The 57,671-nt window shown below is 70.4% G+C and carries 44 protein-coding genes and 2 pseudogenes (2 of these 46 only partly in view); 24 read left to right on the forward strand and 22 right to left on the reverse strand.

Annotated elements, in window-relative coordinates; genetic code table 11:
* Positions 1 to 1,160 carry the beginning of a glycoside hydrolase family 2 protein gene (locus ACFFRH_RS26220; protein ID WP_386160270.1) on the reverse strand. 1,465 nt of this gene lie to the left of the window's left edge, so 1,160 of the gene's 2,625 nt are visible here — the first part of the coding sequence; it begins with the start codon at positions 1,158 to 1,160; its stop codon lies beyond the left edge, outside the window.
* A 475-nt stretch (positions 1,161 to 1,635) separates the two neighbouring features.
* Positions 1,636 to 2,664, reverse strand: a complete 1,029-nt coding sequence (locus ACFFRH_RS26225) for a LacI family DNA-binding transcriptional regulator (RefSeq protein WP_386160272.1) — start codon at positions 2,662 to 2,664, stop codon at positions 1,636 to 1,638.
* Positions 2,665 to 3,515: 851 nt separating this feature from the next.
* Between ACFFRH_RS26225 and ACFFRH_RS26230 the strand changes: the two genes are divergently transcribed.
* From ACFFRH_RS26230 to ACFFRH_RS26245, 4 genes are all read left to right on the forward strand, one after another.
* Positions 3,516 to 4,814: an ABC transporter substrate-binding protein gene (locus ACFFRH_RS26230; protein ID WP_386160274.1), complete on the forward strand. Its 1,299-nt coding sequence runs from the start codon at positions 3,516 to 3,518 to the stop codon at positions 4,812 to 4,814.
* Between the two features lie 303 nt (positions 4,815 to 5,117).
* Positions 5,118 to 6,083 carry a carbohydrate ABC transporter permease gene (locus ACFFRH_RS26235; protein WP_386160276.1) on the forward strand — a complete coding sequence of 322 codons (966 nt, stop codon included), beginning with the start codon at positions 5,118 to 5,120 and terminating at the stop codon, positions 6,081 to 6,083.
* 5 nt (positions 6,084 to 6,088) lie between these two features.
* Positions 6,089 to 7,015: a carbohydrate ABC transporter permease gene (locus ACFFRH_RS26240; protein WP_386160372.1), complete on the forward strand. Its 927-nt coding sequence runs from the start codon at positions 6,089 to 6,091 to the stop codon at positions 7,013 to 7,015.
* Complete coding sequence (locus tag ACFFRH_RS26245) at positions 7,012 to 7,833, forward strand: alpha/beta fold hydrolase (protein WP_386160278.1); 822 nt, start codon at positions 7,012 to 7,014, stop codon at positions 7,831 to 7,833. The genes ACFFRH_RS26240 and ACFFRH_RS26245 overlap by 4 nt, the downstream gene beginning before the upstream one ends.
* 56 nt (positions 7,834 to 7,889) lie before the next feature.
* Here the strand turns inward: ACFFRH_RS26245 and ACFFRH_RS26250 are convergent, their stop codons facing one another.
* The 3 genes from ACFFRH_RS26250 to ACFFRH_RS26260 all read right to left on the reverse strand — a co-directional run bounded on the left by ACFFRH_RS26250 (position 7,890) and on the right by ACFFRH_RS26260 (position 9,790).
* The gene (locus ACFFRH_RS26250; RefSeq protein WP_386160280.1) at positions 7,890 to 8,198 is read right to left on the reverse strand and encodes a winged helix-turn-helix domain-containing protein; all 309 of its coding nucleotides are present in this window, start codon (positions 8,196 to 8,198) and stop codon (positions 7,890 to 7,892) included.
* Positions 8,195 to 8,680, reverse strand: a complete 486-nt coding sequence (locus ACFFRH_RS26255; protein ID WP_386160282.1) for a hypothetical protein — start codon at positions 8,678 to 8,680, stop codon at positions 8,195 to 8,197. The genes ACFFRH_RS26250 and ACFFRH_RS26255 overlap by 4 nt, the downstream gene beginning before the upstream one ends.
* Before the next feature lie 369 nt (positions 8,681 to 9,049).
* Positions 9,050 to 9,790 carry a dienelactone hydrolase family protein gene (locus ACFFRH_RS26260; RefSeq protein WP_386160284.1) on the reverse strand — a complete coding sequence of 247 codons (741 nt, stop codon included), beginning with the start codon at positions 9,788 to 9,790 and terminating at the stop codon, positions 9,050 to 9,052.
* A 288-nt stretch (positions 9,791 to 10,078) separates the two neighbouring features.
* Here ACFFRH_RS26260 and ACFFRH_RS26265 point away from each other — a divergent pair, with 288 nt between their 5' ends.
* The gene (locus ACFFRH_RS26265; RefSeq protein WP_386160286.1) at positions 10,079 to 10,849 is read left to right on the forward strand and encodes a DUF899 family protein; all 771 of its coding nucleotides are present in this window, start codon (positions 10,079 to 10,081) and stop codon (positions 10,847 to 10,849) included.
* A gap of 191 nt (positions 10,850 to 11,040) precedes the next feature.
* On the opposite strand, the gene ACFFRH_RS26270 is transcribed toward ACFFRH_RS26265, so the two are convergent.
* The 3 genes from ACFFRH_RS26270 to ACFFRH_RS26280 all read right to left on the reverse strand — a co-directional run bounded on the left by ACFFRH_RS26270 (position 11,041) and on the right by ACFFRH_RS26280 (position 17,297).
* Complete coding sequence (locus ACFFRH_RS26270) at positions 11,041 to 14,535, reverse strand: condensation domain-containing protein (RefSeq protein WP_386160288.1); 3,495 nt, start codon at positions 14,533 to 14,535, stop codon at positions 11,041 to 11,043.
* Positions 14,532 to 16,991 carry a non-ribosomal peptide synthetase gene (locus ACFFRH_RS26275; protein WP_386160290.1) on the reverse strand — a complete coding sequence of 820 codons (2,460 nt, stop codon included), beginning with the start codon at positions 16,989 to 16,991 and terminating at the stop codon, positions 14,532 to 14,534. The genes ACFFRH_RS26270 and ACFFRH_RS26275 overlap by 4 nt, the downstream gene beginning before the upstream one ends.
* A 90-nt stretch (positions 16,992 to 17,081) precedes the next feature.
* On the reverse strand, positions 17,082 to 17,297 hold the full coding sequence (locus ACFFRH_RS26280) for an MbtH family protein (protein WP_344746232.1): 216 nt from the start codon (positions 17,295 to 17,297) through the stop codon (positions 17,082 to 17,084).
* 118 nt (positions 17,298 to 17,415) lie between these two features.
* On the opposite strand from ACFFRH_RS26280, the gene purF reads away from it, so the two are divergent.
* The 4 genes from purF (at position 17,416) to ACFFRH_RS26300 (ending at position 22,055) form a co-directional block, all read left to right on the forward strand.
* On the forward strand, positions 17,416 to 18,915 hold the full coding sequence (purF, locus tag ACFFRH_RS26285) for an amidophosphoribosyltransferase (RefSeq protein ID WP_344746231.1): 1,500 nt from the start codon (positions 17,416 to 17,418) through the stop codon (positions 18,913 to 18,915).
* A gap of 32 nt (positions 18,916 to 18,947) precedes the next feature.
* Positions 18,948 to 19,649 (forward strand): class I SAM-dependent methyltransferase, encoded by a 702-nt coding sequence (locus ACFFRH_RS26290; protein ID WP_386160293.1) that lies wholly within the window; start codon positions 18,948 to 18,950, stop codon positions 19,647 to 19,649.
* Entirely contained in the window at positions 19,646 to 20,941 is a 1,296-nt protein-coding gene (locus tag ACFFRH_RS26295) for a DegT/DnrJ/EryC1/StrS family aminotransferase (protein WP_386160295.1), read from the forward strand. Before ACFFRH_RS26290 ends, ACFFRH_RS26295 begins: the two co-directional genes overlap by 4 nt.
* Positions 20,942 to 21,038: 97 nt before the next feature.
* Positions 21,039 to 22,055 carry an ATP-binding protein gene (locus tag ACFFRH_RS26300; RefSeq protein ID WP_344746228.1) on the forward strand — a complete coding sequence of 339 codons (1,017 nt, stop codon included), beginning with the start codon at positions 21,039 to 21,041 and terminating at the stop codon, positions 22,053 to 22,055.
* Positions 22,056 to 22,116: 61 nt separating this feature from the next.
* On the opposite strand, the gene ACFFRH_RS26305 is transcribed toward ACFFRH_RS26300, so the two are convergent.
* Positions 22,117 to 23,514 (reverse strand): cation:proton antiporter domain-containing protein, encoded by a 1,398-nt coding sequence (locus ACFFRH_RS26305; RefSeq protein ID WP_344746227.1) that lies wholly within the window; start codon positions 23,512 to 23,514, stop codon positions 22,117 to 22,119.
* Positions 23,515 to 23,825: 311 nt separating this feature from the next.
* On the opposite strand from ACFFRH_RS26305, the gene ACFFRH_RS26310 reads away from it, so the two are divergent.
* Genes ACFFRH_RS26310 through ACFFRH_RS26320 form a run of 3 tightly spaced genes read left to right on the forward strand, consistent with a single transcriptional unit; the run spans position 23,826 to position 27,141 of the window.
* The gene (locus tag ACFFRH_RS26310) at positions 23,826 to 24,542 is read left to right on the forward strand and encodes an LmbU family transcriptional regulator (protein WP_344746226.1); all 717 of its coding nucleotides are present in this window, start codon (positions 23,826 to 23,828) and stop codon (positions 24,540 to 24,542) included.
* Positions 24,543 to 24,556: 14 nt separating this feature from the next.
* On the forward strand, positions 24,557 to 26,389 hold the full coding sequence (locus ACFFRH_RS26315; protein ID WP_344746225.1) for a non-ribosomal peptide synthetase: 1,833 nt from the start codon (positions 24,557 to 24,559) through the stop codon (positions 26,387 to 26,389).
* Complete coding sequence (locus ACFFRH_RS26320; RefSeq protein WP_344746224.1) at positions 26,386 to 27,141, forward strand: thioesterase II family protein; 756 nt, start codon at positions 26,386 to 26,388, stop codon at positions 27,139 to 27,141. Before ACFFRH_RS26315 ends, ACFFRH_RS26320 begins: the two co-directional genes overlap by 4 nt.
* A 21-nt stretch (positions 27,142 to 27,162) precedes the next feature.
* Here the strand turns inward: ACFFRH_RS26320 and ACFFRH_RS26325 are convergent, their stop codons facing one another.
* Complete coding sequence (locus ACFFRH_RS26325) at positions 27,163 to 28,521, reverse strand: MFS transporter (RefSeq protein ID WP_344746223.1); 1,359 nt, start codon at positions 28,519 to 28,521, stop codon at positions 27,163 to 27,165.
* Positions 28,522 to 28,642: 121 nt separating this feature from the next.
* On the opposite strand from ACFFRH_RS26325, the gene ACFFRH_RS26330 reads away from it, so the two are divergent.
* From ACFFRH_RS26330 to ACFFRH_RS26340, 3 genes are read left to right on the forward strand one after another with little or no spacing between them, the layout of a single operon-like run.
* Positions 28,643 to 29,401 carry an FkbM family methyltransferase gene (locus tag ACFFRH_RS26330; protein ID WP_344746222.1) on the forward strand — a complete coding sequence of 253 codons (759 nt, stop codon included), beginning with the start codon at positions 28,643 to 28,645 and terminating at the stop codon, positions 29,399 to 29,401.
* Entirely contained in the window at positions 29,398 to 30,630 is a 1,233-nt protein-coding gene (locus ACFFRH_RS26335; protein WP_344746221.1) for a cytochrome P450, read from the forward strand. Before ACFFRH_RS26330 ends, ACFFRH_RS26335 begins: the two co-directional genes overlap by 4 nt.
* A 12-nt stretch (positions 30,631 to 30,642) precedes the next feature.
* Positions 30,643 to 34,023 carry a non-ribosomal peptide synthetase gene (locus ACFFRH_RS26340; protein WP_386160300.1) on the forward strand — a complete coding sequence of 1,127 codons (3,381 nt, stop codon included), beginning with the start codon at positions 30,643 to 30,645 and terminating at the stop codon, positions 34,021 to 34,023.
* A gap of 243 nt (positions 34,024 to 34,266) precedes the next feature.
* Here ACFFRH_RS26340 and ACFFRH_RS26345 read toward each other — a convergent pair whose 3' ends face one another.
* The gene (locus ACFFRH_RS26345; RefSeq protein WP_344746218.1) at positions 34,267 to 36,204 is read right to left on the reverse strand and encodes a B12-binding domain-containing radical SAM protein; all 1,938 of its coding nucleotides are present in this window, start codon (positions 36,202 to 36,204) and stop codon (positions 34,267 to 34,269) included.
* Positions 36,205 to 36,378: 174 nt separating this feature from the next.
* Here ACFFRH_RS26345 and ACFFRH_RS26350 point away from each other — a divergent pair, with 174 nt between their 5' ends.
* Positions 36,379 to 37,146: a HalD/BesD family halogenase gene (locus ACFFRH_RS26350; RefSeq protein WP_344746217.1), complete on the forward strand. Its 768-nt coding sequence runs from the start codon at positions 36,379 to 36,381 to the stop codon at positions 37,144 to 37,146.
* 273 nt (positions 37,147 to 37,419) lie between these two features.
* Here the strand turns inward: ACFFRH_RS26350 and ACFFRH_RS26355 are convergent, their stop codons facing one another.
* The 3 genes from ACFFRH_RS26355 to ACFFRH_RS26365 all read right to left on the reverse strand — a co-directional run bounded on the left by ACFFRH_RS26355 (position 37,420) and on the right by ACFFRH_RS26365 (position 43,528).
* A complete protein-coding gene (locus ACFFRH_RS26355) occupies positions 37,420 to 41,877 on the reverse strand; it encodes a ThuA domain-containing protein (protein WP_386160302.1) in 4,458 nt (1,485 codons plus the stop codon).
* A 486-nt stretch (positions 41,878 to 42,363) separates the two neighbouring features.
* Positions 42,364 to 42,561, reverse strand: coding sequence for a DUF6203 family protein (locus tag ACFFRH_RS26360; RefSeq protein ID WP_344746833.1), 198 nt, complete (start codon positions 42,559 to 42,561; stop codon positions 42,364 to 42,366).
* A 181-nt stretch (positions 42,562 to 42,742) separates the two neighbouring features.
* Positions 42,743 to 43,528 (reverse strand): TetR/AcrR family transcriptional regulator, encoded by a 786-nt coding sequence (locus ACFFRH_RS26365; protein ID WP_344746832.1) that lies wholly within the window; start codon positions 43,526 to 43,528, stop codon positions 42,743 to 42,745.
* A gap of 76 nt (positions 43,529 to 43,604) precedes the next feature.
* Here ACFFRH_RS26365 and ACFFRH_RS26370 point away from each other — a divergent pair, with 76 nt between their 5' ends.
* Together ACFFRH_RS26370 and ACFFRH_RS26375 are read left to right on the forward strand one after the other, a co-directional pair.
* Positions 43,605 to 45,959 (forward strand): ATP-binding cassette domain-containing protein, encoded by a 2,355-nt coding sequence (locus ACFFRH_RS26370; RefSeq protein WP_386160374.1) that lies wholly within the window; start codon positions 43,605 to 43,607, stop codon positions 45,957 to 45,959.
* A 187-nt stretch (positions 45,960 to 46,146) separates the two neighbouring features.
* Positions 46,147 to 46,302, forward strand: a complete 156-nt coding sequence (locus tag ACFFRH_RS26375; RefSeq protein ID WP_344746831.1) for a hypothetical protein — start codon at positions 46,147 to 46,149, stop codon at positions 46,300 to 46,302.
* Positions 46,303 to 46,635: 333 nt separating this feature from the next.
* Here ACFFRH_RS26375 and ACFFRH_RS26380 read toward each other — a convergent pair whose 3' ends face one another.
* Positions 46,636 to 47,205 (reverse strand): SDR family NAD(P)-dependent oxidoreductase, encoded by a 570-nt coding sequence (locus tag ACFFRH_RS26380; protein ID WP_386160376.1) that lies wholly within the window; start codon positions 47,203 to 47,205, stop codon positions 46,636 to 46,638.
* 167 nt (positions 47,206 to 47,372) lie between these two features.
* On the opposite strand from ACFFRH_RS26380, the gene ACFFRH_RS26385 reads away from it, so the two are divergent.
* The 3 genes from ACFFRH_RS26385 to ACFFRH_RS26395 all read left to right on the forward strand — a co-directional run bounded on the left by ACFFRH_RS26385 (position 47,373) and on the right by ACFFRH_RS26395 (position 49,112).
* Positions 47,373 to 48,038 (forward strand): helix-turn-helix transcriptional regulator, encoded by a 666-nt coding sequence (locus ACFFRH_RS26385; protein WP_344746829.1) that lies wholly within the window; start codon positions 47,373 to 47,375, stop codon positions 48,036 to 48,038.
* Positions 48,039 to 48,345: 307 nt separating this feature from the next.
* Positions 48,346 to 48,873: a hypothetical protein gene (locus ACFFRH_RS26390; protein ID WP_344746828.1), complete on the forward strand. Its 528-nt coding sequence runs from the start codon at positions 48,346 to 48,348 to the stop codon at positions 48,871 to 48,873.
* Positions 48,867 to 49,112: a hypothetical protein gene (locus ACFFRH_RS26395; protein WP_344746827.1), complete on the forward strand. Its 246-nt coding sequence runs from the start codon at positions 48,867 to 48,869 to the stop codon at positions 49,110 to 49,112. The genes ACFFRH_RS26390 and ACFFRH_RS26395 overlap by 7 nt, the downstream gene beginning before the upstream one ends.
* Positions 49,113 to 49,184: 72 nt before the next feature.
* Here the strand turns inward: ACFFRH_RS26395 and ACFFRH_RS26400 are convergent, their stop codons facing one another.
* Positions 49,185 to 50,114 (reverse strand): SDR family NAD(P)-dependent oxidoreductase, encoded by a 930-nt coding sequence (locus ACFFRH_RS26400; protein WP_344746826.1) that lies wholly within the window; start codon positions 50,112 to 50,114, stop codon positions 49,185 to 49,187.
* Positions 50,115 to 50,188: 74 nt separating this feature from the next.
* On the opposite strand from ACFFRH_RS26400, the gene ACFFRH_RS26405 reads away from it, so the two are divergent.
* Both ACFFRH_RS26405 and ACFFRH_RS26410 read left to right on the forward strand, forming a co-directional pair.
* Complete coding sequence (locus ACFFRH_RS26405) at positions 50,189 to 50,779, forward strand: TetR/AcrR family transcriptional regulator (protein WP_344746825.1); 591 nt, start codon at positions 50,189 to 50,191, stop codon at positions 50,777 to 50,779.
* A gap of 122 nt (positions 50,780 to 50,901) precedes the next feature.
* Entirely contained in the window at positions 50,902 to 51,363 is a 462-nt protein-coding gene (locus ACFFRH_RS26410; RefSeq protein WP_344746824.1) for a recombinase family protein, read from the forward strand.
* Positions 51,364 to 51,392: 29 nt separating this feature from the next.
* Here ACFFRH_RS26410 and ACFFRH_RS26415 read toward each other — a convergent pair whose 3' ends face one another.
* On the reverse strand, positions 51,393 to 51,683 hold the full coding sequence (locus tag ACFFRH_RS26415) for a hypothetical protein (RefSeq protein WP_344746823.1): 291 nt from the start codon (positions 51,681 to 51,683) through the stop codon (positions 51,393 to 51,395).
* A 432-nt stretch (positions 51,684 to 52,115) separates the two neighbouring features.
* On the opposite strand from ACFFRH_RS26415, the gene ACFFRH_RS26420 reads away from it, so the two are divergent.
* On the forward strand, positions 52,116 to 52,670 hold the full coding sequence (locus ACFFRH_RS26420) for an ATP-binding protein (protein ID WP_386160378.1): 555 nt from the start codon (positions 52,116 to 52,118) through the stop codon (positions 52,668 to 52,670).
* Between the two features lie 592 nt (positions 52,671 to 53,262).
* On the opposite strand, the pseudogene istB reads toward ACFFRH_RS26420, so the two are convergent.
* The 5 genes and pseudogenes from istB to ACFFRH_RS26445 form a co-directional block, all read right to left on the reverse strand.
* A pseudogene (gene istB / locus ACFFRH_RS26425) lies at positions 53,263 to 53,781 on the reverse strand (IS21-like element helper ATPase IstB); the annotation flags it as partial.
* A pseudogene (locus tag ACFFRH_RS26430) lies at positions 53,781 to 54,332 on the reverse strand (Mu transposase domain-containing protein); the annotation flags it as partial. The pseudogenes ACFFRH_RS26430 and istB, both read right to left, overlap by 1 nt.
* 56 nt (positions 54,333 to 54,388) lie before the next feature.
* A complete protein-coding gene (locus ACFFRH_RS26435; protein WP_344746821.1) occupies positions 54,389 to 54,763 on the reverse strand; it encodes a hypothetical protein in 375 nt (124 codons plus the stop codon).
* A 583-nt stretch (positions 54,764 to 55,346) separates the two neighbouring features.
* The gene (locus ACFFRH_RS26440) at positions 55,347 to 56,720 is read right to left on the reverse strand and encodes an extracellular catalytic domain type 1 short-chain-length polyhydroxyalkanoate depolymerase (RefSeq protein ID WP_386160308.1); all 1,374 of its coding nucleotides are present in this window, start codon (positions 56,718 to 56,720) and stop codon (positions 55,347 to 55,349) included.
* Positions 56,721 to 56,815: 95 nt separating this feature from the next.
* Positions 56,816 to 57,671: the end of an alpha-L-fucosidase gene (locus ACFFRH_RS26445; RefSeq protein ID WP_386160310.1), read on the reverse strand. The gene runs 1,088 nt beyond the window's last position; 856 of the gene's 1,944 nt are visible here — the last part of the coding sequence; the start codon falls outside the window, past its right edge; the stop codon is at positions 56,816 to 56,818.

A 57,671-nucleotide genomic window follows, 5' to 3' on the forward strand; every position in this document is an offset into this window, starting at 1 on the left:
GCGTCCCTGGCCTGGGTGAGGCGGTGCCGGTATCGCTCGGGGGTGACACGTGCGGGAAGGGCGTCGTCGGGGATCCAGTTGACGCCCCGGGCGAACACCGGCTCACCGTTGACGACGAGCACGAAGGAGGTGCCGTGCTCGTCGGGGGCGTATTCGAGGGCGACCGCGCGGAACCCGATCCGCCGCTCCCAGCGGTCGAGTTCCGCGCCCGTTCCCGCGTCGGCCAGGGTGACGCGGCAGGCGTACAGCCGCTGGTCCCCGTACCCGCGCGGCCACCACCGCTCCGGGTCGGGCACCTCCAGGACGACGACCGCGTGGACCTGGCCGGGCTCGATCTCCGCCCGTGCCGCACGGCCCGCCACCTCGACGGTGACGGCCAGTCCCCTGGCCGCGCCGGTGGCGGTCCGTTCCAGGTCGACGTGGGCCTCGACCCTGCCGTTCGCGTCCGCGACCGTCACCAGCGGCCGCACGCCCGCCAGCCGCGCGGTGCTCCAGCTCTCCAGCCGGACCGGCCGCCAGATCCCGGCGGTGACCAGGGTGGGGCCCCAGTCCCAGCCGAAGCTGCTCGCCATCTTGCGAACGTAGTTGAAGGGCTCGGGATAGGCGTTGGGCCGGGCGCCCACGATTTCGCGCACCTTCTCCGCCTCGGTGTAGACCGACGTGAAAAGGACCGACAGGACCCGGCTGCCGCCGCCGTCACGACCACCGCCGCCACCGCCGTCACGGCCACCGTGGTCACCGCCGTCGCCGTCACCGCCGCTGTCACGACCACCACTGTCACCGCCGTCGCCCAGGCCGGTCACGTCGAACCGGTACGAGCGGTGCATGTTCCGGGTGGTGCCCAGCTCGGCGCCGTCCAGCACGACGGTCGCGACCGTGTCGAGCCCTTCGAAGACCAGGTCGGTGCGCTCGAAACCCCCGGGTGTGGCGGGCAGCTCGGTCTCGTAGCGCCAGTCGGCCCGGCCGACCCAGGCGACGTCGAGCTCGTTGCGGTCCAGGTACGGGTCGTCGATCAGCCCCGCGGCCAGCAGGTCCACGTGGACACAGCCGGGAACCTCGGCGGGCACCGCCTCCCGCCGGAGGCGGCCGAGGGCTTCGGGAGCCGTCCCCTCGGCCAGACGGAGGGTCCACCCCGAGGTGAGGGGCGTGCTCTGCTTCAACCGATGCTCCTCGCTCAACAAAGGACATATAACGACAGAAAGGCCGGTGTTTCACCAACCAGGACGTTTCTCGGATCAACGTAACCATTCACCCGTCCCCTGTCTAGACCGTTTTAGTAACTCCGCCCGGATGGGCCTCCCGGATCACCGGCCCCCTCCCCAAGGCCGTCCGCACCTGGGGCGGTACGGGGCCACCAGGCAGAGGGGCGGCGAAAAGCCTGCTCAGGAGGCATATCCCGATCGCCGGGAAGAGAGCCCGGCGGAGGGTCGCGGCCATGACGCCCGGCTCACGCCGCCGCCGCCCTCCGTGCCCGGCGGCACGGCCATGCCCCGGCACGCGGCCCGGGGGGCTCGCGTTCATCCTTTTCGCTATTGCGTTTAGTCGCGGAGCTGAAATTTTCGACTCACGTCCGCGCGGGCACGGGAGCAGCCCGGCGGGTCCTCCCCACCGGGCCGGGGTGCCGGGGTGCCGCCGTCAGCGGCGCGGCGGAGCGGTCGACGCCCTCGGGATCAGGCTCGGGGACTGGGCGGGGTGGGAGACGCGCTCCTCCCCGTTGATGACGTCGAAGAGGGCGTGCGTGACCTCGGCCCCGAAGGAGAACACGTCGTGCTGCATGGCCGAGAGGGTCGGCCGGGTGAGCTGGCACAGCTGGGAGTCGTCCCAGGCCAGCAGCGAGAGGTCCTCGGGCACCGACAGCCCGAACTCGCCGGCGACACCGAGCGCGGCCACGGCCATGATGTCGTTGTCGAAGATGATCGCGGTGGGCCGGTCGGGGGCGAGCAGGAGGTTGCGGCACGCGCGGCTGCCCTGGTCGGCGGAGAAGTCCGCCACGGCGGTGCGGGCCTCCAGGCCCATCTCCCGCGTCACCGCGGTGAAGGCGTCGGTGCGGATGACGCTGTGCCCGAGCTCGGCCGGGCCGCTGACCCGGTCGATGCGGCGGTGTCCCAGGGCGGCGAGATAGCGCACCGCCTCCACGATCGCGGCGGCGTCGTCGGTCCACACGGACGCGAACGGACCCGCGAGGCTCGGGTGTCCCACCACGACGGCCGGCAGGCCGATCTCGGCCAGGGCGGGGATGCGCGGGTCGTCCACCCGCAGGTCGACCAGGATGCTGCCGTTGACGCGCCCGCCCTGCCACCACTCCCGGTGCACCTGGATCTCCTCGTCGGCCTCGATCAGCCGCAGCAGGAGCGAGCACGAACGGCGGCCCAGGACGCTCTCGATGCCGGAGATGAACTCCATGTAGAACGGTTCCAGCCCCAGCATCCGGGCCGGACGGGCGATCGCCAGGCCCACGGTGTGCACGTTGTGCCCGGACAGCGAGGCCGCCGCCTGGTTCGGCCTCCAGCCGAGCTCGCTGGCGGCCTGGAGGATGCGCTCCTTGGTCGAGGCGGACACTCCGGGCTTGTCGTGCAACGCGATCGACACGGCCGAGGGGGACACGCCCGCCCGCGCCGCGACATCCTTGATCGTCGCCTTGCGTCCCTTGTCCGTCGCGCCCATCTGCCTCACCTGGCACATCCCCCTTCTGTAACGGTCCACCTGTCCGACCCTAGCCGCGGGGAGCGCGTCCGGCCCGGCCGTCGCGTCACGAGCGGCCCCCGCCCGGACGGACGGCTCGCTCACAGCGGGCGCCGAAGGGCCGGAGGGCTCGGATCGGCGTGTCGACGGGCGGATCGAGCGGGCCGGAGCCGCCCGGCGCCGACGCGAGCACCCTGCCCCGCGGGCAGCATGAGCAGGCCATTCCCACCTCCCCCGACATCCCCATACCGTACTACAACGATTGATGAACGAGTCAGACGTGGCCGGGGAAGGCCGACGTCACGCCACCGAGCTCCGTCCCACCGCCGTCCCACCGCCGCCCCACCGCCGCCCCACCGCCGCCCCACTGCGGAGCCACCACAGAACCACTGCGGAACCGGCGCACAAGCACCGCCGACCGGCTCGGATGCGCGGCCGAGGTGCCGGGCGGACGGCCACGGTCAACGGGAGATGTCCGCCCGCGTCGCGCCGAAGCCGAATTCGACCGAACTGAAGATGTTCGTCCGGTCATTACGATACTCGCCCAACTAAAGGAGCATTGTCAGAGAATGACCAACAAACGGCACACCTGTCACCTGTTGTCAGTGAGTCAGCCACCTGTTGTTGAGTCAAATTTTAGTGATGGCCACCTCGACACCCCGTCTGATCACGCATAAGTAACACTAGACCGTTCTATAGACATCGCGAAATGTTGCGTCTAGGTTAAGCAGCCATCAGCCGCCAGGCCGCGACGAGGTACCCCGTCGCCGCGCCGACGCAGCGCGGCGCCGCAGCTCACATCGAGGAAGTGGTACGACGTGCGAGGAACACGCGTGGCAGCGGCCGGGTTCGCCCTGGCGGTCGGCCTCACCGCCTGTGGCGGGGGAGGCGACGGCGAGAAGGCGGGCGTGGCCGCCGTTCCGAACGACCCGGCCAAGGTGACCGGCACGATCACGGTGCTGACGAACCGTACCGACCAGGTACAGGACGGCACGACGAAGAGGTACGCCGCGGAGTTCAACAAGGTCTATCCCAACGTGACGGTGAAGTTCCAGGGACTCACCGACTACGAGGGCGACGTGAAGATCCGCATGAACAGCGAGAACTACGGGGACGTCCTGCTGATCCCCAACTCGGTGCCGCTCAACCAGTACCCGTCGTTCTTCTCCCCCCTCGGCCCGGCCTCGGAGCTGTCCGGGAAGTACGACTTCACCGACCGGGCCACGGTCGGCGGCCAGGTCTACGGCATCGCCAACATCGGCACCGCCAACGGCTTCGTCTACAACAAGGCCGTGTGGGAGCGGGCCGGGGTCACCGGCTGGCCGAAGACGCCCCAGGAGTTCGTCGGCGCGTTGAAGGCGATCAAGGAGAAGACGGACGCGACGCCGTACTACACCAACTACCACGACGGATGGCCGCTGACCAACTGGGGCAACGCGCTCGGTTCGCCGAGCTGTGACCCGGCCGCCAACGACAGGCTCGCCGAGACCAAGGAGCCCTGGGCCCCCGGCCAGGACCTGAACGTCGTCGACACGCTGCTGCACGACATCGTCAGGAACAAGCTCTCCGAGGAGGACCCGAACACCACCAACTGGGAGAACTCCAAGAACCTGATCGGCACCGGCAAGGTGGCGACGATGTGGCTCGGCTCCTGGGCCGTGGTGCAGATGAAGGAGGCCGCGCGGAAGGCCGGCGGCGACCCCGACGACATCGGCTTCATGCCGTTCCCCACCCAGGTCGACGGCACCTTCTGCAGCGTGGTCCGGCCCGACTACCAGTACGCGGTCAACGTCCACAGCCAGGCCAAGGAAGCGGCCCGCGCCTGGATCGAGTGGTTCGTCAACTCGTCCGGGGACGCGCAGAAGGCCCTGTCGATCTCGTCGGTCAAGGGTTCGCCGCTGCCGGCGAGCCTGCAGCCCTTCCAGGAGGCCAAGGTGAGGTTCGTCCACATGGACTTCGCGAAGAACGCCCTGGTCAACGATATCGACAAGGCATCGGAGGTCGGCCTGAACGCCCAGGACTACCGCCAGCGCATCGTCGACGTCGCCCGCGGGGCGGCCGAGGGCGACCTCGCCGGCGTCTTCGCGGACCTCAACAGGAAGTGGGCCGACGCCCAGGCGGCGATCGGCTGACACCGCCGGGCGCGGGGGCCGCCGTTCCCCAACCGGGGGACCGTCCTCCAACCGGGTGGCCTTCACCCCACCGAGTGGCCTTCACCCAACAGGGCGGCCGTCACCCAGGCGAACGCCCCCGCGCCCGCGCCCGCGCCCGCGACGCCCCGCCCCCGCCCCCACCCCCGGCTCGCTTGCTCGCGCGCGCGAGGAGAGACGGCGACTCCCCTCGCGCACGCCCCCGCCGAACGACGAGAGGCGGCAACGGCTCGACACGCGGAGCCTCCTCGAGAGCACGCGGAGCCTCTCCGAGAGAAGGAACAGATGTCCGCATTCCGTGTCGCGGGGCCTGGCGTCCCGCACCAGGAACCGCAGGTCGTGCCCCCTCGTCACCGGCGCCGGCCATCCGCCCGGACGCCGCGCGCGGCCGGTTCGCGGCGGTGGTACACCCCCTGGCCGTACCTGCTGGCCCCCCTGGCGCTGCTGGTGCTGTTCACGTACGTCCCCGTCGTGGACATGTTCGTCTACAGCCTCACCGACTGGGACGGCCTCAGCCCGGTCAGGAACTTCGTGGGGATCGACAACTACGTCGACCTGTTCACCAGGCCCCGGTTCTTCCAGGTCCTCACCGTCAGCCTGTTCTATCTGGCGGGCTCCGCGGTCCAGATGGTCGTGGCGCTGTACTTCGCCACCGTCCTCAGCTTCGACCTGCGGCTGCGGAACCTTTTCAAGGGGATCCTCTTCTTCCCCTACCTCGTCAACGGCGTGGCCATCGGCTTCGTCTTCCTCTACTTCTTCCAGCCCGGCGGCACCCTGGACACCGTGCTGGGCGCGTTCGGGGTCGAACCGCGCCTGTGGCTCGGTGATCCCGACCTGGTCAACACCTCGCTGGCCGGCGTCTCGGTGTGGCGCTTCATGGGCCTGAACCTGGTGCTGTTCGTCGGCGCCATCCAGTCGATCCCACCGCAGCTGTACGAGGCGGCCTCGCTCGACGGCGCGAGCCGGTGGCAGCAGTTCAGGTTCGTCATCGCGCCCAGCATCAAGCCCATCATCAGCCTGAGCGCCATCCTGGCGATCTCCGGCGCCCTGTCGGTCTTCGAGATCCCCTTCATCATGACCGGCGGTTCCAACAACAGCGAGACGTTCGTCATCCAGACGATCAAGCTCGCCTTCAACTTCAACAAGGTCGGCCTCGCGTCAGCGGCCGCGGTCGTGCTCCTGGCGATCGTCCTGCTGGTGACCTGGCTCCAGCGTCTGCTGGTCCCCGACGAGAGGGTGGAACAGTCGTGAGGACGATGACCGGCCCCGCCGGAGCCGTGACCGTGCGCGGCGGTCGCCGTGACGCCTCCGCGCGCCGTGGCGCTCCCCCGCGCGGCGGTCGCCGTGACGCTCCCGTACGCGGGGCGGCGGCGCGCCTTCTCATGTACCTGTCACTGGTCCTGGCCTGCGCGGTGGTGGTCGTGCCGCTGGCGGCGATCCTCCTCACCTCGCTGCGGACCGCCGAGGAGATGGCCGCCAGCGAGAACCCGCTCACCGCGCCCGGCGACTGGTTCAACCTGGACAACTACCGCATCGCCTTCACCGACGGTCAGATGCCGCAGGCGCTGTGGAACACCGCCTTCATCCTGTTCTTCTCGCTTCTCGGAACGGTCTTCGTCGGCTCGATGACCGCCTACGCGGTCGACCGTTTCCAGTTCCGGTTCAAGAGGGTCGTGATGGCCCTCTTCCTGGTCGCCGCCCTCGTGCCGGGCGTGACGACGCAGGTCGCCACCTACCAGGTCGTGAACGACCTGGGGGTGATGGACACGCACTGGGCCCCCGTCCTCCTCTACATGGGGACCGACATCGTCTCCATCTACATCTTCCTGCAGTTCATCCGGTCGATCCCGATGTCCCTGGACGAGGCGGCCAGACTGGACGGCGCGACGTCGCTCACCATCTACTGGCGCGTCATCATGCCGCTGCTGCGCCCGGCGATCGCCACCGTGGTCATCGTCAAGGGCGTCGCCATCTACAACGACTTCTACATCCCCTTCCTGTACATGCCCTCCGAGGGACTCGGTACGATCTCGACGTCGCTGTTCCGGTTCAAGGGGCCGTACGGGGCGCACTGGGAGGTCATCTCCGCGGGCGCCGCGCTCGTCATCCTGCCGAGCCTGATCGTCTTCCTGGCCCTGCAGCGGTTCATCTACAGCGGTCTCGTCTCTGGAGCCACCAAATGACCCATCCGGCGGTGAGCGACCGGCGCACCGCGCACATCGCGTGGCGCCACCACGGGCACGCCGGCGACACCGGCGTCCCTCCCGCGCTTCTGCTCCTGCACGGGTTCACCGACTCCGCCGCCTGCTGGGAGCCGGTCGTCCCCGCGCTGGCCGGTTACGGCTGCATCGTCGCCACCGACGCCCGCGGGCACGGCGACTCCGGCCTTCCCGAGGGGCCGGTCGGGCCACGGCAGCACGCCGCCGACCAGGCGCTCGTCCTCGACGACCTCGGCGTCAGCGAGCCGGTCGTCGTCATCGGGCACTCCATGGGCGCGCTCACCGCCGTCGCGCTGGCGGCCACCCGGCCGGATCTGGTGGCCGCGCTGGTCCTGGAGGACCCGCCGCCGTACGGGATGGGCGGCCGTCCGCGCGGGGTCCCGGCCTGGCTCGCCGGCCTGCGTTCCCTGGACCTCGCCGGGCGCGTCGCGCACGCCCGCGAGCACGAACCCGCCTGGAGCGAGGCGGAGCTGCCGCCGTGGGCCCTCAGCAAGGGGCAGATCGACCCGCGCTACTGCGAACGGGACGTCACCCTTCTCGACCCCCTCCACGACCTGGCAGCGGACGTGCGCTGCGACACGCTGCTCGTGTACGGCGACGCCGACCGCGGCGGGATGGTCACCGACGCCGACGCGGACGCGTTCCGGAAGGCGGCGGCCGGCACCGTGACGGCGGTCCGCGTGCCCGGCGCCGGGCACAGCGTCCGCCGCGACGCCGCCGACGCTTACCTGCGCGCGGTACGCGCCTTCCTGGACGCCGTACGCTCGCGGCGACCGAGGTAGGCGGAACGTTCACCGGCCCCGGGGCCGGTCACCGGAACGGCAGGGAAGGTTCCGGCTCAGCCGGGGAGGACCGAGAGGCCGGAGCGGGCGACGATGGCCTGGAGCGCGGCGACGTGGCCGGTGTAGGCCGCACGTCCCTCGTGGGTGAGGCTGAACCACGTCCTCGGGCGCTTGCCGACGTGTCCCTTGCGGATCTTCACGTAGCCGGCCGCCTCCAGGGCGCTCGCGTGCTTGGACAGCACCGAGTCGCTCACGCCCAGGTTGTCGCGGACGAAGGCGAACTCGGCCTCGTCGGCGGCGGCCAGCAGCGAGACGATCTGCAGCCGGGTCGGCGCGTGGATCGCCGGGTCGAGCCGCGGCGTCATCGCTTCGCCCTTTCCGCCCGCCTCGCGGTCCGCCCGGACATCCACCGGGCCAGCAGGGGTGAGGTGATCGCCACGATCGCGGTCATGATCACGCCCATGAGGGTGCGCGGGTAGGCCGTGCCCAGCTCCACGAACCACAACACCAGCGGAACGGACGCGAGGCTGGTGACGACCATCCAGCCGGTGAAGCCGACCCATGCCCACGGGTCCACCACCGAGGAGTGCGGGCGCAGCTTCGCGTTCTTGACGTCTCTCACGAACTTGAGGACGGCGAGGACGAGACCGGCCGCCAGGGCCGGCACGGCGATCAGGAGCCACCAGGTGGGCGGGATCTCGGTGACGAACTGTATGCCGGTGACGAAGGTCCAGACCGCCACCGGATACCAGGCGGGGAACATCGGCGGCGCGGCGCGCAGGACCCTGCGCTGCGTCTCGTGAACCTGGGCCAGCGTCCGCGCGGCCTCTTCGGGGGTGATGTCCATGCCCGCTCCTTTACTTTCCTGCATGGAAAGTACTTTCTCCTTTCCGTACCGTCAAGTACTTTCCACGGCCGACGGCGACGATCCCCGTCAAGGCCACGCGGGCCTCACGAGCTCGTGTCGAGGCCGCTCAGGAAGGCGAGGGATTCCTCGGAGGGGCTGCCGGGGTCGGCCCGCAGGAGGAGGAGCCGGCGGGAGCCCGGCCGACGTCGTTCGTCGCCCTGGCGGCCGAACCGGCACCCACCCCTGCCTCCATCACGACGGCGGCACCGGCTCCGCGCCCTCGCGAACGCGCCGGCCGGGAACGGCCCCCGGCCCCGGCGTCGCCGGTCATGGAGCGCCGGTCACGAAACGGCGGTCAGGAGACGCCGGTCAGGAGACGTGGCCCTGTCCGAGGTGCCGGGCGAAGAACCGCAGCGCGTCGTCGGTCTCGAACGCGGGGACTCCCCCGTGGTCGCCGGGATTGGCGTGCAGCGTCTTGTCGGCGGAGCCCAGGGCGTCGAACAGCGCCAGGGCCTGGTCCCTGGGCACCCGCGTGTCGTCCCACTGGAGCAGGAACCGCACCGGCACGGTGACCCGGGCGGCGGGTGCGGCCAGCCCCCGCACGCCGAGCAGGCCCAGCACCGCGGCGCGGATCCGGGAGTCGGCGGCGAGCAGCGGCACACCGATCCCGCAACCCATCGACACCCCCCAGTAGCCGGCCGGGCCGGAACCCACGTGGCCGAGCTCCTGGACCGCGGTCAGAACGGCCTGCCAGTCGGCGACGGCCCGCCCGGCCAGCAGGTCGTGCATGGCCGCGACGAGCCCGGCCGGATCCTCACCGGCGGCCATGCGGGCCCGCATGTCACCCGCGAACCGGACGAACCGTTCGTCCTTCGGCCGGTCGCCGTGGTTGGGGGCATCGATCGCGGCGACGGCGAAGCCCCCCTCGGCGGCGAACCGGTGCGCACCGGCCAGGACGCCGGGAGCCTTCTTGTGCTGGCCGCCGCCGTGTCCCATCAGGATCAGCGGGCGGGGGCCGGTGGCGCCTCGCGGCGTGAAAAGCACACCGGTGATCTCGCCGAGGGTGAAGGACTGTTCGGTGAGGCCGTCGGTCGACGTCTCGGAGGTCAAGCTGAAGCGCATAGCGTTCCGAAGCCTTTCGGGAATGCCTGGTACGGGCGCTCCCTAGACCATGCGCGGAAGGGAGCCCCGATCTGTCATCACAGCGTTGATCGGTCTCACCTCCTCCAGTCGTACTGCCGCACGGCGACGCCGAAGGTATCACACAGTCCTCGCCGGGCGAACGCCGTCCGGCGCGGCGCCAGGAGTCGCGGGTGGACCGCTGGAAGCCGCAGGATGTCCGATCATGATCGGCCGAAGGTGTTGTTCCGCGCTGTCCGCCTGCGCTAGACAGGTCGCATGGCAGAGACCTCAGCAACCGGGCACCCCCTTCCGCAGGTCGCCGATCGGCGGACCTGGCAGGCGAGGATCGACGAACTCCGGGTCAAGGAGAAGGCCCACACCAGGGCCGGGGACGCGCTGGCCGCCGAACGCCGCCGGCTGCCGATGGTCGAGGTCGATCCGCTGACCCCGCTGACCGGGGCCGACGGCCCGGTGCCGTTGATCGACGTCTTCGGCGGCCGGTCCCAGCTGATCGCCTACTTCCAGATGTGGCACACCGGCAGGCCCGCGGCGGAACAGTGCGAGGGCTGCACCTTCTCCACGACCCACATCAACGAGCTGTCCTACCTGCACTCGCGGGACGTCGGCTACGCGACCTTCTGCCAGGGACCGTACGAGGAGAGCTCGCGCTACCGCGACTTCATGGGCTGGACGGTTCCCTGGTACTCGGTGCCGCGGGACTCCGTGGACCGGTTGGTCGCGGACCGGCACTTCGGCATCCTGGTCGCCTATCTCCGGGACGGCGACAAGGTCTACGAGACCTACTGGACCACCGGCCGCGGCAACGAGCTGATGGCACCGTCGTACGGGCTGCTGGATCTGACCGTCCACGGCAGGCAGGAGTTCTGGGAGGACTCGCCGGAGGGCTGGCCGCAGCGTTGGGATTCCCGAGGTGGCCAGTTCCGAACGGACGGCCGCCCGACCGCCCAGTGGTCGCGGATCGAGGCCGGACGCGACGACGACCTCGGCACCTCGTCCGACGACCACCCTCGACCGCACTGCCACTGAGCGAGCGTCCGGGAACCCGGCAGGCGCATGGTTCACAAGGCCACGAAGCACGGCGGGCGGCGGATCGGCGGGAAGCGCCCCCGCCGGGCCGCCTCCGGCCACCCACCCGCCGGGCATCCGCCGGACCCCGCCAGGGGACCCGGTGGGGCGGCCTCCCCCCGCCAGGAGGCCGCCCCACGACGTGCGCCCGCTCAGGAGAGCAGTTCCGAGATCCTGGTCTCCGGCTCCACCACGGCCCGGGTGAGCAGCGCCGCCACCCGGGACAGGCGTTCCTCGACCTCTTTTCGGTCCCACAGCTCGACGGCGTACTCCAGGTCGAGCACGACCAGCTCCCCCGCCATCCCGGCGTACATCTCCAGCTCGTAGCGGTTGGCCCTGGTGTGCACGTAGTCGAACCCGACCTCGCACCCGGCCAGTTCCGGGATCGCGGGCCCGTCCCCGGCCCAGTCGGAGGTCACCTGGAACAGCGGCATCCTGCGCGGATCCGGGTGGATCCTCAACGCCCGCACCACCTCGTTGAACGGGGTGCCCTGGTGGGCGTACGCCTCCAGCACGGTCCTGCGGACCCGCCCGGTCAGCTCGGCGAAGGTGGGGTCGCCGCCGCAGTCGACGCGCAGCGCCACCATGTTGACGAAGCAGCCGACCACTCCCTCCAGGCCGGGCAACGGCCGGTTGTCGGCGGTGGTGCCGATCACCACGTCGTCCTGGCCGCTCCACTGCGCCAGCATCGCCGCGAACGCGGCCGTCACCAGCATGTAGGGCGTCGCCCTGCTCTGCCGGGCCAGCTCCAGCAGCCGCCGCGACTCCGCGTGCGGCAGGCGGTGGGCGATCATCTCGGTGTCGCGGCCCTCGCGCCGCCCGTCGCGCGTCCTGGGCAGGACCAGCTCGGGCGCCTCGCGCAGCCGCTCGCGCCAGAACCGCTCCGACGCCGCCGCCTCGGGCCCGCCGAGCCAGGCCTGCTCCCAGGCCACGTAGTCGGCGAAGCGCAGGTGCGGCGCGGCGGGCGCGGCGTCCCGCTCGGAGTACAGGCGGCCCAGCTCGCCCACGAGCAGCCCGACGGACACGCCGTCGGTGACCAGGTGGTGCTGGACGAGCGCGAGGACGTGGTCGTCCTCGCCGAGCCGGTAGAGGGTGGCCCGTACGAGCGGCGCGGTGGACAGGTCGAAGCCGGTGTCGGCGTCGCGGGCGGTGCGGCGGGCCGCCTCCTCCGCCCGTTCCTCCTCGGGCAGGCCGGTGAGGTCCTCGACGGGCAGCTCGACGCGCACGCCGGGGTCGAAGCGCAGCACCGGCACGTCGCCGACGAGCGCCACCCGGGCGCGCAGGTTCTCGTGCCGCGCGACCAGCGCGTCGAACGCGCCGCGCAGGGCCTCCACGTCGAGCGGGCCGCGCACCCGGTAGGTGACGGCGGCGATGAAGTCGCGGGCGTCGCCGCCCGCGAGCTGCTCGTTGATCCAGATCTGCAGCTGCGCGGTGGACAGCGCGCTGGTGTCGGGCTCCTCGCCGTCCCGCTCGATCCTCCCCTCGGGGGCCGTACGGCCCGCGCGGCCCGTGCGACCGGCGCGGCCCGCGTCGCCGAGCGTGTGCTCCAGCGCGGGGTGCTTGGCCGCCATGTAGTCGGCCAGGTCGGCGGGGGTGCAGTTCTCGAACAGGGCCATCAGCGGTACGCGCACGGCGAGCACGGAGGCGATCTCGCGCACCAGCCGGGCCGCCAGCATCGAGTGGCCGCCCAGGGCGAAGAAGTCGTCGTCGGGGTCCACCTCGTCGAGGTTCATCACGCGCGCCCAGATGACGCAGAGCGCCGCCTCCAGCGCGGGCAGCTCGGTCCGCTCGCCGCGCTCGCCCGCGTCGGGCAGCCGGCCGGTCTCGACGCGGCCGTCCTCGGTACGCGGGATGCGGTCCACCGGCACGATGACGGCGGGCACCATGTACTGCGGCAGCCGCTCGACGAGGGTGGCGCGCAGCGCGTCGGGGGACGACCCGGCGACGGTGTAGGCGACCAGCTCGCGGCCCGCGCCGCCCTCGACCGCGACGACGGCGGCGTCCCGTACGGCGGGATGGGCGCGCAGGACCTCCTCGACGTCCTCCAGCTGCACCTGGAACGGGCCGATACCGACCAGCCGGTCCTCGCGCCCGCGCTCGACCACCCGCCCGTCGGGCCTGCGGATGGCGAGGCGGCCGGTGGGACCGGCCCCCTTCTCGGCGCCGGAGCGGCGGACCAGCTGGCCGACGGCCCCGGCGGGCAGCACGTTGCCGTCGTGGTCGAGCACGGTCACGTCGCCCTGGGTGAGGGTGACCCACTCCTCCGGGGCGATCATCGGGATGTCCGCCAGGGTCTGGGCGGGGTCGTCGGCGACCGCCCGCAGCACCCGGTCGTAGTGGCGCATCACGCGGGCGATCGTCGCCTCGTCGAAGAGGGCGTCGTCGTACTCGACGAAGAGGTCGACCCGGTCGCCCCGGCGCACGGCCTCGACCGCGACGTCGAAGCGGGACCGGCCGCGCGTCACCTCGACCTCGGCGGCGGGCACGCCGCCGATGGAGCGCTCGGCCGCCCCGGCGTCCCACATGGTGAAGACGACCTGCACGAGCGGGGTGTGCCCGGCGTCGCGTTCGGGCTGCAGGAACTCCACGAGCTTCTCGAAGGGCACGTACTGGTGGTCGAAGGCGTCGAAGGCGGCCTCGCTGACCGCGTCGGCCAGGTCGGTGAAGGGGAGCTCGCCCGCCGGGCGCAGCCGTACGGGCACGATGTTGGCGAAGAAGCCGAGCGCGCCGTCGAACTCACGCCCGGGGCGGCCGGGGGCGCCGGTGCCGAGCACCATGTCGCCGCGCCCCGTGTAGCGGTAGAGGGTGGCGGCGAAGGCGGCCAGCAGCACGGTGAAGACGGTGCCGCCGACCCGCTCGGCGACCTCGCCGAGCGGGCCGGTCAGGGCGGGGTCGAGCGGGAAGCGCTCGCGCCTGCCCGCGCTGGCCCGGCGGCGCGGCCGGAGCCGGTCGGCGGGCAGTTCCAGCACGGTGGGCGCGCCGTCGAGCTCGCGCCGCCAGTGGTCGACGTCGGCGGCGAGCCGTCCCCCGGCGAACTGCTCGCGCTGCCAGCGGGCGAAGTCGCCGTACTGGGCGGGCCGCTCCCCCGGTGCCTCGTCCGGCGCCCCGGCCGGTGACTCACCGGCCGGTCCACTCCGGATCTCACCGGAGGACCCGCTCCGGGACCCGCCGGGGAGTTCGCCCCGGTAGGCGGCGTCCAGCTCGTCCAGCAGCAGGTTCATCGAGAACCCGTCGCTGATGATGTGGTGGACCCCGAGCACGAGCGCCTGCCGGTCGGCGCCGAGCGTGACGAGCGAGGCGCGCAGCAGCGGTCCCGAGGCGAGGTCGTAGGGGGCCTCGGCGACCTCGCGGGCGTACTCCATGAGCGCCTGCTCGCCGCCGACGGCCGCCTCGCGCAGCACAGGGCCCCGGTCCCAGACCGCCTGCACCGGTTCCGCGCCCTGGTAGACGAAGGTGGTGCGCAGCACGTCGTGCCGCGCCACCACCCGTTCCAGCGCCCGCCCGAGCCTGGCGGCGTCGAGCGTGCCGTCCAGGACGAGCACCTTCAGCTCGTTGTACGAGCCGTTGCCCGGATCGTCCTGTTCGACGAACCAGAGCTGCTCCTGGAGGTAGGACAGCGGTGCGGTGCGGACGGGCAGACCGGTCACGACGGTCCCTCCGTCTTTCTCGCGATCACCCACAGGAAGCGCGACTCCCCGAGCGGTGTCCGCTGTGCCACGACCTCCTCGCGCTCGGGGACCAGGCCCTTCTCGCGCAGCAGGCGCAGGTTCTCCTCGGTGGGGAAGCCGGAGAAGAACATCGTCGAGCCGAACCACTCCTCCACCGCCCCGGGGATGTCCTCGGTCATGAGGGTGGCGAGCAGCAGGCCGCCCGGCTTCAGCCAGCGGGTGATGCCCCCCAGCAGGCCGGGCAGCTCCTCCCTCGGCAGGTGGGTGAGGGTGTAGATGGACACGACGGCGTCGAAGGAGGCCTCGGGGAACTCCGCCTCGGCCATGTCGGCCTGGACGAGCGTCGCGCCCGGCAGGGTCTTCTCGGCGAGCTTGAGCTGCTCGGCGGAGATGTCCACGGCGGTGAGGTCGTGCGCCTCGGCCAGGCGGCGCGACGACTCGTGGCCGCCGCCGACGCCCAGCTCCAGCACGGCCGCGCCCTCGCCGGGCAGCATGCCGAGCAGGTGGTCGGTCCAGGCCATGCGGGGGCCGTCGGAGAACTCCGACTGGAAGGCGGCGTAGCGGTCGGCGATGTCGTCCCAGCCCTCGCGGACGATGTCCTTGATGTCGGAGCGGACCTCGGAGTCGACGGCGTCGGCGACCCCGGCGATGGTGGGCCGGTCGAAGAACTCGACGACCGGCACCTCGATGCCGAAGATCGTGCGTACCCTGCCGAGGAGCTGGATGACCTGGATGCTGGTGCCGCCCAGCTCGAAGAAGTGGTCGTGCGGGCCGAGGGAGTCGACGCCGAGCAGCGGTTTCACGATCTCCTCGGCCACCCGGCGCCTGGTCGGCGTCCACTCGCCGTCGTCGGTCCCGGTGGCCGTGCCGGTACCCTCCCCCCTGGCCTCCCCCCTGGCCTCGGCCAGGGCGTCGCGGTCGACCTTGCCGGTCGAGGTGAGCGGGATCTCCGGCACGTGGACGAACTCGTTGGGCACCAGCGGCGCCGTCAGCCACCGGGCCGCGGTCTCGCGCAGCTCGCTCACGCCGGGCGGCTCCTCGGCGGTGGAGACGACGTAGGCGATCAGGCGGGCGTCGCCGTCGTCGCGCGCCTCCGCCTCGACCACGGCGTGCGTGATGTCGGGGTGCCTGCAGAGGGTCGCCTCGATCTCCTCCAGTTCCACGCGGACGCCACGGATCTTGACCTGGCGGTCGGCCCGCCCGGAGAAGACCAGCTCGCCCTCGGGGGTCCAGCGCACCAGGTCGCCGGTGCGGTAGAGCCGCTCGCCGGGCGTGGTGGCGAACGGGTCGGGGACGAAGGAGGCCGCGCTCGTGCCGGGACGTCCCAGGTAGCCGCGTCCGAGGCCGGGGCCGCCGACGTACAGCTCGCCGACCGTGCCGATCGGCACGGGGCGCATCGCCTCGTCCAGCGCGTACGCCCGGTGGTTGGGCATGGCGCGGCCGATGGGCGGCGAGGTGTCCCAGTGCCCCTCGCACTCCTGGGTGATGACGCCGACGGTGGTCTCGGTGGGCCCGTAGCTGTTGACGAACCGGCGCCCGGCCGCCCAGCGGGTGGTGAACTCGCCCGAGTAGCTCTCGCCGCCGACGGCGACGACCCGCAGGTCGGGGAAGTCGCCGGGCTCCAGCAGTCTCAGCACGCCGGGGGTGCCCATGTAGACGGAGATGCGGCGCTCGCGCAGCAGGTCGCGGAAGCGCGTCGACGAGGTGCGGGTCTCGGCGGAGGCGACGTGCAGGGCGGCTCCCGACAGCAGCGCTCCGAAGGCGTCGAAGGTGGAGACGTCGAAGGCGATCGAGGAGAACTGCACGAAGCGGTCCCGCGGCGAGAGCCCGTACAGGTGCTGGGCGCCCCGGACGAACGCGGTGACCGCGCGGTGCTCGATGAGGACGCCCTTGGGCGCCCCCGTGCTGCCCGAGGTGTACATGACGTAGGCGAGGTTGGCCGGGTGCAGCGGCACGCCGGGGTCGCTCTCGTCGCTCCCGGGGTGGTCGTCGACGTTCACCACGCACCACGGGCCGGGCGGCACCTCGGCCTCGGTGGTGGAGTCGGCGAGCACCACGGCGGTTCCGGCGTCGCGCAGGATCGCCTCGACCCGCTCGGGCGGGTTGCCCTCGTCGACCGGCACGTACGCGCCCCCGGCGGCCAGCGTCCCGAACATGGAGACGACCGTGTTCGCCGAGCGGCGCTGGTAGATGGCGCAGCGGTCCTCGCGGCGCAGGCCGAGACCGAGCAGGTGCCCGGCCAGGCGGTTGGCGGCGCGGCGTACCTCGTCGTAGGTGAGGGTCGTGCCCTCCTCGTCCGTCAGTGCCGTGGCGTCGGGGGACCTCGCGACCTGGGCGGCGAACCGTTCGACGACGGTCGCCGGCTCGTCGGCCAGCTCGGTGCGGTTCCATTCCTCGACGACCAGGCGCGCGTCGTGCTCCTGGATCGTGTCCATCGGCTCCTCCTTAGGGGACCGTCCTCGGGGGCCGTTCTCCGGCGGGCCCGCGGGTCGGGATCGGGGACCGTTCTTCGGCGGGGCCGCGGGTCAGGATCGCTCGCCGTCGTCCATCCAGCGGCGCAGGCTCAGCGGGCGCATGTCCGTCCACACCTCCTCGATGTGGGCGAGGCACTCCTCGCGGGTGCCACTGTGGCCGGTGCTCCGCCAGCCCTCGGGAATGTCACGGTCGGCCCACCATATGGAGTACTGCTCCTCGTGATTGAGCACCACGGTGTACTCGGCGGTCTCCACTGCCTCGGCCATTCGGCTCTCCTTTGCCTCATTCGTGATTCAACCCGACGTTGCAATCAAACAATGCCATGGTCAAGCAGAAGCGATTTAACGTACTTTCCGCGAAATGTTAAGGTGTTTAAGGGGAGCTATGTGTGGAATAGCCGGCGTATCTGTTCTGGACGGGACCGCCGGGCAGCCGGCCTTCGACGGGCTCGTCACCCTGCAGCACCGCGGCCAGGAGTCGTGGGGCATCGCGGTGGCCGGGCCGGACGGCGTGGAGGTGAGGCGGTCGCTGGGATTCGCCTCGCGCTCGGACTGCGGTGACTCGGCCCGCGACGGCCGCGACGGCTGGCCCGCCGGGAGGCTCGCGGTCGCCCACACCCGGTACTCGACGACGGGCGCCACGCTGCTGGAGAACTCCCAGCCCTTCGTCCACGAGGCGCGGCGCATCGCGCTGGCGCACAACGGGGACCTCACCAACGCCGCCGAGCTGCGCGCCCGCCTCGGCCGTGAGGGCTACGGGTTCCGCTCGACCAGCGACTCCGAGGTCATCCTCGCCCTCCTCGCCGACGCCCTGGACGCCCCGGACGCTCAGGACACCTCGGGTACCCCGGACACCCGGGACGCCGACCCGATCGTGGCGGCGGTCGCGCGGGCCGTGCGGGTGCTGCGCGGCGCGTACTCGGTGGTGTGCGCCGTCGGCGACCGGCTCGTGGCCTTCAGGGACCCGCACGGCCTGCGCCCCCTGGTCGTGGGGTTCGCCGAGGGCGCCGAGGGCACCGGGGCCAGGGCGGTCGTCGCCTCGGAGACCTGCACGCTCGACGCGCTCGGCTGCCCGCAGCAGCGGGAGGTGGAGCCGGGCGAGCTGCTGGTCCTGCGCGACGGCCGCCTGGTCGGGACGCACCGCGTCGCCGCCCCCGCTCCGCGCAGCTTCTGCGTGTTCGAGCACCTCTACCTGACCAGGCAGGACTCCAGGATCGACGGCGCCAGGACCGGCGCGACGCGGGTGGCGTTCGGCGAGCGGCTCGCGCTGGAGTCCCCGGCGGACGCCGACCTGGTGGTGGCCGTCCCCGCCTCCGGCGTGCCCGCGGCCCGGGGGTACGCGCGGGCGGCGGGCCTTCCGCTCGCCGGGGCGCTGGTCCGCGACGAGCAGGTGGGCAGGACGTTCATCGAGCCCGACCAGCGGCGGCGCGAGCGCAAGCTGCGGCGCAAGTTCTCCATCGGCTCGCCGGTGGACGGGGCGAGGGTCGTGGTGGTCGACGACTCGATCGTGCGCGGGTCCACCATGCGGCGCATCGTCACGCTGCTGCGCGAGTCGGGGGCGAGCGAGGTGCACGTGCGGATCGCCGCGCCGGCGCTGATCGCGCCCTGCCACTACGGGGTGGACATCGTCGACACCGGCGAGCTGGTGGCGACCGGCCGCGAGGCCGGGGAGGTGTGCCGGATCATCGGCGCGACGAGCCTGGCGTACCTGTCGGTGGCGGGCATGCGCCACACGGTCGGGAGCATGGCGGGCGAGGGGTTGTGCGAGGGCTGCATCACCGGCGAGTACCCCACCCCGGTGAGTCCCGGACGCGACAAGTTGAAGCTCGTACCCGCACAGGCCCCGCGGCACGCGGCGCCCCGGGCGGCCGTCCACCCCCGTTGACGATGATCAAGGCCCCGCCTAGCCTCCGCCAGATGGGACCTCAAACAGAACCGAACGGCTACGACGACGACGGTGGTTGCGACGCCCGCTACACCAGGACCGCCTGCCTGTGGGGGCGCAGGCCCGACCGGATCTCCGACGTCCTGGGAGACGCCCTCTCCCTGCCCGGAGCACCCACGGAGGTCGGCCCGCCCCCCACCCCGGCCGGCGCGGACGCGCCCGTCGTCCTGGACGTGGGATGCGGCGAGGGACGCAACGCGGTGCGCCTCGCCCAGCGGGGCGCGCGTGTGCTGGCGATGGACATGTCGGCCGCCGCGCTGGAGAACGGCGCGCGGGCGTGGGGCGACGCCGGGGGGATCGAGTGGCGGCAGGGCGACGCGCGCACCGCCGCGCTGGAGCCCGCCTCGTTCGACGGGGTGCTGGCGTGCAGCGTCCTGCACTGGCTGGAGGACGAGGAACAGGTCGCCGACGTCATCGCCGGACTCCAGGCCGCGACCAGGCCGGGAGGGGTGAACGCCCTGCTGATGTTCAACCGCGGCCACGCCTACCTGCCTCCCGCCGGCGAGATGCGGATGCCGGTCCTGCTGCCCCACGACTGGTACCTCGCCAGGTACGCCGGATGGACCGTGCTGAGCGCCACCGACGCCGACTCCACGCACACGCACAAGGGCCACGAGGAGCCGCACACCCACGCGGTGACCAGGCTCGTCGCCCGCAAGGGGGCGGGCTCGTGAGCCCGGCGGCACCCGGCCGCGCGGGCACGCGGGAGACCGGTCCCACGGTCCCTTCCGGGACGGGGATCGAGCCCCCGGGCCCGCCGCACCCGCTCGAATGGCCGGTCTACGACGAGGGCGTGGCGGCCAGGGTCGCCGAGCTGGTGACGCTGGGGCGCACGTTCGACTACGACTACGGCCCCGAGCTGGCCGAGCTGGAACGGTCGTTCGCCGAGCGGCACGGCCGCGCCCACGCCCTGGCGCTCACCTCCGGCACCGCCGGGCTGCTCGCCGCCTACTTCGCGCTGGGCATCGGGCCCGGCGACGAGGTGATCGTCCCGGACCTCACGTTCTTCAGCACCGCCTCGCCGCTGTTCCTGCTGGGCGCGGTGCCGGTGCTCTGCGACGCGGGCGACGCCACCGGGAACGTCGCCGCGGCGGACGTGGAGGCGCTGGTCACCCCCCGTACGGTCGCGATCGTCGTCACCCACCTGTGGGGCCACAGCTGCGACATGGACGCCCTGCGCGCGGTGGCCGACCGGCGCGGGCTCGCCCTGGTCGAGGACTGCTCGCACGCCCACGGCTCCACCTTCCGCGGCCGGCCGGTGGGCTCCATGGGCGACATCTCGATCTTCAGCGTGGGCGGCAGGAAGCTCGTCTCCGGGGGCATGGGCGGCATGCTCCTCACCGACTCCGAGGACGTCTTCGCCCGTGCCTGCCTGCTGACCAACTTCCGGCACCGCACCGACCTCACCATCGACGCCGTCCGCTACAAGCCGTTCCTGCTGACCGGTCTCGGCGGCAACTTCCGCATCTCCACACCGGGCGCCGTGCTCGCCCAGAGCCACCTCGACCGCCTGGACGAGCTGGTGGAGCGCAGGGTGGCCAACATGTCCGCCCTGTCCGCTGGGCTCGGCGAGCTGCCGGGCGTGCGCCCCTCCCCCGTCGCCGAGGGCGTCACGATGGGAGCCTGGTACGACGGGGTCGTCGAGGTGACGCCGGAGTGCCCGTTCAGCCGGGACGGGCTGGTCGCGGCCGGTCAGGCGCGCGGCCTGAAGGTGCGCGGCCCGGCCACCAGGCCGCTGCACGTCTTCCCGCTCTTCCAGGGCACCGCGCCCGACTGGTCACCCCAGGTCGCCGCCGCCGTACGGGCCGCGGCGGCGGTGAACGACCGGCCGTTCCCGCGTTCCGCGGAATTGTTCGCCCGGTGGATGAAATTGCCGGTGAATTTCCTCTGGGAGGCCGGCTCGCCGCTGGTCGACGCGTATGTCGAGGCGTTCGACGACGCCTTCTCGATGGCGCGCACCGCGTAACGTCGTTCCTGTTTCCAGCGTTTCCGGCGCTCTCAGCGCCTCCAACGTTCTCAGCGTTCTCAGCGTCGATTCCGGAGTAATCCATATGAGCCGACAAATGTCTCCCGTCATCCACGCCGTCGCCCCCACCAGCCTGGAGAGCTGGTTCGGCCATTTCGTCGACCTCGGCCCACAGGACCGGATCGTCTTCACCGGCGAGGACCACCACGTCGACGTGTCCCCGCTGCTCGACGCGATCGGCCGGACGCCGCGCGCGACGGTGATCTTCCACTCCAGCCACACGACGCTCGGCCGCGACCAGCTGCTGGCCTTCCGGCTCCGCGAGCTCGGCCACCAGGCCGAGTGCCAGTCGCGGCTGTGCGCCTCGCTGGGCAGCGACAAGATCCTGATGAAGGAGTTCTTCGACCGCTACCGCCTGGTCTCGCCGCCGTGGGCGCGGGCCGGCGAACCGCTTCCCGCAGCCGGTCCCGACACCCCCGTGGTCATCAAGGACCGGCACGGCACGCAGAGCGTCGGCACCCGGCTGGCCCGCGCGGGCGAGTGCCACCTCGCCCCCAACGAGATGAGCGAGCTGTACGTCGACGGGATCGAGTACTCGGTGCTGATCTACCGCGACGAGCACGGCACGGCGACGTTCCCACCGGTCTGGAAGGGGGCGACCTCACCGGACCTGGTCCCGCCGTGGCAGCGGCTGCGGCTGTGCCCCAGCCCGGCGCTCGGCGGCGCCTGGGAGCGCAAGCTGCGGGCCGTCGGCAAGCGGCTCGCCGACCTGGCCGAGGCGCACGGCTACCTGGAGGTGGAGTTCCTGCTGACCCGCAGCGGCGAAGTGCACCTGCTGGAGATCAACCCCCGGGTGTCGGGCACCATGCGGCTGGCCGCGATGGCGACCCGGCTGCCGATCTTCTCCCTGCACGCCCGGCCCGAGCTGCGCGACCATCTCTGCGCGGCCCGCTTCAGCGGCGAGGTCCCCTACAGCGGCGACCCGATCACCGACGCCGACGGCGAGGTGTTCGCCACCTCCCGGCTCACCGTCGCCGGGGAGAGCCCCGCCGAGGTCCGCGCCAAGCTGCGCGAGCTGGGCGCCGCGCCCCAGGCGCTGCCCCGCGCCTCCTGACCCGTGTGCTTCCGGGAACCCCGGCCCCGTCCTCCGGGAACCCGGTTCCCCGTTTCCCCGCTCAGGCGGATCGGCGCACCGCCCCCGCCCCCTCGGGCTTTCCCGGCTCGCCGGGCAGCCCGTCCCGCGCCTCCCCGTCGCGCCGCGCGTCCCACCGGTCCAGCAACCCCAGCAGGGGCGCGGTCGCGGCCGTGGAGACCAGCGCGACGATCACCAGCATCGTGAACAGCACCTGGGTGATGATGCCGAGGCTGAGGCCGATGCTCAGGATGACCAGCTCGGTCACCCCCCGGCAGTTCATCAGCACCCCGAGCCGCACGGCCTCCCGCCCCGGCACGCCCATCGGCCTGGCGATGACCAGCACCCCGCCGACCTTGCCCGCCACGGCGACGACGAGGATCAGCAGGCACCAGCTCCACATGGTCAGGTCCTGGCTGAGCAGCCCGATCTGGGTGTTGAGCCCGACGAAGGCGAAGAAGGGCGGCAGCAGGAAGGAGGTGGTGAAGTCCTGGGTGCGCTCGCGGACCCGCCGCAGCCGCACGTCGCCGTCACGCGGGAACAGGGCGCCGAACAGGAACGCGCCGAAGATCAGGTGGATGCCGATCAGCTCGGTCAGCAGCCCGGAGACGAGCAGCCCGACGATGACGATGGGCAGCGTCGCCTCCTGCGAGAGCCCCCGGCGCAGCAGCCGGGTCAGCAGCGGCCGTACCACCCCGACCATGACGGCGGCGAAGGCGACGGTCAGGCCGAGCGTGCGCAGCGCCTCGGCGGGTGAGGAGCCCTTGGCCATGGTGACCGCCACGGCGAGCAGCAGCCACGCGGTCACGTCGGCGATGGCGGCGCAGGTGACGGTGAGCGCCCCGGTCGGGGTGTGGAAGAGCCCGCGTTCCAGCAGGATCCTGGCGAGCACGGGGAACGCGGTGACGCTCAGCGCGGCGCCGACGAACAGCGCGAAGACCGGGAACTCGACGGACGCGGTCGCCAGCGGCGTGTAGATCAGCAGGGCCAGCGCGACCCCGAGCGCGAACGGGATCGCCACGCTCGCCTGGCCGCAGAGCACCGCGATCCTGCCCCGCCCGCGCAGCAGGTCGCCGCGCAGCTCCAGCCCGACCAGGAACATGAAGAAGGCGAGCCCGAACTGGGCCAGCAGGTTCAGGTACGGCATGACCGCGCTGGGGAACAGCGCGCCATAGGCCTCGGGCCACACGGCGCCGAGCAGCGAGGGGCCGAGCACGATGCCCGCGGCCATCTCCCCGATCACGCGGGGCTGGCCCAGCCCGCGCAGGACGGCCCCGCCGAGATGTGCCAGCGCGACGACCACCGTGATCGACAACAGCAGCAGGGGCGTGGCGGGCACCGCCTCCTGCCGTCCCGGCTCCACCGAGGGCACCGGGACGGGACCGGTGGCCGTCCCCGGGTCGAGCGCCAGCATCAGCAGCGCCAGCACGGAGGGCAGCACGACAGCGAGACCGTAAGCGACCAGAGAACGACACAACGTGCGCTTATTCGCGGACCGAAACCTTGGATACGTCATGGATCGATTCCATTTCCGAGAGGTTGAATTCCGAACCGGCGCGTATATCACAGAGCAAAAAAAATTGCCAAGCTGATTGGAGACTCAGCAGGTCAACGGCTCGACCCCGTCTTTCCGTTGTACCTCAGGAAGAACAAACGAAAATTACCCATGATCGAAAGTGCGCTTTCCGAAACGGCGGGTAAGGGATCGGCCTGACTCACTCCAAGTGCACAGAAATCCGGAGGAACAGTCGCATGCAGGTGCTCTCCCCCAACCGAGAGGCGAACCGCCAAGCCCCGCCGTCCAGTGATGAGAGGCCCCCCGTCCCGGCCCCGCGCCGTACCCCTTCCCAGGGCTCCAAGCTGGCCCTGGACGCGTCTGCCAAGCCGCGGCGAACCGGGCTCCAGCTCCCGTCGAGTCTCCCCTTCGACACCTGGCGGCGGATCGGCCACCAGATCTCCCTCATCGCCGACTCCTCCGCCTGGTGGCTCGGCGACTGGCTGGTCTACGGCGAAACCGAATACACCGACCGTTACAAGAGAGCGGTCGAGGAGAGCTCCCTCGATATCCAGACCCTCCGCAATTACGCCTGGGTCGCGCGGCGATTCCCGGTATCCCGCCGGCGGGATAAGCTCAGCCTTCAGCACCACGCCGAAGTGGCCGCGCTTCCCGAACACGAGCAGATGCTCTGGCTCGACCGCGCCGAGCGCTTCAACTGGTCCAGAAACCGGCTCCGCAGCCAGATCAAGGCACACCGCACCGCCGCCCTGTCGGCCTCCGGCCGTGCCGCGGAGGCCGCCAAGGAGAAGGCCGTCATCCACATCGACGTACCGGTCGACCAGGAACAGTCGTGGCGTGACGCGGCCCGCCGGATGAACCGCAGCGTGGAGGAGTGGGCGCGGCTCATCCTCAACCAGGTCGCCACCGGCGAGATCCCCGCCCGTGGGATCCACGACGCCAAGGCCGGGTGAGGAACGGAGGACAGGTGGACACCGTCCACACGCTGTTCGAGAGAAAGGCGTCCGAGGTACCGGACAGGACGGCCCTGGTTTCCGGGGCCGTCCTGTTCACATATCGGGACCTCGACGCTCGTGCCAACGGCCTCGCCCGCTCGCTCCTGCGACGCGGCGTCGGCCCCGAGACCCTGGTCCCCCTGCGGCTGGACCGCTCTCCCGACCTGCTCGTCGCGCTGCTCGCCGTCTGCAAGGCGGGCGGCGCGGCGGTGCTGCTCGACCCCGGCTGGCCCGAGGACCGGGTCGCCGCCGTCCTCGACGGCGCTCCCGTGGTGATCGACGGTCCCCTCGACGCCCTCGGCGCCGAACCCTCCGCCGAGGGACCCGGCGTCGCCGTGCACGGGGACCAGCTCGCGTACGCGGTGCACACCTCCGGGTCGACGGGACGGCCCAAGCTCGTCGGGGTGACCCACCGGGCGATCGCCCACCGCGTCGCCACCCACGCCGAGGCGTACCGCATCACCCCCGCGGACCGCTCCAGCTGGCTGGCCCCACCGGCCTCGTCGGTCTCGGTGGTGGAGCTGTGGCCGTACCTCTGCTCCGGCGCGAGCGTGCACGTCGCCGACGCGGCGACCGCGGGCTCGCCGCCGGAGCTGCGCGACTGGATGGTCGCCTCCGGCATCACCCGCGCGTACGTGAACATGCCGCTCGCCGAACTGCTGTACGGCCTGCCGTGGCCGGCGGAGACGGCGCTGCGGCTCATGACGGTCGGCAGCGACGCGGTGCGCGTGTGGCCCTCGCCCGGCCTGCCGTTCGAGGTCGCGGTGGAGTACGGCTCCGCGGAGGCCAACGGCGTGACGAGCTGCCTGGTCCCGCTGGAAGACCGCTGCACCTCGGTCACGGCCGACGAGACCGCCAGGCGCACCCGGCCCCCGATCGGGCGTGCCTGGCCCGGCGTCGGCGTCCCCGTCCTCACCTCCGGGCTGGAGCCGGTCGCGGCGGGCGAGGTCGGCGAGCTGTTCGTGTCCGGGCCCGAGCTGGCCCGGGGCTACCTGGGCGAACCGGCCCGCACCGCCGAACGTTTCCTGCCCGACCCCTCGGGCGGGGGCGGCCGCGTCTACCGGACCGGCGACCTCGTACGGGAGCGGCCGGACGGGCGGCTGGAGCACCACGGCCGCGTCGACCAGCAGGTCAAGATCCGTGGCCACCGGGTGGAGCCCGCGGAGGTGGAGGCGGTGCTCCTGCGGCACCCCGCGGTGCGCGAGTGCGTGGTGACGGGCGTGCCGGGCCCCGGCGGCGACCTGAGGCTGTGCGCCTACGTCGTCTACGCCGTCACCGCGGAAGGCATCCCGGAAGACGTCACGGAAAGCACCCCGGACGGCGTCACGGACGGCACCGGAAACGGCGTCGCCCACAGCAGCGGAAACGGCTTCGCGAACGGCTTCGCGAACGAGAGCGGGGAGCTGCGCGCCTTCGCCGCGGCCCGGCTGCCCGGTCCGATGGTGCCGACCGTCTGGACCCCGATGGAGCGGCTGCCGCTGAACTCCAGCAACAAGGTGGACCGCCGCGCGCTGCCCCCGCCCTCGTGGGGCGATCCCCGGGGCGACGGCGGGCGCGCGGAGGACGCGGAGGGCGACGACCCCGTGACCGCGGGAGTGCTGGAGCTGTGGGAGCAGGAGCTCGGGGCGCGCGGCGCGCTGGGCGACCACTTCATCCGCTCCGGCGGCGACTCCCTGTCGGCCACCCGCCTCGTCGATCGGATCGGCAGCCGCTACGGCGTGCGGATCCGGCTGCGCGACTTCCTGCGGGCGCCGACCCCAGAGACCCTCATCCGGAACATCAGGGCGGAAGGAAGGACGACATGACCGAGAGGAAGCGAAGGAGGAGCCGCCCCACGTGGCTGCTGCGCACCCCCGACCCCGAGGCGCGGGCCAGGCTGTGGTGCCTGCCGTACCCGGGGTCGGGGGCGTCGATGTACCACGGGTGGCCGGCCGAGGTGGACGGGATCGAGCTGTGCCCCGTGCAGCTGCCCGGCAGGGAGAACCGGCTGCGCGAGCCGTTGTTCGAGAGTTACGCGGCCGTCGCCGCCGAGATGCTGGAGGGCCTGGAGCCCTACCTGGACCGGCCGTTCGGCTTCATCAGCCACTGCGGCACGGTCTTCATCGGCTACGAGGCGACGCTGCTGCTCATGGAGCGCGGCGGGCCGCTGCCCGCCCACCTGTTCGCCTCGTCGATGGTCCCGCCGCACCGGGCCTCGTGGCCGAGCATCCTCAAGCTCGACGAGGAGCAGGTGGGCGCGCTGGTGTCGGACCTCATGCGGGCGCGCGGCGCGGAGCCGCTGCCCGAGCTGGTGGACATGGCCGCGGACGTCATGCGCGCCGACGTGGCCGCCTACGGCCGCTTCGACAAGACCGACCCGGTGGAGCTGCCGTGCCCCATCACCGCGATCGGCTGGGCGGGCGACACGCAGATCCCCCCGGAGCAGATGGGCGGCTGGGAGTCCTACGGCGAGGCCCGCTACACCGTGCTGGACGGCGGGCACTGGAGTTACCTCCAGGCGCCCGCCGCCCTGCTGGACGAGATATCGCGGAGCATGTCCGCGCGTGTCCCGGGCTGAGCCGGTTGATCTCAGATGTTCTCAGGCATCCTTGCCGTCCGCGCGCCCGCCGGGTCCATCGGCCTCGGCGGGCTCCGGGTCGTCCCGCAGGAGCTCGGCGTCCTCCAGCCTGCGCAGGTTCGGCACCGGCGACAGGAACAGCAGGATGATCCAGGGCAGCAGGAACGCGGAGCCGACGTAGATGGCGGGCTTGACGCCGATCAGCTCGCCCAGCACCCCGGCCAGCATCGCGGCCAGCGGCAGGATGCCGAGGTAGACCGCGCGGCTCGCGCCGATGACCCGGCCCCGCAGGTGGTTGGGGATCACGTACTGGAAGAGCGTGAGCTGGCCGATGTTGCCGGCCACCACGCCGAACACCGTGACGAACCAGATGATCGAGAACAGGGTGATCTGCAGCCACTGCGGACCGGCCACGAACGGCGTGAAGCACAGCACCCGGAACGCGATCAGGGCGGTCATGATGCCGCGTCCGTAGCCGACCTTCTCGAACAGCTTGCTCGCGAAGACGGCCCCGACGACACCGCCGATGCTGCCCACGGCGTAGATGAAGCCGATCCAGGTGCCCGACATGCCGAGCTCCCTGGCCGCGTACAGGATGAACAGGGTCAGGATCATCATCGACCCGAAGTTCGCCCCGGCGGAGTTGAGGATCAGCGGCCGGGCGTAGTCGTTGCGGTAGGTGACCCTCAGGCCGTGCTTGATGTCGTGGAGCATCGCCGCGACCGCGCCGCGGCCCTCGCTGCTGCGGCGCTCGACGGGCGGCTCGACGTGGCGGATGCGCGACAGCGCGAAGGCGGAGACGAGGAAGGAGATCGCGTCTCCGAGCATCACGTACGCCGGCCGGAACAGGTCGATGAGCACGCCTCCGGCGCTGGAGCCCGCGATGGCGCCCACCGACTCGGTCGCCGCCATCCGGCTGTTGCCGGCGACCAGCTGCTCCTCGCTCAGCAGGGTCGGCATGTAGGCGGCGTAGGCGATCTCGAAGACCACCGAGAGGCCGCCGACCACCACCGCGACCACGTAGAGCACCCACATGTCCATGAAGCCGGCGAAGGCCGCGATCGGGATGAGGGCCACGACCACGGCACGCCCGATGTCGGAACCGACCATCAGCGGCCTGCGACGGTAGCGGTCGATGAGCACGCCGGCGATCAGCGTCAGCAGAAGCGCGGCGATCGTGCGCATGGTGTTGAGCAGGCCGACCTCGAAGGAGCTCGCCTGCAGCATGAGGATCGCGGTCAGCGGGAGGGCCAGGGTGGTCAGCTCGGAGCCGAGGACCGAGATCGACTGACCGGCCCAGAGCCGGTTGAAGTCGGGGTTCCGCCAGAGAGAGGGCGGCTTTTCCTCCGGCGCCCTGACTTCCGCTCTCTGAGTGTCCATAAGATCATTCCGTCCTTGTCGGGTTTCACCTCTGGTTGACTGGAATAAGGTTTTTGTTAAGGGTGATGATATGCGAAATCATACGAGAGACACACTGGAAAACAATCAGCGGGTCCGTCAGATGACGCTCCCCGACGGCCATGTGGTATTTCAGCTCAATCCCGCCGAGACCAGCCTGCAGTATCGCAGTATCGTGGGCGACAGAAGCTACTTCAGACATGACGTGCGCCTTGAGCCGGGAATGACGGTGTTCGATGTGGGGGCTAACATCGGAATCGCGGCCCTGGCGTTTCATTGGGAATGTCCGGGCACGCGCATTCTCGCCTTCGAGCCCGCCAGGCCGCTTTACGACGCGCTGTGCGCGAATCTGTCCGCCCACGGCCTGAACGCCAAGGCGTTCGACTGCGCGCTCTCCCATACCCCGGGGACGGCGGTTCTCACCGTCTACCCGGAGACCACCGCGATGTCGGGGATGTACACCGACGTCGACCACGACGCCGAGGTGACCAGGACGTTCCTCGCCAACAGCGGTTTCGCCCCCGAGGACGTGACCGACATGGCCGAGGGAAGGCACGTCACGGAGAAGCAGGAGTGCCAGGTGCGGACGATCTCCGAGGTGATGGCCACCGAGGGCGTGGACCGCATCGGACTGCTGAAAATCAACGTCGAGAAAGCCGAATGCGATGTCCTGGACGGAATCGCTCCCGGCGACTGGGAGGCGGTCGACCAAATCGTCATGCAGGTCCACGACATCGACGGCAGGCTCGCGTCCGTGCGCGACGATCTCACCGGTCGTGGATTCCAGGTCGACATCGGCCAGGACCCCCTGTTGAAGGACACCGACATCTTCGACGTGTACGCACGGAGGAATTCCCCATGACAGTTGACACGACCGTGAATCTCAACGAGCTGGATCTGGCGGATCCGGACATCTACACGGCCGCCGACTCCGGCCTCGGCGTCCTGCATTACCTGCAGGAGCACCAGCCGATGTTCTGGAACAAGAGATCGGAGGGGCCGAGTTTCTGGGCTTTCACCAAATACGCGGACGGCGTCGCCGTCTATCTCGACAAGACGAATTTCACCTCCGAGCGGGGCATGCAGGTCGGGCAGACCGAGTCCGCCGCCCGCGCCGCCGCCGGCAAGATGCTGATCGTCACCGACGGCCGCCACAGCCAGCTGCGCGACGTGATGAACCCCGCGCTCACCCCCCGGGTGGTCCGCCGCCTGGAGGGCGCGATGCGCGAGACGGTCGGCGGGATGCTGGAGGAGAACGCCCAGAAGGACTCCTTCGACTTCGTCGACACGGTGGCGGGCAGGCTCCCGCTCTCGGTCATCTGCGAGCTGCTGGGCGTGCCCCGCGCCGACTGGGACCTGATGATCCAGTGGACGCGCACCGCGTTCGGCTCCGCCACCTCCGACGACGTCATCTCCGACGCGGAGAAGGCCGAGGCGAACGCCAACATCTTCGCCTACTACGCCGACCTGCTCGCCGAGCGGCGCGGGAACCTCGGCGACGACGTGATCAGCGTGCTGATCCGCGGCCAGATCGACGGGACGCCCCTCACCGACGAGGAGATCCTGCTCAACATCAACGGCCTCATCACCGGGGGCAACGAGACGACCAGGCACGCCTCGGCGGGGGCCGTCATCGCCCTGGTGGAGAACCCCGACGAGTGGCGGCGGCTGCGCGAGGACCCCTCGCTCATCCCGACCGCCGTGGAGGAGGTGCTGCGCTGGACCGCCCCCAGCCTCAACGTCATGCGCACCGCGCTGCGCGACACGCGGATCGGGGACCAGACCATCCGGGCCGGTGAACGGGTCAGCGTGTGGCACCCGGCCGTCAACCGCGACGAGGACGCCTTCCCCGACGCGCGCCGCTTCGACGTCGGGCGCACCCCCAACAAGCACCTCACGTTCGGCCTCGGCAAGCACCTGTGCATCGGCGCGGCGCTGGCCAGGTTCGAGCTGCGCGTGCTGCTGGAGGAACTGACCGGCCGGGTGGCCCGCATGGAGCTCACCGGGCCGGTCAAGCGGCTGCGCTCGAACCTCATGTGGGGCGTCGACCGCGTCCCCGTCCACCTCGAACTCGACCACGCCGGGCACTGATTGGAGCACCCCATGCCGGACAGTAAGACTTCGCTGTCGCCGACACAGGAGAGCCGGTGGAGGTCCTACCGGGCGAAAACCGCCGGTGACCACACCGACCAGGTCACGCTCGCGGCGCGGCTGCGCGGCCCCCTGGACGAGAAGGCCCTGGCCGCCGCGCTGGAACACGTGCTGGACGCGCGTGAGGACCTGCGGCCGGCGTTGCCCGGCGACTCCGGCGCGACGCCTCGGCCCGTCACCGTCCCCGCGCCGGTGGAGCTGAGCAGGCACGACGCGAGCCGCCGCGAGGAGGCGCTGGCGCGGCTCGTCTCCGAGCAGGCCAACCGGGGCCTCGACCTCGCGTCCGGCCCGCCGGTCCGGGTCGCCCTGGCGCGGCTCGCCGACGACGACCACGCGCTCCTCGTGACCGCGCACCGGCTCGTCGCCGACGAGCACGTCCTGACGGGCCTCGCGGAGGAGATCTCCCAGGCGTACGAGGACGCGTTCGACGCGCCGGGCGCCGCGCTCGCGGCCTCCGACGGCCGCCCCTCCCCCGCCACCTCCAACGGCCAGCCCCCGAACGGCCAGGTCTCCAACGGCCAGGCCCTGAACAGCCAGGCTCACAACGGCCGCACCTCCGGCGGCGCCTCCGCGAACGGCCACGGCGGCTCCCCGGCCGCCTCCCCCGCCTCCCCCACTTCCACCGCCTCCCCCACTTCCACCGCCTCCACCGGGAACGGGAGTGACGGGGACGCCGCCGACCTCGCCTACTGGCGGGACCGGCTCGACGGCACGCCCCCCGCCCTCGACCTGCCCACCGACCGGGGCCGTCCCGCCGTGCCCGGCTTCACCGGAGCCCGGGTGACCTTCACCGTCCCGCCGGAGACGGCCGCGCGGGTCGAGGCCGTCGCGCGCGAGGTGGGACTCCCCGGCCAGACGGCCCAGACGGCCGAAGCGACCCAGGCGGCACGGGCGATGACGCTGTCCCGCTGGTCGGGCCGGGCCGAGACCGCGCCGGAGACCGGCGCCGACACCGAGGCCGTCACGCTGGCCGCGTGGGCGGTCGCGCTGTGCCGCTGGTCGGGCCAGGACGAGGTCGTGGTCGGCGTACCCGTGCCGGCCGGGGGGCGCGCTCCCGTGTTCCCGATCCGGATCGGCTGCGAGGGCGATCCCTCGTTCGCCTCCGTCGTCGCCCAGGTGCGCGACGCGCTGGACGAGGCGGCCGCGCACGGCTCCTACCCGGCGCACCGGCTCGCCGAGGAGCTGGAGCTGGACGCCTCCAGCGGCGTGCAGCCGCTCTACCAGGCGGAGTTCGCCCAGACGGCCCCGGCCTGGAGCGCGCTGCGGCTGCCGGGCGTGCGGACCTCGGAGCTGGTGGCCGGCCGCTTCCCGCTCGCCTCCGACATCGCGCTGGTCCTGGTGCCGGGCTCGCTCGACGGGGAGATCCGCTACGGGCTCGACCTGTTCGACGCGCCGGGCGCCAGGACCAGGGCCGAGCAGTACGTCACCCTGCTGTCCGACGCCGTGCGCGACCCCTCCCGGCCCATCTCGTCGCTGTCCCTGCTGGACGCGGAGCAGCTGCGGCTGGTGGTCGAGGAGTGGAACCGCACCGAGACCCCCTTCGACGAGGAGGCCGGCGTCGGGGCCCTGTTCGAGGCGCGCGCCGACGCCGCCCCGGACGCGCTCGCGGTGCTCGCCGGCGAGCGGCGGCTGACCTACCGGGAGCTGGACGAGCGTGCCAACCGGGTGGCCCACCGGCTGATCCGCGACGGGGTGCGGCCCGGCCACGTCGTCGGCTCGATGACCGGCCGTTCGGCCGAGGCGCTCGTCGCCTTCCTGGGCATCGTCAAGTCCGGCGGCGTCTACCTGCCGCTGGATCCGGCGCTGCCGCCCGACCGGCTGGGCTACATCCTCGACGACAGCGGGACCCGGCTCGTCCTCACCGGGGCCGAGCACGCGGGCCTGGTGCGCGACGACCGGGTGCGCACGATCGAGCTGGACGCCGAGTGGCGCACGATCGAGGCGGAGGAGCCGGGCACGAGGCCCGGCGTGACGCCCGCGCCCGACGCGCCCGCCTACGTCATCTACACCTCGGGCTCGACCGGCCGGCCCAAGGGCGTGGAGGTGCCGCACCGCGGCGTCAGCAACCTCGCCTCCGCCCTGTCGCGGGAGTTCTCCCTGACGCCCGACGACCGGGTGGCGCTGTTCGCCTCGCTCAGCTTCGACGCGTCGATCTGGGAGATCACGATGGCGCTGCTGAACGGGTCGGCGCTGTGCGTGCTGGACCCGGCGGCGATGACCCCGCAGGAGACGGCGAAGGCCATCAGCGACCAGGGGGTGACCGCGGCCACGTTCCCGCCGACGTTCCTCAGCACGCTCAAGGGTGACGAGCTGGGCACGGTCAGGCTCATGGTCGTCGCGGGCGAGCAGTGCCCGACCGGGCTGGTGCGGACCTGGGGGCCCGGCCGTACCTTCGTCAACGCCTACGGGCCGACGGAGACGACCGTGTGCGCCACGATGGGGGCCTGCGACCCCGCCGCCGCGTACGCGCCGCCGATCGGCCGGCCGCTGGCCAACTTCAGGACCTACGTGATGGACCGCTGGCTCAACCCGCTCCCCGCGGGCGTGCCCGGCGAGCTGTACGTCGGCGGCACCGGCCTCGCCCACGGCTACCGGGGCAAGCCGGGCCTGACCGCGCAGTCGTTCATGCCCGACCCGTACGGCCCTCCCGGCGCGCGCCTGTACCGGACCGGTGACCTGGTCCGCTACCTGCCGGACGGCCGGCTGCAGTACGTGGGCCGGGTGGACCACCAGGTGAAGATCCGCGGTTTCCGGGTGGAGCCGGCCGAGATCGAGGCCGCGATCACCCGCTACCCGGGGGTGCGCGAGGCGGTGGTCGTCGTGCGCGACGACCGGCTCGTCGCCTACGTCGTGCTGGACGACGCCTCCAGGATCATCGCCGACCGCAGCGGCCTCACCGGCGAGCTGCACCGGTTCCTGCAGGGGTCGCTGCCCGCGTACATGCTGCCCTCCTCGTACGTGACGCTGGACGCGATGCCGCTGACCTCCTCGGGCAAGGTGGACCGCCAGGCGCTGCCCGAGCCCGGCCTGGACGGCGGCGGGAACGGGGACGGCGACGACGACTTCGACGCGCCGCAGACCGAGACGGAGCAGACGATCGCCGCCATCTGGGCGGAGGTGCTGAAGCTCAAGCGGATCGCCCGCGAGGACGACTTCCTGGAGATCGGCGGCCACTCCCTGGTGGCCGCGCAGGTGATCACCCAGGTGCGGGAGACGTTCACGGTGAACGTGCCGATCCGGGTGCTGTTCGAGAACCCGGTGCTCGCCGACTTCGCCGAGGCGGTGGACGCCGCCATCGCCAAGGCCGAGGCCAAGGCGGGAGCGAAGGTCTGAGCGCGCCGAGCGCGCCTGGGCGCCCCTGAGCCCCTGCTCAGGGGCGGCGGGGCATCCCGCCGGGCGGGATGCCGCATGACGAGGGCCCGTGAGGATCATCCTCACGGGCCCTCGTCATGCGCGGCCCCGGTGTGCCTCCGGGGTGCGCCCCGGGACTCGCCCCGGCGGGCGGGGCGGGTTGTCCGGGGCGAGCGGCGGATGGGCGCCCCCGGCCGTTCCTCGCGGGCGGGCCGGACGGGTGGCTCAGCGCCGGCCCGGCAGCGCGGCGGACTCGGACTCCGGCCGCCAGGTGGGGAGGTACTCCCGCAGCCGCAGCACCATGCCTTGGCAGTAGGAGGCGTTGTGCTCCAGGCTGCGCTCCGGCATGAACGGCAGCTTGCGCCCGCGCGGGTGGTCGAGCTCCAGGCGGGTGAGGTTCTCCTGGCCCGCCTCCAGGCCGGTCACGTCGAGGTCGATGAGCAGGGCGGCCAGGTCGGCGGGCATGTCCACGACCGAGGTCGTCTTCCCCCGCGCCCCCGGGCGCGACTCGACGCGCAGCTCGGCGAAGTCGTAGCGGGGCGGCTTCGGCTTGGCCAGGTAGATGTAGGGTCTGGCCAGCAGGTCGAGCTCGAACGCGGCCCGTGCCTCGGCGTCCTCCCACCAGGACTGGGTGCGGGCGAAGTCGATCAGCAGCCCGTCGAACTCCTCGCGGTGCGAATGCAGGACGATGTGCGCGACCATCCCGAAATTGTGGAAGTCGTAGTTCCAGAGTTTCTCCACCGAATCGCGGAAGAAAGTCGCGACCTCGGTGTCGGTACGGCTCTCGAAATACGTCGCGGCGTCGGTGAAGAAGTCCTCGAACCTCCGGGTTCCCGACCTGTCCAGGTAATTGGCGAGATAATACAGGCCGCGCAGGTTGTAGAGCGAGTGGACGGCGTAGTAGAACCACGTGCCGCGCTCGCACTCCTCGCGGCTGACCCAGTTGGTGCCGACCACGACATCGGCCTCGGTGACATCACTGGGAACGCGTTCGACCTGCACGCCGAGAAGGTCGCGCTTGGCGTAGATCGAGGTGTTGTGAAGAAGGAGCTGCGGATAGACGATCAGGGTGTCGGCGCGCAGCCGGCACAATTCCGCGACCCCTTCCTTGTACGAGTCCAGGGTTTCTCCGGGAAGCGGCCAGATCAGCTCGATGTAGGAACTGATGCGCTTCTCCCTGAGCGTCCTCTGCAGCTCGGTGTAGGTCGCGGGCTTGATGTTCGAGCGGTCGACCAGTTCGAGGGTCCTGGAGCTCATCGACTGCAGGGAGATGGGCTGGCTGGTCAGCAGGCCGCCCTGCACCAGGATCTCGGTGATCTCGGCCATCCGGTCGGGCTTGTTCTTGGCCGCGGCCATCGAGACCATCACCGGGTAGCCGTTCTCCTCGCTGCACTCCACCAGGTGGCGGGTGAGCTCCACGTCGCGCGGGGCCATGCCCCAGTTGGCGTCGGCGATGAAGATCGACACGAAGTTGTTCTTGCTGATCCAGGTGATGTCGTCGCGGACCCGCTGGTCCTCGAACTTGTGCACCTTGTCGTTAGTCGCCGCGCCCCAGAAGCAGAAACCGCAGCTGAAGGGGCATCCGCGGTTGGTCTCCAGGATGGCCGTGGTGTACTTGCCCTCCTCGAAGACGCCGGAGGTGAAGGGCGAGGGCACCTCCATGAGGTCGCGCACCCGCTCGGCGGCCTCGGTGGTGACGAGCTCTCCCGAGCGCCAGAAGCTGACCCCGGGGACGTCCGCGAAGTCGGGGGTGTCGCTGAGGATCTGGCGCAGGTACTGCACCATCGTCTTCTCGCCCTCGCCGTTGCAGACGACGACGTTCTCCCTCTCGGGGGCGACGTACTCGTGGGCGTGCAGCATGACCTGCGGGCCGCCGAGGATGAACTGGGCCTGCGGGAGCCGCTCGTGCAGCGCGTCCAGCACGGCGCGCGCGAACCCGATGTTCCAGATGTAGCAACTGATGGCGTAGACGTCGCTGCGTTTGCCGAGGAGTTCTTCGATCACTTCCTCCCGGTCGGCGGACACCGGGGCGGAGTAGATCTCGAACTCACATCGCGGTCCCACCTCCGGGTCGTGCTGCGCGTAGGCCTGCATGTAACCGGAGGCGAGGGGCAGGATGGCCTCGAATGCAGACAGCTCGACGAATGTGACTTTGGTGTTCATGACGCTCGTCCCTGCGTAGTCTGAGTAATTACTGAAGCCGATCGGATGGAATCCGCTCATGGTTTCACAGGGGGACGGGACGAACAACGCGCGCCATTTGCGTCCGCCACTCGCGTGTTACGGTTCTGGAAACCCCGATAACCACGGACTCGATAACCACGGAGGAGAAACCGCATGCCTACTCCCAACTACGAGACCGGCCTCGGGACGCTCTCACTCGACGACCGGATCGCGGAGCATCTCGAAAAGACCTTTCAGGACCCCTGGGAAATCCGCAAATTGTCGCATGATTTCCGCAGGAACGGTTACGTCAAGCTGCGGGACGTGGTCTCCGGCGAGGTGAAGGATCTCGTCTCGGACGAGGTGAACCGGCTGCTCGACCTGCACGCGCGCCGGATCGACATCAACCTCAAGGAGACCAGCAACTCTCCGAGGAAGATGAGCACGGTCAGCCAGCAGTCCATCGCCCAGGACAGCTCCCTGATCCCGGAGCTCTACGACTCCACCGCTCTCAAGGGCTTCCTCGGGCAGCTGGCCAACGAGCCGGTCGTCAACTGCCCCTGGGACGAGGAGAAGTACGTCATCATCCGCCAGGAGAAGCAGGGTGACACCCACGGCTGGCACTGGGGTGACTTCAGCTTCACCCTCATCTGGATCATGGAGGCGCCGAGCAGCGAGTACGGCGGCATGCTCCAGTGCGTCCCCCACACCAACTGGGTGAAGGACGACCCCCGGGTCCACGACCACCTCATCAAGCAGCAGATCAGCACCTACGCCCATGAGACGGGCGACATCTACTTCCTGCGTTCCGACACGACGCTGCACCGCACGGTCCCGCTCTCCGAGGACCGCACCCGGATCATCCTCAACACCTGCTGGGGCAGCGAGTCCGACGCCAAGAAGGAGCAGTCGCACGAGACCATGGAGGCGATGTTCAGCTGAGCTCGGCCGATCTCGGCTGAGTTTGGCCGGCCCCTCTCCCCCGGCGGTTCCAGGACACATGGGAGATCCGGAGCGGCACGGGGAACAAAGGGCGCCACACGGAACACAGGGAACACAGGGAACACAGGGAGCTCGAAGAACACGGGAACACGGGAACACGAAAACGACGAGAGGGCCCGGTCGGATGACCGGGCCGTCTCGTCGTTCCCGCCCCTCCTCCCGTGCAGGATGCGGGAGGAGGGACGGGTGTCCCACGGCGTACGGACGGACGTCCTACTGCGTGCGGACCAGGGTGAAGTCGTCCACGTCGAAGTCCGAGCCGGTGAACACCAGGTACAACCTGGCGGTACCGGAGGGGACGCCGGTGAGCGCGGTCGAGACGTCGGCGTACGTCTCCCACCCGGCGGTCGCCGGCACGGTGACACCGCCGAGCAGCGGTCCGGTGGGCGAGCCGGTGCGGATCTGGAAGCCGCCGGCCGGGGTGGGCGAGGCGACCCTCGCCCTGAAGCCGGTGACGCCGGTCAGGTTCACCCCGTCGTAGGCGGCCCAGTCGCCGGGGTTGACGAAGCCGAGCACGGTGCCGCCGTGCGCGGGGGTGTGCGGGTAGGTCTGCACGCCGTTCGCCTCCGACCAGGCCTCCGCCTGGACGGTCGTGTCACCCCCGGTCGCGCCGAGCTCCTTGATCCTGATGTTGCGGAACGACACGTCGTCCCCGGCGCCGTGGTTCTGGATGCCCACGTACCCCTGCTGGAGCGAGCGGGCGGGGTCGGTGTTGGTGAAGTCGTTGATCTTCACGCCGTTGAGGAGGACCTGCAGCCTCTCCCCCTCGACCAGCAGCTCGTAGGTGTTCCACTGCCCCGGCGGGTTGAGCGCGGCGTCCCTCGCCGCCACGTCGGCGGACTTGAAGCCATAGACCGAGCCGGTGGTCTTGTCAGCGGTGTCGGTGGCGTCGATCTGGATCTCGTAGCCGTTGGCGACCGCCGAGTTGGGGTCGGTGGAGGCGGGGAAGCCGATGAAGACGCCGGAGTTGTCGTCCCCGGCCATCCTCCAGTCGAGCTTCAGCGAGTAGGAGCGGTACTCCTTCGCCTTGTACCAGAACAGGCCCATGCCGCCCTGCGAGGTCAGCGTGGCGTCGGCGTTGGCGAAGCTCCCGGGCCCGGCCTGCTCCCAGCCGGTGACGGAGCCGTCGTAGATCGGCGTGTAGCCGTTCTCCGCGCGGCAGTCGGCCTTCGTCTTTCCGGTGGCGTAGTTGAGCCCGCCCAGCAGATGCTGGCGGAACGCGGGCTCGGCGAAGGCGGCGGCGGTGTGCCCGCCGCCGGTGTAGAAGGAGCGTCCCCCGTCGTACGCCTTGCACCAGGCGATGGGGTGGTCGGCGCCCATGCCGCCGCCCGAGTAGGTGGACTCGTCCAGCGTGGCGAGCACCCGGGCCCCGGTGCGGGCGTTGGTGCGGAAGTCGTACCACTCGTCGGTACGGCTCCAGGTGGGGCCGAGGTGGGCGGTGGACGGGTGGGCCCGGTCCTGCACCTTGACGGTGGCCTGCTGGACGGCGGGGTGGGAGGCGAACCAGGCGCCGACCAGGTTGCCGTACCAGGGCCAGTCGTACTCGGTGTCGGACGCCGCGTGGATGCCGGCGTAGCCGCCGCCCGCCCTGACGTAGGACTCGAAGGCGGCCTGCTGGCCGGCGTCGAGCACGTCGCCGGTGGTGTTGAGGAAGACGACGGCCTTGTACCTGGCCAGGTTGGCCGTGGTGAAGGCCGCCGGGTCCTCGGTGGCGGAGACGGTGAAGCCGAGGTCCCTGATGGCCTGGACGCCCGCGGGGATCGAGTCGTGCCTGAAGCCCGCGGTGCGGGAGAAGACGAGGACGTCCCCGGCGCCCGTCCCGGGATCGGGGTCGGGGGTCGTCCCGCCGGGTAGTGTCCAGTTCTGCGCGGCACTGCCGTCACAGGTCCTGATGACGAGCTGCGCGGCGTTGGCGCCGTCGAGGCACTTGCCGAGCGCCCTGAGGGTGGAGCCGTTCACCGTCCAGTTCTGCGCGCCGGTGCCGTTGCAGGTGTAGATCTGCACCCTGGTGCCGTCGGTGGCGACGCCGCCCGCGACGTCCATGCACTTGCCGAGCGCCCTGAGGGTGGAGCCCTCCCTGGCCCAGTTCTGCGCGGCGGTGCCGTTGCAGTCGTACAGCTGCACCTTGGTGCCGTCGGTGCTCAGGCCGCCCGCGACGTCGACGCACTTTCCGCCGGGGCCGGTGATCTTTCCGGTGACCGGTCCGGTGGTCCCTCCTCCGGTGAGGGTGAAGTCGTCCACGTCGAACAGCGCGCCCGTGCCGCCGGTGAAGACCAGGGTGAGGTCGGTCGGCCCGGCCGGCGCTCCGGCGAGCGGGGCCGAGACGTCCACGAAGGTCTCCCAGCCGCCGGTCGGTGCCACGGCCACCGTGCCGAGCAGGGTGCCGGTCGCCGAGCCCGCGCGGACCTGGACGGAGCCGCCGCCCCCCGCCGAGGAGACCCGGGCGTCGATCTTCGTGGCCCCGGCCAGCTCGTAGCCCTTGAAGGTGATCCAGTCGCCGTTGTGGACGTCGCCCACGGTCTTTCCGCCGTGCGCGGCCGTCTTGGTGATGAGCGAGACGCCGGACATGGTCGCGTAGTGCTCGGCCTGGCGCTTCCTGGGCTGCAGGATGTGCTGGGTGTGGGTGGTGAGGCCGCCCTGGTCGGTGTACTCGGCGTCGAAGACCGCGAAGATGTTGGCCGCGTCGTCGTGCTCGCCGTCGACCGGGATGGCCAGGTCGCCCGAGCAGCCGTTCCTGGAGGTGATCTGGTGGCCGTGGCTGTCGTGGCCCAGCACGTAGGTCATCTTCACCTTCGAGCAGTCGACGGTGCCGTCCTCGGGGTCGGTCACCTTGACGGTGAACGGCACGGTGTCGCCCCACTGGAACAGCTGGCCCTGGCGCGGCCTCTCGATGGTCACCGTGGGCGCGGTGTTGCCGACCGTGATGGGCACGCTCGCGGTGCCGGTGGCGCCGAGGGTGTCGCGCACGGTGAGCGTGGCGGTGTAGTTGCCGTTGGTGGTGTACGTCTTGACGGGGTTGGCGGCGGTGGAGGTGGTCCCGTCGCCGAAGGTCCAGGAGTAGGTGATGGCCTGCCCGTCGGGGTCGGCGGAACCCGCCGAGGAGAAGGTGACGGTGAGCGGGCTCTTGCCCGAGGTCTTGTCGGCTTTGGCCGCCGCGACGGGCGCGCGGTTCACGCCCTTGATGTACTCGACGCGGTAGAGCGCGGAGTTGGCGTCGCCGCCGAAGTAGCCGGAGCCGTAGTCGAGCACGTAGAGCGCGCCGTCGGGGCCGAAGGCGAGGTCCATCACCTGGGTGCCGGTCCACGGGAAGCCCGCGATGGCGCCGCGTGAGCCGTCGGCGCCCACCTCGATCGCCTTGATCCACCTGCGGCCGAACTCACCGGCGAAGAAGTGGCCGTCGAGCTCCTGGGGGAACTTGACGGTGGAGTTCAGCGCGGCGTCGTAGCGGTAGACGGGGCCGCCCATGGGCGACTCGGAGCCGCCGCCGAACTCCGGCGGGGAGCCGGCGTCGCCGCCGTACCTGATCCAGGCGGGCTTGGCGGGCGGCAGCTTCGCCAGGCCGGTGTTGCGGAAGGAGTTGTTGGTCGCGCCGCCCGCGGCGCAGTCGTACTTCGCGCCCGCGGGACCCGAGGGGAAGGTGTACTCGCCGTAGGTCTCGGCCAGGGTGTTGGTCCCGGTGCAGTACGGCCAGCCGTAGTTGCCCGGCCCGGTCACCCGGTTGAACTCGACCTGGCCGCTGGGCCCGCGGGCGGCGTCGGTGCTGCCCGAGTCGGGGCCGTAGTCGCCGACGTAGACGACGCCGGTGGCCTTGTCGACGCTGAGCCGGAACGGGTTGCGGAAGCCCATCGCGTAGATCTCGGGCCTGGTGCCCGCCGTGCCGGGCGCGAAGAGGTTGCCCGAGGGGACGGTGTAGGCACCAGTGGCCGGGTTCACCTTGACGCGCAGGATCTTGCCGCGCAGGTCGTTGGTGTTGCCGGCGGTGCGCTGGGCGTCGTAGACGGGGTTGCGGTCGGCGCGCTCGTCGATGGGCGAGTAGCCGGCCGAGTCGAAGGGGTTGGTGTCGTCGCCGGTGGACAGGTACAGGTTGCCCTGGGCGTCGAAGTCCATGTCGCCGCCGACGTGGCAGCACATGCCGCGGTCGGCCGCCACCTCCAGCACCGTCCTCTCGCTCGCGGTGTCGAGCGTCCAGTCGGCCTTGACGGTGAAGCGCGACAGCCGGTTGACGCCCTGCCACGCCGTCCAGTCGGTGCCGGTGGCGGGGGCGTCACCGCCGGGGGTGTTCAGCTTCGGCGCGTAGTACAGGTAGATCGTCCTGTTCGTGGCGAACCCGGGGTCGGCGGCGACGCCCTGCAGGCCCTCCTCGTCGTGGGTGTAGACGGGGAGCGTGCCGACGACTGTCGTCTCCCCGGCCGCGCTGGTACGGCGCAGGTTGCCGTCACGCGCGGTGTGCAGCACCGACCGGTCGGGCAGCACGGCCATGGTCATGGGCTCGCCCATCTCTGCGGCGCCCTTGGCCAGTTCCACGCGCTGGTAGTCGGCCGGGTCGATCGCGGCGACCGCCCGCGCGGGCGCGGCGGCGGTGAACACGGTGGCTCCGGTGAAGGTCAGGAGCACGGCGCAGAACTGCGCGATCCTCCGGCGAGGGTGGGTCGATCTCCGCCTGGGGGGCATGGCGGGGTTCCCTTCGGTCGGCACTACACGTCCCGACACGGAACGGGACGTGTGTCGTATATGTTTCGCGACGCTAGATCGAACTTATGCCGACTGTCAATAAAAGTCTGATCCTTGAGCGCAAAACTATCCCGACAAAATGCCCAGGTGTCCCGTTAAGCATAAAAACCGTTCACATCTGGACGTAATAACCGACCGGGTCGTTGTTCCGGCCACCGGCGACACCGCGCTCACCCGATCGGGTCCGTGTCCCTCGACCGTGGAGTCCACCCTGACGGCGACGGCGAGACCGGCCCCCGGACCGGCCGTGAGCCCCCGGACGAGATCCGTGCGCGGACCGCGGGCGACTCCGCTCACACCCCGGCCGCCGGTCCCCGTCAGCCCCCATCCCCGCCGCCGTCTCGCCTTCCCGCCCTGAGGGGGGCGGGGTTCAACGCCGACTCACCCTCCCGTCCGTGAGCCGACTCACCCGCCCGCGGGCGGGGTTCAGCGCCGGCCGGAGCGGGGCGGGCGTCCGCTCCCCCGCGTCACGTATCCTCGCCCGCCACCGCGCCCGGCCGGCTCCTGCTCCTGCTCACGCTGCCTGCGTCGCCGCCCCAGGAACCAGCCCACCCCCAGGATCGCCAGCCCGAACGGCGTACGGGACAGCCAGCGTGCCACCACGACCTTGAAGAACTTTTTCATGAGACGTTCCTGCCCAGCCGCGGTCCTGTTAGGCGCGCTCACGTCGGGGCCGGGCCCGGCCCCGGGCGGCTCACCGGCGAAACGTCCGCGCACGGCGGGACGGAACCCGGGGCCCCTCCCGCCCGTTCACGAACCGGGGCCTTCGGACTCCGGCCCTGCTCACCGTCGACTCACCGTCGACTCACCGTCGGCTCACCGTCGCCTCGATCCCGTCCAGGAGGATGACGAGCCCGGCGGCGAAGGTGTCCCTCCCCTCCTGTTCCAGGTAGGGGACGGTCTCGTCCTGTGACTGGTAGGCGCCCTCGCCGTCGAGCCAGGTCAACGTCGGGAACCGCTCGGCGAAGTCGGGCGCGACCTCCTCCAGCAGGGCCGAGCGGGCGTGCCACCACTCCTCGTCCGACACCCCGGTCTCCACCGGGGCCTGCCGCGACTCGGCGACCGTCTGCGCCGCCCCGCGCACGAAGTAGAACAGCGTCCCGACGACGTACCGCAGCGTCCCGGCCTTCAGCCCGGTCTCGCGGAGGATCCGCAGCGCCTCCTCGATCATGACGTACTCGTTGGGACCCAGCACGGGCCGCGCCTGCGAGACCTGCAGCACCCACGGGTGCCGTACGTAGAACTCCCAGGTCTCCTGCGCCCAGGCGGTCACCGCGGGGCGCCAGCCGCCGGTCAGGTCGTGGCGGGTGGACAGCTCGGCGAGCGCCCGGTCGTACATCAGGTCGACCAGCTCGCTCTTGCTGGGGACGTAGGTGTAGAGGGCCATCGCCGTGCGCCCGAGCCGCTCGCCCACCGCGCGCATGGAGAGCGCGGCCATCCCCTCCGCGTCGGCGATGGCGACGGCCGTGTCCACGATCAGGTCCACGCTCAGGCCCGGCTTGGGCCCGGGACGCCCCTCCCCCGACCTCGTGGTACGCCACAGCAACGCCATCGAACGGCGCGCGTCGCCCTGTCCGGCGAAGACGACCACTTGCAACTCCTTACGACATAAACTAACTTGGCCGAGCCAACTCTTTACAGCCTAAGGATATCAAGTGAGAAGGTTCGTGTTCCCACCCGCCACACCGGCCCGCGATCGCGGCCCGCGACACGGCCGGGCCGCCGCGGACAGCCACGACGTGATCGAGGTCCGCGGGGCCAGGGAGAACAACCTGGCCGACATCTCGCTGGACATTCCCAAGCGGCGGCTCACCGTCTTCACCGGGGTCTCCGGGTCGGGGAAGTCCTCCCTCGTCTTCGGCACCATCGCGGCGGAGTCGCAGCGCCTGATCAACGAGACCTACACGGCCTTCATCCAGTCGTTCATGCAGAGCCAGGGACGTCCCGACGTCGACGCCCTGCGCAACCTGAGCGCGGCGATCGTCGTCGACCAGGAGCGGATGGGCGCCAACTCCCGTTCCACGGTCGGCACGGCGACCGACGCGCAGACGATGCTGCGGATCGTCTTCAGCCGGATCGGCACCCCCCACGTCGGCACCTCCAGCGCCTTCAGCTTCAACAGCGCCGAGGGCATGTGCCCGGAGTGCGAGGGACTCGGCCGGGTGTCGGACGTCGACGTCTCCCAGCTCGTCGACGTCGACCTCTCGCTCAACGAGGGCGCGATCACCGTCCCCAACTTCACCGTGGACTCGTGGTACTGGCAGGGCCTGGCCAACTCCGGGTTCTTCGACCCCGACACCAAGCTGAGGGACTACACCCCGGCCCAGTGGGAGGACTTCCTCCACAAGCCCGCGACCAAAATCAAGATCGGCACGATGAACACCACCTACGAGGGGCTGCTGGTCAAGGTACGGCGGCTCTATCTCGTCAAGGACCGGGAGTCGTTGCAGCCCCACATCCGGGCGTTCGTGGACCGGGCCGTGACGTTCACGAGCTGCCGCGCGTGCGGCGGCAGCAGGCTCAACCCCGCCGCGCTGGGCTCGAAGATCGACGGCCGCAACATCGCCGACTGCGCGGCCATGCAGATCAGCGACCTGGCCGAGTTCGTCCGGGGCATCGAGGACCCGTCGGTGGGGCCGCTCGTCGCCACCCTGCGCGGCACGCTGGAGTCGCTGGTCGAGATCGGCCTGGGCTACCTGAGCCTGGACCGCGAGTCGTCCACCCTGTCCGGGGGCGAGGCCCAGCGGGTGAAGATGGTCCGCCACCTCGGCTCCAGCCTGACCGACGTCACCTACGTCTTCGACGAGCCCACGGTGGGGCTGCACCCGCACGACATCGAGCGGATGAACAACCTGCTGCTGCTCCTGCGCGACAAGGGCAACACGGTCCTGGTCGTCGAGCACAAGCCGGAGACGATCGAGATCGCCGACCACGTGGTCGACCTGGGCCCGGGGGCGGGCTCGTCCGGCGGGCGGGTGTGCTTCACCGGTGACGTGGCCGGGCTCCGGCGCTCGGACTCCCTGACGGGCCGCCACCTGGACCACCGTGCCCGCCTGCGCGAGCGGGTACGACGGCCTCTCGGGCAGCTGTCGATCACGGGCGCCACCCTGCACAACCTCAAGGACGTGAGCGTCGACATCCCGCTGGGCGTGCTCACCGTCGTCACCGGCGTCGCCGGCTCCGGCAAGAGCTCGCTGATCCACGGCTCGCTCCCCCGCCGGGAGGGCGTCGCCGTGGTCGACCAGACCGCGATCCGCGGGTCCCGCCGCAGCAACCCGGCCACCTACACCGGGCTGCTCGACCCGATCCGCACCGCCTTCGCCAAGGCCAACGGGGTGCGGGCGGCCCTGTTCAGCGCGAACTCCGAGGGCGCCTGCCCCAACTGCAAGGGCATCGGCCTGGTCTACACCGACCTCGCCATGATGGCCGGGGTCGCGTCGGTGTGCGAGCAGTGCGAGGGCAGGCGGTTCACGCCCGAGGTGCTCACCCACAAGCTGCGCGGCAAGGACATCAGCGAGGTGCTCGGCATGTCGGTGACCGAGGCCCGCGAATTCTTCGCTCCCGGGTCCGGCCCCGGCGCGGGTTCGGGGGCGAGCTTCGGTGCGGCGCGGGCCGTCCTCGACCGGCTCTCCGACGTGGGCCTGGGCTACCTCGGCCTGGGCCAGCCGCTCACCACCCTGTCCGGGGGCGAGCGTCAGCGGCTCAAGCTGGCCATCCGGATGGCGGAGAAGGCCACGACGTACGTGCTGGACGAGCCGACCACCGGCCTGCACCTGGCGGACGTGGACCAGCTTCTCGCCCTGCTCGACCGGATCGTCGACGACGGCAACACGGTCGTCGTCATCGAGCACCACCAGGCCGTGATGGCCCACGCCGACTGGATCGTCGACCTCGGCCCCGGAGCCGGGCACGACGGCGGCCGGATCGTCTTCACCGGCACCCCCGCCGACCTCGTCGCGGAGGGCGACTCCCTCACCGCCCGGCACCTGCGGACCTACCTGGGGATGAGCACCGCCCGGTAGGAAAGAAAGGACGACCTCACCGGAACTCGGGACGTCACGGCGAACGTCCGAGCCCGAGACGGCCAGACGGTGACGCTCTCGGCGAGCACCCGCGAACGGGTGAGAGCCCTCGGCACGACGCTCCAGGCCGCGGTCCGGGGGTGGCCGCCCGGCAACCCTGTTCACTTGGGCTGAGGAGGAGTCCGCAATGGTCGTCGAACAAGGTCAAGGCGCCATGTTCGTGGCCGCTCAGCTCCTGTCGAAGGACGGACAAAGCGGATGGCCCCTGGGTAGCCTGAGAGGGCAATCAGTGAATTACCTGGCCATGAAACTTTCCCAGGTCAGAAAACTGGTCATGGACTGATCTGCCAAATCGGGTTTCCGTCGAGTCGTGGAGGAGGGGCAATGACGCGATCCGCTGGCTGCGAGGGCCGGGTCTAGCGAGCCATGGGGGCTACGATCGCTCAAGCGGTCAGTAGCCCTTTGGGCTGGGCGCTTGCCGCTGGTCTATGTCTCGCGATCACGTTCCTGGGCCTTCTCGGATTGATCAGAGGAGGGCGTGTTCATCGTGTGGCGTCGATTGAGTGGAAGAGTCGGCTCGTTGGTGAGCTCAAACTGACCTACCGCATGTCGACGTCGTTCGAACCGTGACTCCTTATCGGCAGATGAAAGCTGACCCCTGTCGTGTACTTGATTGTTACTGGTCGTTGCTGGGATTGGCCGCCGGCACGCGGCCGAGGCCCCGGTTTTTGAGGCGGCAGCTGTCTCCCTTCAAGCTGATGACTTCGGCGTGGTGGACCAGACGGTCGATCATGGCGGCGGCCACGACATCATCGCCGAACACCTCTCCCCAGCGTCCAAACGGCTTGTTGCTGGTCACGATCAAACTGGCCCGCTCACGGTCTTCGAGCAGGCGGACGAACACATGGTTGGCGAGCACGTTGACCGTGAAGGTGGACTCCAACCCGTCGGGCCCTTCGGTCAGCGCGTTCGTGAACTGCATGCCCGCGTTGCCCACGAAGCCGCGCAGTGGCGGCAGGTCACCGCGCTCCAGCCGGTCCCGGATATCCGTGGCGGCCGACCGGACGCTTTCGAGCGAGCCGAGGTCCGCCTCGACGTGCGAGACCGCGTGCCCACCCTCCCGGAGCTCTGCGGCAAGCGGTGCGCCGGAGGACCCGCGCGCGACGACAAGGAGATGCGCATCCGGCGACTGGCGCAGGATACGCTCGGCGGCGATACGGCCGATCCCGCGGCTCGCGCCTGTCATGACGATGGTGTGCTGCACAGGAAGCTCCTTCACTGCTCAGCTGTTGGGCACCCTGGTTGGGCGCGCCACCAGCTTCACCGCTCTGGCCACCGTCAACCAGTGCCGTGCCCGTCGCTAGGACCAGCAGTACCTAGGCTCGTCCGGCGCCGTTCGGTGAGAATGGACCCATGACCGCCTCCCACTCCGGGTTCGGCTCACTCCTGCGCAGCTGGCGCGACCGCCTCTCCCCAGCCGACGCCGGCTTCACCGTGACGCCAGGCCGCCGTGCCCTAGGACTACGCCGCGAGGAACTCGCGCAGTTGGCGGGGCTGTCGGTCGACTACGTCCTGCGCCTGGAGCAGTCACGCGCGAAGAATCCCTCGGCCCAGGTCGTCGGCGCCCTCGCCCGAGCCCTTCAGCTCTCCCGGGCCGAGCGCGACCAGCTGTACCGAAGCGCCGGGCTCCTGCCGCCACAGGACGGAATGATCAGCGCACATGTGCCCCCGAGCATTCAACGGCAGGACGCCTTCGAGGCGTCGATCGTCGCCGATCTCAAAGACGCGGTGTCCCGTTATCCCACGGACGGCCAGCTCGATCGTCTCCTGCACGACCTGCGAGGAGTATCCGACGCATTCGCTCACCACTGGGCCACAGGGACGCCGACCCAGCACACCACCGACCGCAAGACGATCCAGCATCCGGAGATCGGCGACATCATGCTCGACTGCGATGTCCTCATTGTGCCGGGCGCGGACCTGCGCATAGTCACCTACACGGCAGCGGCCGGAAGCAGCGACGCGGGAAAGCTCGACCTTCTCCGTGTCACCGGTGCCCGTACCGCCACCGTGCTGTAACCGCGTACCGCTGGCCCAGCCGTATTGCGGCACGCACAGCGATCTTCGAATTCATTGAAAGCTGGTACAACCTGCGCCGTCTGCACAGCAGTCTTGGCTACCGTAGTCCCGCCGACTTCGAGGCCGCTGCCGCGGCGACGCAGGCGGTGGCTATGACGGTTCGAAATGGCTCCACCTTGACGGCTTGAAGTGGCCCCACCTGAGCACGGCGTCAATCTGGTGGGCCAGGATGTCGGCTTGAAGTGGCCCCACCCTTCTTCGCGCGATGCGACGCTCCTTGTGCTAGGCCGCATCAAGGAGGTTCGCGGTGGCGCTCACCAAGGCCGAACTATTCGAGCAGATCCGCCGTGACTCCTGGCGTGAGGGCCTGTCGGTCCGGGCGCTGGCCCGTAAGTACGGTGTGCACCGGCGCCTGGTACGTGAGGCGCTGACCCGCGCGGAGCTGGCCCCGAGAAGGACTCCCCAGCGGCGGTCGGCACAGCTGGAGCCCTTCAAGAAAGTCATCGACGAGTGGTTGCGCGCCGACCTGGACGCGCCACGCAAGCAGCGGCACACCTCAACGCGGATCCATCGCCGACTGGTGGACGAACAGGGCATGGGCGAGGTGTCCTACTCGGCGGTGCGTGACTACGTGGCCCGGCGCAAGCCCGAGATCTGGATCGAAGAAGGGCGTGGTCCGGCTCAGGTATTCATCCCCCAGCATCATCCGCCCGGCCGGGAGGCCGAGGTCGATTTCGGGGAGCTATGGGTCCGGCTGGCCGGGGTCATGACCGTGTGTTACCTGTTCGCCTACCGCATGTCGTATTCGGGCAAGGCGGTGCACAAAGTGTGGTAAATGCCTCGAACACGCTGATCTCGAACAGCGACAGCGCGCTGTCGGTCCTGTCATCCGACTGGGCGGAGTACAACGTCTCGGCGATCGCGCCGACCAGCGCGGCCACCGCGCAGGTCTCGGTGATCACTCCGGCCGGCCAGTCCTTCGTGTATGTCTCCGACAGCCTGCAGTTCAACAAGTTTGACAACACCCAGACGGCCGACGGATGCCGACTGGTCGGCGGCCTGCCCACCTCCTGACCGCCATGCCCACCCGCCACAGACGCCTCCCGCGGGCGGGCGAGTCAGCCTGGATCGGATCGCCCCGTTCGGTCAGGCGAAGATGGTGTCGGACTCGCGCAGGCCGGTCATGTCCATGCTGGCCTGCCAGAGTTCCCGGGCGTTGTCGCGGTCGCGCGAGAGGGGAGAGGACGGCGCCTGCGCTCCTCGGTCGATGTAGGTGCCGGTCGTGGTGGTCAGGGCGGGGTCGGTGATGAGCTTGGCGAGCGCGGCGCCGGATGCCGTGGAGGTGCTCTGCTTCCCGATGAGCTTGCCCATGATCGTGCCGATGACGTGCGTCGCGCCGCGCACCAGGGCGTTTCCGGTGGGAGCGGCGAATCCGGTGTCGGGCATGGCGCCGGGGTTGAAGGCGTTGACGGTGATGTGCCGGTCGGTCTGGTCGGCCAGCAGCCTGGCCATCTCGTATGTGCAGTAGAGGTTGCACAGCTTCGACGTGCAGTACGCCTGCATTCCCGGGCCTCGGCCGGCGGCGATCGCTGCCGCGTCGCGGTAGGTCACCTTCACGGGGAAGAAGGCCGGCGGGTCGTGCAGGTCGCTGGTGACGAAGACGATGCGGCCGCTGTCGCCCATCTGGTTCAGCAGGAGGTTGGTCAGCAGGAAGTGCCCCAGGTGGTTGACGGCGAAGATCGTCTCGAAGCCGTCGGCGGTGCGTGGCATGCCGGGCGTGCCGCCTGCGCTGATGCCGGCGTTGCAGACCACACCGTGCAGTGGCGGCAAGGCCGCGTGCGAGTAGGTGACGTGGAAGGCGCGCACCGAGGCCAATGAGGCCAGGTCCAGTTCCATGACCGTGATGTTCGAGTTGTTGGTCTCCACCCGCAGCGCCTTGGCTGCCGCCTCGCCTCGCGCCGGGCTCCGGCAGGCGAGCACCACGTGGTAGCCCGGATCGCTGAGGGCGACGTTCTTCGCGCATTGGTATCCCAGACCGGCGTTGCCGCCGGTGATGATGACGGTCTTGTCGACCATGACGTCTCCTGACCTACGATGGACGAAACGGATCGCGTTCCGTTTCATTTCAGCATAAGAGGAGTGCGTTCCACTTGTCTACTGAGTCCCATCCGGACCGCCGCGAGCGGGCCGATCGCAGGCGCAATCGTGAGCTGATCGTTGCTGCGGCCAGAGAGGCTTTCGCCCGTGCCGACATCGAGGGCGAGACCCTTTCGATGAACCAGGTCGCCCGTGAGGCCGGTGTCGGCGTCGCCACGCTCTACCGGCACTTCCCCACCCGAGACGAGCTTGCGCTGGCCGTCTACCAGAGCAAACTCGACGAGGTCACCGCGCGCGTGCGCTCGCGCACCCAGGACCGGAACGCCCATGCGTCGTTCCGGTCCTGGGTGGCGGAGTTCGCCTCGTTCATGCTCGCCACTCGCGGGATGATGGACACGCTGCGCGCCGCCGGCCAGTCCGCGACCCCGTTCGCCTCGCCGGGCTCCGATGGTGTCGCCGAGGTGGTCGCCGCATTCCTCGCGGCCGGCGCGGCAGACGGCAGCATGCGCGAGGACCTCGACGCCATGGACACGACCGTCGCGATCTGCGCCCTCCTCGCCACCACCGGGGCAGACGACTCCGGAGCACGGGCCAGAAGACTCCTGGACCTGTTCATCGACAGCCTCGCAGCCCGAGCCGAGTGAAACGAGGTCAACCACCCGCCCCGGACCGCTCGCCATGACGAACCGCGCCGCTGTCCTCCAGGCCAGCCCGCCATCCAACCGTCCTCCCACCTCCGGCGTTCATAGGGGGTGAAAGGAGAAACGTGGATCGGTATGAGGGCTTCAAGGAGTTCCTGCGCGCCAGGCAGCTAGCCCTGATGCGCACGTCACAGTTCGAAGCCGAGCTCGCGCTGGCCCGCCAGATCAAGGCCCACGCCCCGCACTGCCGGGTCATCTTCACCGTCTACGAGATGAAGCGCCTGGGCCGCGACGCCGCCGAACTCACCGCTCACGGCCTGGTCCTGGAGATGCTCGCCGAACCCCTGCCAGGCATGTACGACCCCAGCGGGCCCGGCCGCCTGCTACTCGCCTTCTTCGCGGCGATGGCCGAGACCGAGCGCGAGAACATCCGCGAGTCGACCCTCGAAGGACTCGACGCAGCGGCCCGCAAAGGCAAGCATGGTGGCCAGCCACCCGTCATCACCGACGACAACAAGCTTGAGCTCCGAACGCGGCAGCAAGGCGCCGAGAGTGGGGCCACTTCAAGCCGTCACGATTACTCGTGAAGATCGGCAACTGGGCCCACTTCAAACCGTCAGGTGGGGCCAAATGAAACCGTCCTAGCCATGGGGCCTTGGCGAGGACGCCAGGGCCCATCTGCTTTCTCAAGAAAGTGCGCTGCGGTCTCGTGCCGAGTAAAGGCCGCCACGACTTCCGCTGCCGTGAGTCCCGCTGCGTAGCGGTAGAGACGCAGCGGGGTGACGGCGTGATCAAGGCTGAGTACGACGGCGATCTGGTCGACGGTGAAGCCGTGCTGGCGCAGGTGCCGACCTCGGCGGCGGCAGTCGAGCAGCGCCTGGTAGCCCTTCCCGGACAACAAGATCACGTCCCCTCTACGGTTCGCATACCGGTTGGCCGATGCACGGTAGGGCGGCTCCGACGAGAGGCTCAAGCTCCGCGCCGGGGATGTCGACGGCCGTGGTCCGGGGATCGACAGCGATCGAGCATGGCGTTTCCGCAGGTCAGATTAATTTCCGGGACGTTGCGGCGGCACGTTGTCATTGGGGATGTGATTCGGGCAGGGAGGTGGTTGACCGTGCTGGTCACCCGGAACGGCCGGACGGCACGGAGGTGACCATCGGTGAATCATGACCCGAATGAGCGGTGGCGAACCGAACAGCCCACCGAAGACGGCGACCGCGCGGCTGAGCAACCGGTCCGAGGCCAGGCAGAGGAATCGTTCCCGGACCCTTTGCCGGGACAGGTGATCGCGAGCATCCGATCCGAGCGCGTGCAGGGTGGGCTGCTCTGGCGGCGGGTGTTCGCGGGTCGCGGAGACCAGGCCGCACCGGCGCGTCGCTTCGTCAGGCAGGCCTTCTTGGACACCGAGCGAGCCGATGACGCCGAGTGGGTGGCGGCCGAGCTGGTCAGCAATGCGCTACGCCACACCTGCTCAGGTGACCCAGGGGGCCACTTCGTGGTCGAGGTGCGGCGGGCAGGTCACCAAGCCCGGATCGTCGTCTACGACCTGGGAGGGTACGGCGCCCCTCGCCTTGTTCCTCCGGCCGAGGGCGAGCTGGACGAGACCGGGCATGGGTTGCCGGGAGTCTCGGCGCTGGCGGTCAAGGTGGGCGTGAGCGGGGACTCGATCAGCGGTCACGCTGTCTGGGCCCAGATCGACCTGAACGGGCAGGAAGGGATGGACCGGGCCGACTACCTGGGGCAGTGTGGTCGGACCACGGAGCAGGACGATTCCGGCCGCCAGGTCCCGCCCGTGCCTGATCGAGGGCACGAGTCGCCGGGAGACCTCGGCCTGCTGGGCAGGGGCGGAGAGTTCCTGGACCCTCCTGCGCCACTACGGGAGGCGTCCTGACCGAAGATGCGGACCAGGTGTCCGCGTACGGACAAGAGGCATGGGCGCAGCAAGAACTGTCCTCCCTCCGCTCGGAATGGCGAGACTGGGCGTTCCTGGTGGTGCGCTATCGGTGGATCGCACTACGCGGAAGGGAGTCGTTCATCACAGCGTCCGGGCCGAGCGAGATGCGTGCGGCGCTCGCCTTGGCTTTTGATTCGGCTATCCCCGCTGCTGACGAAGCGAAGGCTGACCTCGGCGGTGGAACGGCCTCGTCACCTGTGGCGGAGCAGTCGAACGCCGCGGAGGATCTGGAGGTCTCGCGGGACCCGGGACCAGACGATCGCGATATGCAGGGGTCTCCGTCCGCGCATGGACCGGAGCCGGACTCGCGGGTCGTTGAGGAGGACCGGATCGAGGAGGCACGGTGGTGGGCGCTGCCCTGGTGGCGGTCGCACCGACACAGCCATAGGTCCAGATCGAATGCCCACGCAGAACTTCCCGAACACCTCGCACAAGTTCGGGTTGCATAGAGGGTCCAGATTGTCGACGTCGTTCGAACCGTGACCCCTTATCCGCAGATGAAAGCTGACCCCTGTCGTGTACTTGATTGTTACTGGTCGTTGCTGGGATTGGCCGCCGGCACGCGGCCGAGGTCCCGGTTTTTGAGGCGGTAGCTGTCTCCCTTCAAGCTGATGACTTCGGCGTGGTGGACCAGACGGTCGATCATGGCGGCGGCCACGACATCATCGCCGAACACCTCTCCCCAGCGTCCAAACGGCTTGTTGCTGGTCACGATCAAACTGGCCCGCTCATAGCGGCTGGAGACCAGCTGGAAGAACAGATTGGCCGCCTCGGGTTCGAAGGGTATGTAGCCGACCTCGTCCACGATCAGCACCGGGATCCGCGACAGTTTGACGAGCTCGGCTTGCAGGGTGCCGGCGGCATGAGCCTCAGCCAGCCGGGCGACCCATTGGGCGGCGGTGGCGAAAGCGACCCGGTGCCCGGCCTGACAGGCCCGGATGCCCAAGCCGATGGACAGATGGGTCTTACCGGTTCCCGGCGGGCCGAGGAAGACCACGTTGTCCTTGGCGGTGACGAAGTCCAGCGTGCCCAGATGCGCGATGACCTCGCCCAGCACCGCCGGTGGCGGGCCACCACCTGCCCGCCGCAGGTCACCGTGACCTCCTCCAAGCCGGCGACCACCTCCACCAGGCGGCCGATCACCGAGGGATGCACCGAGTAGTCACACGAGGCGACGCGAACATAGTGATCACGTGCCAACCGCACCGAGGTGCGCCAGCCCACGGCCGGAGTGATCGGCGGCAACGCCACCATCGCCGCCAGGTCGGCGGGCAGCCGATCCAGCGGCCGGCACTGGATGCGCCGGTGATGGCGGCTGTTGGCCAGGGGCAGCCAGTCGGCCAGCTGGGTGTTGAAATCCTGCGGGCCGTCGAACTGCCGGCCGGGCAGGAACGAGGTCTCCAGGTAGCCGTTGGCCCGCTCGACCATTCCCTTGGCCTCGGGATCGCCTGGCCGGCACTGCACGATGCGCACTCCCAGCGCTCCGCGAAAGGCGTTGGCGTCCGCGGTGAGCTGCGGCCGGCCGCCTCGCCACTGGCCGATCGCGCCCTCGTTGTCCCACACCAGCGTCTTGGGCACCGCGCCCAGCTCCGACAACAAAGCGATCACGACCGGATCAGCGGTTTCCGGGTGGGCTTTCAGGGCGGCGATGCCGTCTACAAACAGACTGCGAAGGGGGCGCGAAGCCTCGGAGGCGAGTCAGCGATCAATTCGTCGATCACGAGAACGTGCTCGATCTGATTTTCCAGAATCGATTCGAGCTTGAGGCGCTGCGCGCCGATTTCCGCTATCTCGGCCGGGTCAGTGAACTTCGGACCGAGCTTCCCTGCAACGGGATCCGCGATCTGCTTGAAAACGGGATCGTCGGCGATCGATCTTTCTAGGCTGACTCCGAATTCATACAGGCGGGCGTGAGCATCGAGGACGCCTGTAATGGCGTGGTCGATCGCCGTCTTTTTCTTGTTCGCGTCGTGGCCGCGGCTGTCACGGCCGACGGTGTCGGCGCCCTTGACGCTTTGGGAGTCCGTCACCGCGGCCGACCTGGCCGGCCTCCTTGCGGACGCGTCGGCGCAGCACATCCACGATTTGCCGGGTCACCCCTTGGTCTTCCCAGCGTTCGACCTCACCACCCAGCGGCACCGGTTCGACCTCACCACCCGGCGGAAGCTGCCCTCACCTCCCTGGCCTCCGGGGCGACCGGATCGTCCCCCGATCTCCCTGACCCCGGAGCCGGTCCACGCCGGCGGCTCCTCCGTGCCGGGCGGGAGCGTACACGGAGGCCGGCGTCCACGGACCCGATCCCACCCTGGTCCGGGACACCGGCCTCCCCATCCTGGCCGCGACGGAAAGCGGCGGTTCTCATGGCCGGCTCCGCCGAGGCTCAGGTCACCACGGCGCTTCCGCCCCCCTTCCCGGCCTCCGCGGTCCGGGGGGCGGCCGCCCGTGCGGCTTTTCTCGCCATCTGGCATCGCTTCGGCAGCTGACCCGGCCCGAGTCGCTCCGGTTTTCCGGCGACTTGGCGCCAGTTTTTCGTCCAAGTCGGCCCAGGGCGCTGTGGAGACGGCGACCGGCCCGCTTTTGTGATCGGTTCCGTCTCGATCGGGGACGCGCCGGTCAGGCTCGGTTCCATTTCTGGTTGGTGGCGCCGGTACAGGTCCAGATGTGCACCTTGGTGCCGTTGGCGGTGCCGTACCCGGAGACGTCCAGGCACTTGTTCGCCCCGACCGCGGTGATGGTGCCGTCGGCGTTGAAGCGCCACTTCTGGTTGTTCTGGCCGTTGCAGTCCCAGATGATCACCGCGGAGCCGTCGGCGGTCCCGGCGCCGTTGACGTCCAGGCACTTGCCGCCGTAGACCCGCAGCTCACCGGAGCTGTTGGAGGTCCACCGCTGGTTGGCCGCCCCGTTGCAGTCCCAGATGTTCACCGCGGCGCCGTTGGCCTGCGAGGCGCCGGAGACGTCCAGGCACCGGCCCGACCCCACACCCCGCAGAGCACCCGTGTTCCCCGAAGGCGACGGCGAGGGTGAGGGTGAGGGTGAGGGGGACGGCGTGGAAGAGCCGCCGCCGTCGAGGCCGAGGAAGGTGATGGCATAGGCGAGCTGGCCGCTCATCGGCAGCTGGTGGCCGACCCCGCTGATGCTGATCCCCTCCACCGTGGCCTGGGCGGAGGTGACGCCGTACCTGGTCCGGGTCCAGTTCGACTGCGGACGGTCGGTGAACGCCGGAGTCTGGCTCAGCCCGTGCAGGTTCGTCCACTGCTTGATCTCTTCACCGAAGTTGTTGTAGTGCAGCGTCGTGTCCGTGCTGCCGTGCCACAGTTGCATCCGTGGGTAGCGCCCGGTGTATCCGGGATACATCGACCGGGCCAGGTCACCCCACTGCTGCGCCGTCTTGATGATCTGCCCGCCCGAGCACTGGCCGTTCCACAACGATCCGTTCGTGGTCGCGAAACACCCCGCGGGAACTCCGGAGAACGCCGAACCGGCGGCGAACACGTCCGGATACTGGGCGGCCAGCACGTTGGTCATCATCGCCCCCGAGGAGAACCCGCTGACCACGATCCGTTCCGGGTCCACGTTGTAGCGCTGCCGCGCCCAGGCGACCATCGCCATGACACCGGTGGAGTCGCCGCCGCCGTCGCGCCGCAGCGCGGCGGGGGTGGACACGTCAAAGCATTTCTCGCTGCGGGTGACCTCCGGAACCACGATGACGTATCCGTACCTGTCGGCGGCGGTCACGTAGTCGTGCCCGTTGCCGTTGAAGATCGCGCCGGCCGACCCGCCGCAGTAGTGGGTCAGCACCAGCAGCGCGGGCCGTGCCGCGACCCTGTCCGGCACGTAGATGTACATGTTGAGGTTCGTCGGGTTGGTTCCGAAATTCGTCACCTGGGTCAGGGCCGCGGCGGACGCCGGCGGTAGCCCGGCGAGGACTCCGGCGGAGGCCAGGCACAGGACGACGGCCGCCAGCACCGCTCTGATCACGCGTTTCACTCGTTCGCCTTTCGTTTCCGGTCGACCCGCGCCGGTTGGACCCGCTGCTCGCGTCCAACCGGCGCGGCGGCCGGGAACGGCGCGTTGTCGCAGGGTCAGGTCCGCGTCCACTTCTGGTTGTTGCGGCCGTGGCAGGTCCATAGAACGATCTTGGTGCCGTTGGCGGTCCCGGCGCCGTTGGCGTCCAGGCACTTGCCGGACTGAACGCCGGTGATGGTGCCGTCGGCGTTGAGGTTCCACTGCTGGTTGGCCCCGCCGTTGCAGTCCCAGATGACGACCTGGGTGCCGTCGGCGGTTCCCTGGTTGCTGGCGTCCAGGCACTTGTTGCCGTAGACCCGCAGCTCCTTGGCGGAGGTCGGTGTCCACTGCTGGTTGACCTGACCGGCGACGCAGTCCCACAGATGCACCTGTGCGCCGTTGGTCTGGGAGACGTTGGCGACGTCCAGGCACCTGCCGGCGTTGACGTTGCGCCACGGGCCGCTCGTGACGGCGGGGGTCTTCATCGGCCCGTTGAAGGTCAGCTTCACCACGTAGGCCAGGGCGGAGTACGGCTGGCTCGGCAGGGTGACGCGCAGGCCGGAGGAGTCCTGGGTGCGGGTGGGCAGGTTGATGTAGGTGCCGGCGGTGTTGCCGAGCATCTCGACCTTGTTCAGGTTGGACAGGTCCATCCGGCCGCCGGCCAGCGAGGCGAGGTTGAGGGTCGAGCCCGGCCAGCCCAGCACGGTCGCGTACAGGACGGTGTTGTCCTTGCTGCGGGTGTAGCGAACGTCCTGCGCGGTGCCGGCCCGCGGCTCGACGAAGCTGCCGCCGCCCATCTTCGTGGGGCCCTCGCCGTAGGTGGTCCAGGCGCGGGTGGAGTAGATCGACTCGCCGTTGCGCTTCAGGTAGGTGCCGATGGCGCTCAACAGGTCCTTCTGCACCTGCGGGATCGTGCCGTCGGCCCTGGGCGAG

Origin of the sequence: Streptosporangium vulgare (assembly GCF_042428775.1) — a bacterium.
Lineage (GTDB): Bacteria > Actinomycetota > Actinomycetes > Streptosporangiales > Streptosporangiaceae > Streptosporangium > Streptosporangium vulgare.

Bases quoted from the DNA above. Each gene is read 5' to 3' on its own strand.
- ACFFRH_RS26225 (WP_386160272.1), bottom strand. From the start codon at position 2,664: ATGGGCGCGACGGACAAGGGACGCAAGGCGACGATCAAGGATGTCGCG.
- ACFFRH_RS26235 (WP_386160276.1), top strand. From the start codon at position 5,118: ATGTCCGCATTCCGTGTCGCGGGGCCTGGCGTCCCGCACCAGGAACCG.
- ACFFRH_RS26240 (WP_386160372.1), top strand. From the start codon at position 6,089: ATGACCGGCCCCGCCGGAGCCGTGACCGTGCGCGGCGGTCGCCGTGAC.
- ACFFRH_RS26245 (WP_386160278.1), top strand. From the start codon at position 7,012: ATGACCCATCCGGCGGTGAGCGACCGGCGCACCGCGCACATCGCGTGG.
- ACFFRH_RS26250 (WP_386160280.1), bottom strand. From the start codon at position 8,198: ATGACGCCGCGGCTCGACCCGGCGATCCACGCGCCGACCCGGCTGCAG.
- ACFFRH_RS26255 (WP_386160282.1), bottom strand. From the start codon at position 8,680: ATGGACATCACCCCCGAAGAGGCCGCGCGGACGCTGGCCCAGGTTCAC.
- ACFFRH_RS26265 (WP_386160286.1), top strand. From the start codon at position 10,079: ATGGCAGAGACCTCAGCAACCGGGCACCCCCTTCCGCAGGTCGCCGAT.
- ACFFRH_RS26275 (WP_386160290.1), bottom strand. From the start codon at position 16,991: ATGGACACGATCCAGGAGCACGACGCGCGCCTGGTCGTCGAGGAATGG.
- ACFFRH_RS26280 (WP_344746232.1), bottom strand. From the start codon at position 17,297: ATGGCCGAGGCAGTGGAGACCGCCGAGTACACCGTGGTGCTCAATCAC.
- purF (WP_344746231.1), top strand. From the start codon at position 17,416: ATGTGTGGAATAGCCGGCGTATCTGTTCTGGACGGGACCGCCGGGCAG.
- ACFFRH_RS26290 (WP_386160293.1), top strand. From the start codon at position 18,948: ATGGGACCTCAAACAGAACCGAACGGCTACGACGACGACGGTGGTTGC.
- ACFFRH_RS26300 (WP_344746228.1), top strand. From the start codon at position 21,039: ATGTCTCCCGTCATCCACGCCGTCGCCCCCACCAGCCTGGAGAGCTGG.
- ACFFRH_RS26310 (WP_344746226.1), top strand. From the start codon at position 23,826: ATGCAGGTGCTCTCCCCCAACCGAGAGGCGAACCGCCAAGCCCCGCCG.
- ACFFRH_RS26320 (WP_344746224.1), top strand. From the start codon at position 26,386: ATGACCGAGAGGAAGCGAAGGAGGAGCCGCCCCACGTGGCTGCTGCGC.
- ACFFRH_RS26325 (WP_344746223.1), bottom strand. From the start codon at position 28,521: ATGGACACTCAGAGAGCGGAAGTCAGGGCGCCGGAGGAAAAGCCGCCC.
- ACFFRH_RS26330 (WP_344746222.1), top strand. From the start codon at position 28,643: ATGACGCTCCCCGACGGCCATGTGGTATTTCAGCTCAATCCCGCCGAG.
- ACFFRH_RS26335 (WP_344746221.1), top strand. From the start codon at position 29,398: ATGACAGTTGACACGACCGTGAATCTCAACGAGCTGGATCTGGCGGAT.
- ACFFRH_RS26340 (WP_386160300.1), top strand. From the start codon at position 30,643: ATGCCGGACAGTAAGACTTCGCTGTCGCCGACACAGGAGAGCCGGTGG.
- ACFFRH_RS26345 (WP_344746218.1), bottom strand. From the start codon at position 36,204: ATGAACACCAAAGTCACATTCGTCGAGCTGTCTGCATTCGAGGCCATC.
- ACFFRH_RS26350 (WP_344746217.1), top strand. From the start codon at position 36,379: ATGCCTACTCCCAACTACGAGACCGGCCTCGGGACGCTCTCACTCGAC.
- ACFFRH_RS26355 (WP_386160302.1), bottom strand. From the start codon at position 41,877: ATGCCCCCCAGGCGGAGATCGACCCACCCTCGCCGGAGGATCGCGCAG.
- ACFFRH_RS26360 (WP_344746833.1), bottom strand. From the start codon at position 42,561: ATGAAAAAGTTCTTCAAGGTCGTGGTGGCACGCTGGCTGTCCCGTACG.
- ACFFRH_RS26375 (WP_344746831.1), top strand. From the start codon at position 46,147: ATGGTCGTCGAACAAGGTCAAGGCGCCATGTTCGTGGCCGCTCAGCTC.
- ACFFRH_RS26380 (WP_386160376.1), bottom strand. From the start codon at position 47,205: ATGACAGGCGCGAGCCGCGGGATCGGCCGTATCGCCGCCGAGCGTATC.
- ACFFRH_RS26385 (WP_344746829.1), top strand. From the start codon at position 47,373: ATGACCGCCTCCCACTCCGGGTTCGGCTCACTCCTGCGCAGCTGGCGC.
- ACFFRH_RS26400 (WP_344746826.1), bottom strand. From the start codon at position 50,114: ATGGTCGACAAGACCGTCATCATCACCGGCGGCAACGCCGGTCTGGGA.